Genomic DNA, 54438 nt, shown 5'->3' with positions numbered 1-54438 from the left:
CGCCGCAGCCGGTCGGCCGGGCGGATCACCCGGCCCAGTCCGTCGCCGGCGACGTCGACGGTCGCGACCGCGTCGAGCAGCGTTTCCCCGCTGGTGCCCACGAGGCCGGCGACGCGGATTTCGACGACACGGGTGTCCGGGCCGGGCATCGGCACGGTAAGGGTCTCCTAACCGCTCTAGGGAAGGTCGAGCGGACAACGGTAGTGTTCCGGTGTCATCGAGTCTTGGAGGAATCGCCACTATGCCCCCCGAAAGCGTTGCGAAGCGGCACGAGACCCGCAACGGCATCGAATTCGCCGTCGCCGACCTCGCCGCCGCCGAGTTCGGCCGCAAGGAGATCCGCCTCGCCGAGCACGAGATGCCCGGACTGATGGCGCTGCGCCGCGAATACGCGGAGGTCTACCCGCTGCGCGGGGCGCGCGTGTCGGGCTCGCTGCACATGACCGTGCAGACCGCGGTGCTGATCGAGACGCTGGTGGCGCTGGGCGCGGAGGTGCGCTGGGCCTCCTGCAACATCTTCTCGACGCAGGACCACGCGGCCGCCGCGATCGTCGTCGGCCCGCACGGCACGCCCGAGGAGCCCAAGGGCGTCCCGGTCTTCGCGTGGAAGGGCGAGTCGCTCGAGGAGTACTGGTGGTGCACCGAGCGCATGCTCACCTGGGACGGCGAGGGTCCCAACATGATCCTCGACGACGGCGGTGACGCCACGATGCTCGTCCACAAGGGCACCGAGTTCGAGAAGTCCGGCGTCGTCCCGACCCCGGACGAGAACACCTCGGACGAGTTCCGCGTGTTCCTCGAGCTGCTGCGCGCGTCGGTCGCGGCCGACACCGGCAAGTGGACGAAGATCGGCGAGGGCATCCGCGGCGTCACCGAGGAGACCACCACCGGCGTCCTGCGGCTCTACCAGCTCGCGGCGGCCGGCGAGCTGCTGTTCCCGGCGATCAACGTCAACGACGCCGTGACGAAGTCGAAGTTCGACAACCGCTACGGCATCCGCCACTCGCTGATCGACGGCATCAACCGCGGCACCGACGTCCTGATCGGCGGCAAGGTCGCGGTCGTGTGCGGCTACGGCGACGTCGGCAAGGGTGCGGCGGAGTCCCTCCGCGGCCAGGGCGCCCGCGTGGTCGTCACCGAGATCGACCCGATCTGCGCCCTGCAGGCGGCGATGGACGGCTACCAGGTCCGCACGCTGGAGAACGCCCTGCCCGAGGCCGACATCGTCATCACGACGACCGGTAACAAGGACGTCGTGCTGGTCGAGCACATGGCGAAGATGAAGCACCAGGCGATCCTGGGCAACATCGGCCACTTCGACAACGAGCTCGACATGGCGGGCCTGCAGCGGTACCCGGGCATCCGCCGCATCAACATCAAGCCGCAGGTCGACGAGTGGATCTTCCCGAACGGCAACACGATCATCGTGCTGTCCGAGGGCCGGCTGCTGAACCTGGGCAACGCGACCGGGCACCCGTCATTCGTGATGTCGAACAGCTTCTCCAACCAGGTGATCGCGCAGATCGAGCTGTTCACCAAGCACGAGGAGTACGACAACGAGGTGTTCCGCCTCCCGAAGAAGCTCGACGAGAAGGTCGCGAAGATCCACCTCGACGCGCTGGGCGGTGAGCTGACGAAGCTCACGAAGGAGCAGGCCGAGTACATCGACGTGGACGTCGAGGGCCCGTTCAAGCCGGAGCACTACCGGTACTGAGTTTTCCGCGTTTTGGCTGGTGAGGGCCGCCCCGAAAGTGTTCGGGGCGGCCCTTTGTTTTGCGTTGTGAACAGTGATAGCTCGAATGGGTGACGCGCTATCATGGTGGGGTGAAGCAGTTGATCACGAGGATCGACGACGAGCTGCACGCCCGGCTGAAGGCGCGAGCCGAAGCTGAAGGGCGCAGCATGAACGACCTGGTCACGGAAGCGTTGAGGGGCGTTGTGGCGAAGACGGAAACCGCGCTCGAGCGGAGAGACCGCCTGGTGGCGGAGGGCAAGCTGATCACTTTCGAGCCGGAGGGTGAAGCGCCCGGGCACGACAAGCTGGAAGAGCGCTCCCGTGGCTGGGGCACGGCCGTCAGCGAGGCACTCGACTGGACGCGAGGTGAATGGTGACCGTCCTCTACGCCGACACGAGCGCGGTGGTCGGGGCCTACCTCGCCGGCGAAGCCGACCACGCCGGGCTGCGGAAGCTCCTCATCGACGACGGGCACCTCGTGCTCACCAGCGAGCTGACCCGGCTGGAGTTCGCCAGTGCGATGACCGCGGCCAAGCGGACCGGGCGGATCCCCGACGCCCGCGAATTCCTCGACCAGTTCGACGAAGACGCGCGAACGGTGCTGGGGGTCATCCCGCTGGAGCCACGGCGGATCTTCGCGGCGGCCCGGCGGCTGGTCACCGAGAACTACCCTGTGCGCACGCTCGACGCGATCCACATCGCGGTCGCGATGCACGACACCGCCGAGCTCACCGGCGGCGAGCCGGTCACCTTCGTCACCCGGGACGAGCGTCAAGCCGACGCCGCGAAGGCCAACGGATTCGAGGTGCTGTGAGCGTCGAACTCTTCGCCGGGATCGCCGTCCGCGACTTCGCCGGCGCCGTCGCCTGGTACGAACAGCTCTTCGGTTCCCCGCCGACGTTCATCGTGCACGACACCGAGGTCCTGTGGGAGGTCACGCCGCATGGCTCGGTCTACGTCGTGCTCCGGCCCGAGCGCGCCGGTCTCGCCATGCACACCCTCTTCGTCGAGGACCTGGACGAGCGCGTCGCCGGGATTTCCGCGCGGGGCATCGAGCCCGCGGACCGCGAGACCTACGACAACGGTGTGCGCAAGATCATCTACCGCGACCCGGAGGGAAACGAGCTCGGCATCGGCGGCGGACCCGCGTAGTCCGGGCGGCGCAACGGGGCTGGTGCCCGGCAAGGGAATCCGGTGGCGCCAGGCTGAGGGTGTTCACGCTGTCCCACGACGGCCGCTTCCGGGTCGGCGTCTACGAAATCCACGAAGACGGCCTGGTTCCCCTGGCGCGGCGTCCGAAGCGGACCAACGACGACGAGGGCATCGGCACCGCCGCCCAGCGGGCGCTCCAGCACGCGGTTACCGAGCGGGCGACCGAAATCGAAGCAGCCCGCAAACGCGGTGCCGCCGCCGAAGCCGCCCGCCGTCGTGTGCTCGCCAAAGCGAAGTCGCGCGCCGGACACCGCGGCCGCTGGCGTCGCTTTCACGTGAAAGCCACGCTCAATTCCACTCCACCGCGACCCCGGCCAGCCCCGGGCCCGCGTCGTTGAAGAACGCGCTGCTCACCCCGCCCATGTCGCACGCCAGTTCCTCCGCCACCACCGGCAGGGCGTCGTCGCGCGCCCGCACCTGGCGCGTGCACCGCGCCGGCAGCGCGTTGCGGTCGAAGCGCAGCTGCACCAGGTAACTCGCGCACCGGTCCCGCAGCATCCGGTAGTACCCCGGCGACGCCGAACCGGAATCGTCGCGGACCTCGAAGCAGAACACGTGGATGTCGCCCTCGGCGAGCTTGCGGTCGAACAGCAACTCGGTCGCCATCGTGTCCGCGTCCGGGTTGCGGCGCATGCGGCCCACCCGGCAGCCCTCGTCGGTGATCAGCTCGACGTCGTCGATGCGGCAGCCCGGGTCGCCGTTGTACACCGTCAGGTAGCGGTCCGGGCCGTGGCGGCGGGCGCGGGTCACCAGCCGCGTGCGCAGGCTTACCTGGCGGTGCTCCGCGTCGAACGTGATCGTGTCGTGGACCGACAGCAGTTCGAGGTCGGCGTTGTAGTGGTTCGACGACGGGTACGCGCCCAGCTCGGCGAGCAGGTCCTCCACGATCGAGCCCATGTCGCCGGACCGCAGGTCGTGGAACGACGCCGCCGGCTGGTGGCCGCGGCGGACCAGGCGCGGTCCGATCAGCACCACCAAGGCGTCCGCGGGCAGCTGCAGGACCGATTCGAGGGCCCGGACCGCCGGCAGCGCCTTCGGCACCTCGGGCTGGCGGAGCCCGCGTTGCCAGTAGCTCAACGTGGACTGTCCGATTTGGACCCCGCGCAGCGCGAGGTGCGCGCGCAGCCGCGCGAGCGAGAGGCCGCGGTAAGCGATCGCCAGTCTCAAGGCGTGGTGGAACTCGCCCGTGCGGAGCGCCTCGGTCAGCTCTTTGGGCAGCTCGGCTACCGATGCCCGGGTCGTGCGGGCGCCATCGATGATCAGTGGGAGGTTCCCGTCTTGTGCCACCGCTCGTCCCTTCACCCGACCAGTGTGTGCGCTGGGCGTGAACACCGCGGAACGTTCACGTTAGCAGCGTAGAGTGCCCCGGCCGACCCCCGTTCAGGGTGGTTGGCCACGTAATGGTGACTGTTCCGCGTTCCGGCTGTCCCCCGGAACGGTCCGTTCCTCCGGATGGCGTTCTTGCTCCGGGTGACCACGTTGTTCACCGTTGTGACCACCGCTGGTTCGCCCACGTTCGAGCAGGAGGCCGTCCGTGCTGGTGAAGTCGAGGCAGGTGCAAGCCGCACTGGCTCTGAGCCTGATGATGTGCCTGGTCGCCCCGGTCACCGCCGGAGCCGCGCCCGGAGTGCCTTCGACCTACCGCAACCAGATCGTGATGCAGGTGCAGCAGAAGAGCCAGTGGTGCTGGGCCGGCGCGGGCAGCACCATCGCCGCCTTCCACGGTGCCGCCGTCGGGCAGCCGGAGTTCTGCCGGCTCGCGCACGGCGAGACCGGCCGGGACTGCGCCAACCTCCCCGGCACGCTCGCCGACCCGCAGCGCGCCTTCGCCCGGCTCGGGTTCACCTCCCCGGGCCGCTACCTCGACCGGCCCATCACCTACGCGGCGATCCGGGCGCAGACCGCGGCCGACCGGCCGGTGGAGACCAGGGTCGGCTTCCGCTCGGGCGGCGGGCACTCGCACGTCGTCTACGGCTACGACACCCGCGGCGACTGGGTGTTCTGGGGCGATCCGGGCCCCGCCAAGCGCTACAACTGGTCGACCTACGGGTTCTACCGGCACAATCCGTCGTTCTCCTGGACGCACACGCTCACCGGGATCGCCCGATGAGCAGGCGAGTGGTGGTCCTCGCCGTGCTGACCGGCGCGGCGCTGCTGATGACGGCACCGGTGTCAGGCGCGGCCCAGGCCGCCGGCATCAGCAGCGCCGACGCCGTGGCCGCCCACGCCGCGGCCGCGAACCTCCAGGACACGCTGGTCCGGTTCTTCGCACAGGCTCCGGACGCGCGGGGGCCGGTCACGGTGAAGATCGCGCCGGACGCCTACCCCGTCTACGAGCTGTCGCCGGGCTTCGTCGCGGGCGAGCCGGGCGCGGCGCCCGGTGACTTCGCCTACTTCGCCGTCCCCGCCCAGGCGTCGGACGGCCGGACCGCGACGCTCTGGTCGGTGCGCGGCGACGACGGCGCCTGGCAGGTGGGCAACATCGCTTCGGGCGACGTCGAAGGCGCGTACGCCCGGCAGTTGCCCGCGGGAGCCCAGCTCCTGCACGAGCCCCAGGTCGACGCCTGGTACGCGGTGCGGGACGGCCGCCTCACGCCCCTCGCGGGCGGGACCGCGGTCACCGTCGCCGACTACCAGCGGACCGTCGGCGCGCGCTACGCCGACAAGCTGCCCGGCTCGGCCTACGCCCGAGACGGTGAGGCCGGCGGCTACGACGCCACGTCCCAGGTGATGCCCCGCGGCGACGGCGGCCCGGCGGCGCCGAGCCACGACACCGGCTGGGTACCGCTGCTGATCCTCGTCGGCGTGCTCGCGGTGAGCGGCGCCGGCTACGTGTTCCACCTGCGGCGGCACACCGCATAGACGAACCGGCGGGCTCGGCGTCGATCCCCTTCCACCGAGCCCGCCGGTCCACCAACGCTACTGTTGCGGCCGTGGGTCGATTGGTGGTCATCGAAGGGCTCGACGGCGCGGGCAAGCGCACGTTGACCGACGGGCTGACGGCGGCGCTGGGCGCCCAGGGTGCGAGCGTCGCGTCGCTGGCGTTCCCGCGCTACGGCAAGAGCGTGCACGCCGACCTCGTCAAGGAGGCGCTGCACCGCGGGCACGGCGACCTCGCCGACTCGGTGTACGGCATGGCCGTGCTCTACGCGCTGGACCGCAGCGGGGCCGCGGACGACATCCGCGCGCTGCGGGACGCCCACGACGTCGTCCTGCTCGACCGGTACGTCGCTTCGAACGCCGCGTACGCGGCCGCGCGGCTGCGCCAGGACGCGACCGGCGACGTCGTGCGGTGGGTGTGGGAGCTGGAAGTCGACCGCTTCGGCTTGCCCCGACCGGACGCGCACCTGCTGCTGCGGGTCGCGCCCGCGGTGGCGGCCGAGCGCGCCGAACGCCGTGCCGCGGCCGAGACCGACCGCGAGCGCGACGCCTTCGAAACCGACGACGGCCTGCAGCAGCGCTGCGCCGACGTGTACGACGAGCTGGCCGCGTCGGGCTGGCTCGCGCCGTGGCACGTCCTGGACGGCGTCGCCGGTGTCGACCACGAAACGCTCGCGACGACGGTGCTAGGCCAGTAACCGCGCCGGGTCGAACCGCTCGATCGGGTACGGGGTGGTGCCGTCGACGACCAGGTCCGCGAGGACCTCGCCGACCACCGGCGCGAACTTGAAGCCGTGGCCGGAAAAGCCGCAGGCGAGCACCACCCGTTCCTCGGAAGGGTGTGGTGCCAGCACGAAGCTTTCGTCGGCGGTGTCGGTGTACATGCACGTCGCCGCGCGGAGGAACGCGCCGGGCAGCGTCGGCAGGTGCCGCTTCACCGCCGTCGCGATCCGGTGGACCTCGTCGCCGGTCACCGCGCGCTCGATGCCCTCGGGCGTGCACACGCTGCCCCCGCTGTGGAACGCGACCTTGACGCCGTCCGCGGGCGCGTTGTGCGCCGGGAAACCGTAGAACGTGTAGTCCTCGCCTTCCCAGATGTACACCGGGTGCCGCTGGAACGGCTCGACCCCGCCCGAAGGCGCGAACCAGTACTGCACCTGCCGCCGGACCGTGAATTCGACGCCGAAGTCACGCAGCAGTTCGCCGGCCCACGCGCCGGGGCACAGCACCAGCCGGTCCGCCGTGTAGTAGTTGTGCGACGTCCCGACGCGCACCCCGCCGGCCGGCGTGCTCCAGGTGAAGACCTTCTCTTCGTGGTGCAGTTCGGCACCGCTGCGCGCGGCGAGCTGAAGGTGCGCCGCGACGCTGCCCTCGGGCGACACGAGCCCGGCGCCCGGCTCGTACAGCGCGACCTCGTCCGGCGACGGCGCCATGGTCGGGAACCGCCGCCGGACTTCCCGCGCGTCCAGGAGTTCGTGCGGGATGGCGAAGGCCGCCGCCGAGGCCAGGCTGCCGGTGATCGTCCGCGAGTCCGCCGTGCCGACCATGACGCCGCCGCAGCGGGTGAACAGCCGCCGTCCGCTGTCGCGTTCGAGGCCGTCCCACAGTTCGTGCGCGCGCAGCAGGAGCGGTACGTACTCCGGCCCTTCGAGGTACGCCTGGCGCGTGATGCGCGAACCGCCGTGGCTCGACCCGCGGTTGTGCACCGGCGCGAACTGGTCGATGCCGAGCACCCGCTGCCCGCGTTGCGCCAGCCGGTACGCGGCCGCGCTGCCCATGCCGCCGAGCCCGACGACGATGACGTCGTAGTGCGTCATGGCACCCTCCGAAGTTGCGCCCTCGGCAACAACGTGCGTGGTGCGCGACGCGCTTGTCAAGCGCGGGCGAACTCCATGACCCAGTTGGACTCCCAGGTCCGGCCGCCGTCGGTCGAGAACGCCTGCTCCCACCGCGGCGAGCCCGTCGTCGTGCCCGTCCAGGCGTAGTGCACCTTGATCGGCGTCCCCTCGTAGGTGTCGTCGCCGTAGAAGTCGCCGCGGCCGTCCTTGAACGCGCCGGTGACCGGCGGCTGCAGCAAGCCGTCGCGGCTGCTGGCCCAGTACAGCGACCACTCTTCGCGCTCGACGTCGAAGAGCCGGAGGGTGCAGCCGCGGGAACCGAGGGTGGGGAAGGTGATCTCGTCCACGTTGCCGCGGCCCTCGAAGAGGGACCAGCAGGTCGACGTGCCGGGGAATTCGGTCCAGTCGTCGCTGCCGGCGAGGAGCGTCCCGAGCCGTCGGTTCGTGACGGTCCAGGAGCCGATGAAGAAGTCGAAGTCGTTCATGAGGAAGAGCTTGGGGCCGCACCACTGACACCTTTTGTCAGTGGTAGCCGGCAAACTCCGGCGGGTGCGTGCGAGCCGGCTGGTGTCCCTGGTGTTGCTGCTGCAGAACCGCGGGCGGCTGAGCGCCGCGCGGCTGGCGGCGGAGCTCGGCGTGACCGCGCGGACGGTGTACCGCGACGTCGAAGCGCTCGCCGCCGCGGGCGTCCCGATCTACGCCGAAGGCGGCCCGAACGGCGGCTACCAGCTGGTGGACGGCTACCGGACGCGGCTGACCGGGCTGACCGAAGGGGAAGCGGGTTCGCTGTTCCTCACCGGCTTGCCGCAGCCGGCCGCCGAACTGGGACTCGGCGCGCAGGTGGCGGCCGCCGAGCTGAAGCTGATGGCGGCGCTGCCGACGCCGTACCGGGACGCGTCGCTGCGCATCCGGGAACGCTTCCACCTCGACGCGCCCGGCTGGTACCGCGAAGCAGACCCGGTGCCTCGGCTGCTCGCCGCCGCGGAAGCGCTGTGGCAGGACCGGGTCGTCGAGGTCCGGTACCGCCGCTGGTCGCCGTCTCCCGGCGTCGTGACGCGGCGGCTGCACCCGCTCGGCCTCGTCCTGAAGGCCGGCGTCTGGTACCTCGTCGCCGGGCCGGAGCCGCGGACCTACCGCGTCTCGAACGTCGAAGACCTGCGGCCGCTCGACGAACACTTCACCCGGCCGGCCGGCTTCGAGCTCGCGGACTTCTGGCGCGCGCACGTGGAACGGTACGAGGAAAGCGAAATCGACGAGACCGCCGTCGTCCGGCTCAAGCCGGCCGGGATCGCGGCCCTGCCGGACGTCCTCGGCCCGAAGGCCGCCCGGCTCGTCTCGCGCACGCTCGGCCCCGAGGACGCCGAGGGCTGGCGCCGCGCCCGCGTACCCCTGGAAAGCGTGCCGCACGCGGCCACCGGGCTGCTGCGGCTCGGCGCGGACGCGCAGGTGCTCGCGCCGCCGGAACTGGTGGCGCACATGGGAAAGACCGTCGCGGCGATGGCCCGGCTGTACGCCTAGTCCCGGAAGTACCCGAGCTGCGCGGAAAGTTCGTCCGCCGCCTCGGTCATCGGGCGCACGACCTGCTTCACCCGCTGCTTCGAAAGCCGGTACGCCGGACCGGAAGCGCTCATCGCGGCGACGACGTCACCGCCGGGGCCGTGGATCGGCACGGCGACCGCGTGCATGCCGAGTTCCAGCTCCTCGTAGCAAGCCGCGTAGCCGTCTTCGATCACCCGCTCCAGTTCGGACAGCAGCTCGTCCGGCTCGACCGTCGTGCGCGGCGTGTACTGCTCCAGCTTCCGCTTGAGCACCCGCTTGCGCTCGGCTTCGCCCATGTACGCCAGCAGGATCTTGCCGCTGGACGTCGCGTGCAGCGGCGTGCGCTGGCCGGTCCAGTTCTGCGTGGTGATCGCGGCCGCGCCGCGGGCCTGGCTGATGTTGATGGCGACGCCGTCGTCGGCGATCGCGATGTTCACCGTCTCGCCCAGCTCCTCGGCGAGGGTCAGGCAGCTCGCGCGGCCGAGCTTCGCCAGGTCCATCCGCCCGGTCGCGGCGCCGGCCAGCCGGACGATCCCGAACCCGATCGCGTACTTCCCGCGTTCCCCGAGCTGTTCGACGAGCCCTCTGGACTCCAGGACGCTGAGCAGCCGCGACGCCGTCGACTTGTGGACGCCCAGCTCGCCCGCGATCTCGGTGATGCCGGTTTCGCCGTGGCGGGCGAGCAGCTCCAGCACGCTGATCGCACGGTCGACCGACTGCACCTGGCTCTGAGTTGCGTTGCCCGAGTCCTGGTTCCGCATAGCGCAACACTATCCGTTTCGTGCGTTTCCTATCGGCTGAGTGGGCGAATCGCTTGACGGACCGGGCGGGGAGGTCCGATTGTTGCGCACGGGGCACGGAGTAGCGCACTGCGCAACTTTCACGCACTGCCGCGACATCCGGCCAGCCGTTTCCCAGAACTCGCCTCGCAGGTCCGCGGAGGCCGCGCCGAACACCCGCGCGGCCTCCGCGGACCGTCCAAAGCCGCCGGTACCGGCACCCGGATGGAGCAGAGGCCGGTGGCGATCTTGATCTTTCTGGTGGTCAAACACGCGGGTCGCGCGTCCGGCCGCCGGAACTAGTGCGAACATGTGGACATGAAGGCACGTGTTCTCGTGGTCGACGACGACCCCGCCCTCGCGGAGATGCTCACCATCGTGCTCCGTGGGGAGGGGTTCGACACGGCGGTGGTCGCCGACGGCTCACGCGCGCTTCCCGCGCTGCGCGAGCTGAAGCCCGACCTCGTCCTGCTCGACCTGATGCTGCCCGGCATGAACGGGATCGACGTCTGCAAGGCGATCCGCGCCGAGTCCGGCGTGCCGATCGTCATGCTCACCGCCAAGAGCGACACCGTGGACATCGTCCTCGGCCTGGAGTCCGGCGCGGACGACTACGTCGTCAAGCCGTTCAAGCCGAAGGAGCTGGTCGCGCGGGTCCGGGCGCGGATGCGCCGCACGGAGGCCGAACCCGCGGAGTCGCTGACCATCGGCGACCTGGCGATCGACGTGCCGGGGCACGAGGTCACCCGCGAGGGCAAGGCCATCCCGCTGACCCCGCTCGAGTTCGACCTGCTGGTCGCGCTGGCCCGCAAGCCGCGCCAGGTGTTCACCCGCGAGGTGCTGCTCGAACAGGTCTGGGGCTACCGGCACGCGGCCGACACCCGGCTGGTGAACGTGCACGTCCAGCGGCTGCGTTCGAAGGTGGAAAAGGACCCGGAACACCCCGAGGTGGTGTTGACCGTTCGTGGTGTCGGGTACAAGGCAGGCCCGCCGTGATGAGTCGATGACCAGGGAGACCGGCAGACGGCTCCCCGCGTTCGCGCGTTCGACGGCACGCCTGGTGCGGCGTGTCGTCGTTTTCGCGCGCCGGCGCGCGGTCGCGTTCAACGAGCTGTGGAAGCACTCGCTCCAGTTCCGCGTCACCGTGTCGACGCTCGCGCTGTCCTCCGCCGTGGTCTTCGTGCTGGGCATGGTCCTGCAGAACCAGATCACCGAGCGGTTGCTGGACACCAAGCGCGACGCGGCGATCGCGCAGACCCGCGCCGCGGCGGAGACGGCGGCGGGCGAGCTGGTCGGCCTCGGCGGCGAGGCGCGCGACGCGACGACCAACCGGCTCGAGAACGCGCTGAAGAAGATCGCGATCACGCCGACCAGCCAGGACGCGGCCGGGTCGGCGGCGGGCACGTTCGTCCCGGTGCTCGCCAGCGGCGGCCACGACCAGTCCGGCGACGAGCCGGCGTCCGCGGGCCCGTTCGAGAACGTGCCGCCGCGGCTGCGCCAGTTCGTCGAGGCCGACCAGATGAGCTGGCTCGAGCACACGGTCCCGGACACGATGGGCGGGCGCACGACGTACCTGATCGTCGGCATCCCGCTGAACACCGTCGCGAGCCCGCTGCAGCTGTACTTGCTCTTCCCGCTGACGACCGAGCAGAACACCGTCGCGACCGTGCAGAACACGCTGCTGGTCGGCGGGCTCGTGCTGCTGCTCCTGCTGGCGGGCATCACGAACCTGGTGACCCGGCAGGTGGTCCGGCCGGTCCGCTCGGCCGCCGCGGCGGCCGAGCAGTTCGCCGGCGGTGACCTCGACCAGCGCCTCGCCGTGCTCGGCGAGGACGACCTCGCGAAGCTCGCCGTGTCCTACAACGGGATGGCCGCCAGCATCCAGCGCCAGATCCGCCAGCTCGAGGAGTTCGGCGGGCTGCAGCGCCGGTTCACCTCCGACGTCTCGCACGAGCTGCGCACGCCGCTGACCACCGTCCGGATGGCCGCGGACGTGCTGCACGCGTCGCGCGAGCAGTTCCCGGCCGGGCTGGCCCGGTCGACCGAGCTGCTGGTCGACGAGCTCGACCGGTTCGAAGCGCTGCTCGGCGACCTGCTGGAGATCAGCAGGCTCGACGCCGGCGTCGAGGAGCTGGCCGCGGAGTTCATCGACGTCCGTCCGATCGCGACCCGCGCGGTCGAGCAGGTGCGGGTCATCGCCGGCAACGCGGGCAGCTCGGTCGAACTGGTGCTGCCCGACGACGAGGTGATCGCCGAGGTCGACGCGCGGCGCGTCGAACGGATCCTGCGCAACCTGCTCGCCAACGCGGTCGACCACAGCGAAGGCCGCCCGGTGGTGCTGCGCGTCGGGGCGAACGAGAACGCCGTCGCCATCACGGTCCGGGACCACGGCGTCGGCCTGCGGCCCGGCGAAGCGGACCTGGTGTTCAACCGGTTCTGGCGCGCCGACCCCTCGCGCAACCGGCGCACCGGCGGCACCGGGCTCGGCCTGGCGATCAGCCAGGAGGACGCGCGCCTGCACGGCGGCGAGCTCGACGCGTGGGGCGAACCCGGCTACGGCGCCTGTTTCCGGCTGCTGCTGCCGCGCCGCCAGGACGTGCCCGCGGGTGATTCGCCGTTGACCCTGCCGCCGCCGGACCACGTCCCGACGGAGGTGCCGCTGGGGATCATCGAGGTCACGCCGGCGCCGGAAGCGATCTTCGCGGAACGTGAGGGAATCGGGCAGTGACACCACAGTCTTTTCGGGGGTCCGGGTGGCGAAGCCCCCGGCTCGGGGCGAAGCCCCGCATGTCACGGCTTTTGGTGTCCTTGCTGTGTTTCGTGCTGGTCGCCGGCTGCGCGAACGTCCCGCTGGAATCGCAGCCCGTCGTCGTTCCCGGGCAAGGCCAGGGCCAGGGTTCGGGGGACGTGGTGGCCGAGCCGCGGCCGGACCTCGACCCCCTGACGCTGGTCCGGGAGTTCGTCCGCGCGACGCTCAAACCGGGGCAGAACAACGCCGCCGCCCGCGCGTACCTCGACGACGCCGGCCGCGCGAGCTGGCGGCCGAGCCGCAGCCTGACGATCATCCAGAACACCTTCGGCACGGTCTACGACACGAACCCGCAGCCCGACCCGAACACCCAGGTCGTCAACGTGCGCGGGAGCGACATCGGCACGCTGGACCAGAACAACGCGTTCGTGCCGGACTTCAGCCCGGCGCTGCTGCAGGTCAAGGTGCGCAAGCAGGCGAACGGCCAGTGGCGGATCGTCGACCCGCCCGCCGACCTCTACGCGACCGAGTCCGACTTCAGCGAGAACTACACGCCGGTCCCGGTGAGCTTCTACTCGGAGTCGTCGAACACGTTCGTCCCCGACCGCCGCTACGTCGTCGCGAAACCGCAGTCCGGGCTGCCGGGCCGGGTGATGGACCTGCTGGTCAGCGGGCCGTCGACGAGCCTGGCCGGCGCGGTGAAGAACTTCCTCGGCGAGCCGGTCGAGATCGACACGAACGTCAAGAGCCTCGACGACGGCACGCTGGTGGTGCCGCTGACCGGGCTGGCCGGGGTGTCCGACGACACCCGGAACCTGATCGCGGCGCAAATCGTCCTTTCGCTCCAGTACGTCACTTCGGCGCGGATCCGGATCCTCGCCGACGGCGCCCCGCTGGTGCCGAACCACCCGGACTGGCGCCTGAACGACCTGCCCGCGTACGGCGCGACGCTCTCGCCCAACCTGGAGCTCTCGGGCCTGATGACGGTCGGCGGCCGCGTCCGTTCCCTCGGCGACGGCGCCCCGGTCCCCGGCCCGGCCGGCAACGGCGGCTACGACGTGGTGAGCGCGGCCCAGTCCCTCGACGGCAAGCGCCTGGCGGTGGTGGAACGCGACGGCGGCGGCGTCCGCCTGCGGATCGGCGACATGGGCCGCGACCTGTCCCAGGTGGCCCTCGGCGGCTCGACCCTGAGCCGCCCGACGTGGCGCCCCGGCACCGGTGAGGTGTGGACGGTGGTCGACCGCCTGTCGGTGGGCCGGATGGTGGTCAACCAGAACGGCGTCTGGACGGCGCTGGGCGTCAACGCGACGGACCTGAACCAGCAGGGCGAGATCTCGGAGCTCAGGTTCTCCCGCGACGGCGCCCGCGTGGCCGCGGTGATCAAGGGCGAGCTGTGGGTGGCCTCGGTGGTCGGCGTCGGCGACTCGGTCTCGTTGCGCGAGCCCCGCCACCTCCAGCCCCACGACCTCGAAGACGTGGTCGACGTCGACTGGGTCGCCCAGGACAACCTGGTGGCGGTGACGAAGTCCCCGTCCCAGCCGGTGGTCCGCGTGACGGTGGACGGCCAGCGCATGGACGCGTTCAACAGCTCCAACCTGACGCCCCCGGTCCACGGCGTGACGGCGGCCCCGGGCCGCCAGATCGTGGTGGCCGACTTGAGTGGCTTGTGGACGGCGTCGGTGCTGGGTGAGGTGTGGCGGCCGCAGGCGCACACGATGAAGGACGCGGATCCGTTCTACCCGGGGTGATTTCACTCGTGTGGGTGGCGGTCGGACGTTCGAAACTGTCGGTGGTGGCCGCGAGACTGTCCGTGTGCTGGAGAAGCTGCTCGACCTGGTGATCCCGAGCCGGTGCGCCGCGTGCGGGGCGCGCGGCGAGCCTTGTTGCGCCCGCTGCCGGGTGGTGTGGGGCGCGGTGCGTGAGGTCACGCGGGTGCCGACGACCGGGGTGGTGCGGGTGTTTTCCCTGGCCCGCTACTGCGGCGTGGGCCGGCGGTTGCTGCTCGCGTACAAGGAGCGGGGGCGGCGTGATCTGGCGCCCCCGCTGGGTCTTGCGCTGGCGGAGGCGGTGGTGGAGCTGCCGCTGGGGGAGGCTGCGGGCGCATCCGTGTCGCGGGCGTGGGGGGAGGCTGCGGCACCACCGCGGGCGTCGGCCGAGGTTGCCGTCCCATCCGCTTCCGCGCCGGCCCGCGTGACCCTGGTCCCAGCACCGAGCCGTCCCTCGGCATTGCGAGTCCGAGGCGGCCCGCACATCGAGCGCCTCGCGAACGCCGCCGCCGAAGCCCTGGCCGCCCGCGGCGTCGAAGTCGCCGTCGCCCCGGCACTCGAACTGGCCGGCAGCGCCCGCGACGCAGTGGGCCTCGGCCGCGCGGAACGCGTCGCCAACCTGGCCGGCCGCCTGCGCTTCCGTGAGGCCGGCCGCCCACCGCCGGGCTACCCGGTCGTGGTGCTGGACGACGTGGTCACGACCGGCGCCACCGCGGCCGCCTGCGCGAGGGCGCTGGCCGCGGCCGGGGTCACGGTCTCCGCCGTCCTGACCCTGCTCTCGGCCGGGTGAATCCCCGGCCGGGCAGCACCCGGCGCGCGGGTGTCGCAGCCTCGGCGTCCAGCGGGTCCATGCCCCCACCATGGCACCGCGGCCGCGGAAACGCACACCCGAAGTCCCGCAACGGACCTGGCCGCCCAACCCACCGCGAAAACCGGTACCGGTTCCACGCGGAACGCCCGCACCCGGGTGAACCCACCCATCACCTACACGAGTGACGCCAGCCGGGAACGCGAGCGCCTCGGCGGCCGTTGTCCGGGCATGAGGGTGTCGATCACGACCACTCGGCTGCCACACCACTCCACCGGGGTGGCGGCTGTGCCGGACGAGGCCGTCACCCTCGGCGTCGACCTGCAGACAGTGGTGCGCCGTCCGTGTGAACGGACGATCAAGGCACCGCGTCCGACCAGCGGGTGTTTTCTGGTGTTCATCCCGCGATCACTGCGCGGGGTGACGGAGTCTCATTCCTCGACATCCCCCGGCTCGGGGGCTGTTGCAACGGGCGTGAGGAAGCTAACGTGCTCCGCTATCAGCAATCCCCGCAGGCAGGGAGGTGACGAGCCCATGTCCCTGGCGCCGGAGGTGCGCTGAGTCCGCGCTCGGGCTTTCGGCACGAGACGTCGTGAACCGTTCCCGAGTTCCTTCTCGGCCCGCGATCCGGGCTTCCGTCCCCGCAATACCGGCGCCGTGTGAAAACACAACAGCTCGCAGTCATCGAAGCGAGGGAGGTCGTGTATGGACATCGTCGTTAAGGGCCGCAACGTGGAGGTGCCCGACCACTATCGGGCGCTTGTCAGTGAAAAGCTGGCCCGGCTCGAGCGCTACGACAGGAAAGTCATCCGGTACGACGTGGAACTGTTCCACGAACCCAACCGACGCCAGGCCAAGAGCTGCCAGCGCGTCGAAATCACCGGAAAGGGGCGGGGCCCGGCCGTACGCGCTGAAGCGTGTGCCGCCGACTTCTACGCAGCGCTTGATTCCGCAGTCACCAAGCTGGAAAACCGGCTGCGGAGGACACACGACCGGAGGCGTGTGCACTACGGGCGCAGCCGCCCGGAATCGGTCGCCGAAGCGACCTCGATGCTGCCCGGTGGTGGATCCCCGGCCGCAGCCAGTCCCGCCGCGAGTACCGCGGTGTTGGAAGCACCCGAAGCCCTGCCGCAGACGAACGGCTTCGCGAGTGCCGACGAGGTACACCTGCCCCAGCAGCAGAGCTGGGCCGACGACGACCTCGGTCACCAGCCCGGTCGCGTCGTTCGCGAGAAGCAGCACACCGCGGAGCCCATGACGGTGGACCAGGCTCTCTACGAGATGGAACTGGTCGGCCACGACTTCTACCTCTTCAACGACTCCGAAGCGGGCCGGCCCAGCGTGGTCTACCGGCGGAAAGGCTTCGACTACGGCGTGATCCGGCTCGGCTGAGCCGGCTCTAAGGAGGCCTCTGCGGACGGCCCGCACGCGCTCGCGTGCGGGCCCTCCGCATGTCAGGACGTACGGCGTGTGCACACGACGGCCACCGTTCCCTACGATGGGGGTGGGAAGGTGGCGCCGAACACGGCGGCCACCGCGGGAGAACCTGCCCGGGACCGGCCTGGGCGTGCTCATATTCAGCTAGTGAGGTCGACCGGATGGTGCTGAACCGCCTGCTCCGCGCGGGTGAGGGCAAGATGGTGAAGCGGCTGCGCAACATCGCCGATCACATCAACACCCTCGAAGACGACGTCAAGGACCTGACCGACGCCGAGCTGCGGGCCAAGACCGAGGAGTTCCGCAAGCGGAACAGCGACGGCGAGTCCCTCGACGACCTGTTGCCGGAGGCCTTCGCGGTCGTCCGGGAGGCCGCCAAGCGGGTGCTCGGCCAGCGGCACTTCGACGTCCAGCTGATGGGCGGCGCGGCCCTGCACCTCGGTCAGGTCGCCGAGATGAAGACCGGTGAAGGCAAGACGCTCACCTGCGTCCTCCCCGCCTACCTCAACGCGATCCCCGGCAAGGGCGTCCACGTCGTCACGACGAACGACTACCTCGCCAAACGCGACTCGGAGTGGATGGGCCGCATCCACCGCTTCCTCGGCCTCGAGGTCGGCGTCATCCTCTCGGAGCAGCAGCCGGACGTGCGGCGCTCCCAGTACAACGCCGACATCACCTACGGCACGAACAACGAGTTCGGCTTCGACTACCTGCGCGACAACATGGCGTGGAGTCTCGACGACTGCGTGCAGCGCGGGCACAACTTCGCCGTGGTCGACGAGGTGGACTCGATCCTCATCGACGAGGCCCGGACGCCGCTGATCATCTCGGGCCCGGCGGACCAGTCGTCGCGCTGGTACGTCGAGTTCGCCCGGCTCGCGCCGCTGATGCAGGGCATCGACACCACCACGATGGGCTCGCGCGAGCGCGTCGAGAAGACGAACCTGATCAACTCGAAGTACCACTACGAGGTCGACCAGCGGAAGCGCACCGTCGCCGTCACGGAGAAGGGCGTCCGCTTCGTCGAGGACCAGCTCGGCATCGAGAACCTGTACGAGGCCGCGAACACGCCGCTGGTCGGGTACCTGAACAACGCGCTGAAGGTCCAGGAGCTCTTCCACAAGGACAAGGACTACATCGTCCGCAACGGCGAAGTCATGATCGTCGACGAGTTCACCGGGCGCATCCTGGCCGGCCGCCGCTACAACGAGGGCATGCACCAGGCGATCGAGGCCAAGGAAAAGGTCGAGATCAAGGCCGAGAACCAGACCCTCGCGACGATCACGCTGCAGAACTACTTCCGCCTCTACAAGAAGCTGGCCGGCATGACCGGTACGGCCGAGACCGAGGCCGCCGAGTTCCACCAGACCTACAAGCTGGGTGTGGTGCCGATCCCGACGAACCGGCCGATGGTCCGCGCCGACCAGCCCGACCTGATCTACAAGACCGAAGACGCGAAGTACGAGGCGGTCGCCGAGGACATCGCCGAGCGGCACGAGAAGGGCCAGCCGGTCCTGGTCGGCACGACGAGCGTCGAGAAGTCCGAGCGGCTGTCGAAGCTGCTGGTGAAGCTGAGCGTGCCGCACGAGGTGCTGAACGCGAAGCACCACGACCGGGAGGCGCTGATCGTCGCCCGCGCCGGCCAGAAGGGCGCCGTCACGGTCGCCACGAACATGGCGGGCCGCGGTACCGACATCGTGCTCGGCGGCAACCCCGACCTCATCGCCGACCACGTGCTGCGCGAGCGGGGCCTGGACCCGGTCGAGCACTCCGAGGAGTACGAGGCCGCGTGGCCCGAGGTCCTGGAGCAGGTCAAGGCGGAGTCGAAGGCCGAGGCCGAAGAGGTCCGCGAGGCCGGCGGCCTGTACGTGCTGGGTACCGAGCGGCACGAGTCGCGCCGCATCGACAACCAGCTCCGCGGCCGGTCCGGCCGCCAGGGCGACCCGGGCGAGTCCCGCTTCTACCTCTCGCTCGGTGACGAGCTCATGCGCCGCTTCAACGCGACCATGGTCGAGCGCGTCATGACGACCATGCGGCTGCCCGACGACGTGCCGATCGAGCACAAGATGGTCTCCAAGGCCATCAAGAGCGCGCAGACCCAGGTCGAGCAGATCAACATGGAGCAGCGCAAGGACGTCCTCAAGTACGACGAGGTCATGAACGAGCAGCGCAAGGTGATCTACGCCGAGCGCCACCGCGTGCTCGCCGGCGAGAACATGCGCGAGCAGATCGAGGGCATGCTCGTCGACGTCGTCAACGCCTATGTGGACGGTGCGACGGCCAACGGCTACGCCGAGGACTGGGACCACGAGAAGCTGTGGACGGCGTTGAAGACGCTGTACCCGGTGAGCGTCGACTGGGACGACCTCATGGAGGACGGCGACCTCGACGAGGCCACCCTGCGCGAGGCGCTGGTCCAGGACGCCCGCAACGCCTACGACAAGCGCGAAGCGGAGATCAACGCGCTCGTCGGGCCGGACGGCATGCGGACCCTGGAGCACCAGGTGATGCTGACGGTCCTCGACCGCAAGTGGCGCGAGCACCTGTACGAGATGGACTACCTCAAGCAGGGCATCGGCATGCGGGCGCTCGCGCAGCGCGACCCGCTGATCGAGTACCAGCGCGAGGGCTTCGACATGTTCCGCGCGATGCTCGACTCGCTGAAGGAGGAGGCCGTCGGCTTCCTGTTCAACCTGCAGGTCGAGCGGGCCGAGGCGCCGCCGGCGGAGGAAGCCGCGGCGCTGCCGACGGGCGTCGCCGCCGGCAACGGCCAGGCGGCCGAAGGCCGGCACGCGCGGCCGGCGCCGCCGCAGCCGCCGACGACCGACACCGAGTCCGTCCCGGCCGCCCTGCGCGGCAAGGGCCTCGGCGGCGGTGGCCAGCAGCCGGGGGTGACGCTGTCCGGTCCGGGTGAGGACGGCGAGGTCGAGTCCCACGCCGAGGGCGGCGCGCAGGCCGCGGGCGGCGGCGGGGGCACCCGCCGGGATCGCCGCGCCGCGCAGCGCGACGCGCAGAAGAAGGGCAAGAAGGGCCCGCGTCGCTGACGTGGGCGGGCACACCGGGGCGCGTGGCTCAGCCACGCGCCCCGGTGTCGTGAACGGGGGTTGTCATGACGCAGGTCGCGGCGGAGCCGCAGGAGTTCTTCGCGCTGTTCGGCGCCGATCGCCGGCCTGACCCGTACCCGGGCTACGGGCGGTGGCGCTCGCGGTGGCCGGTCGCGGCGCTGGCGCCGCAGATGTTCGCCGTCAGCGGCATCGCGGAAGCCACGCAGGTGCTGCGCGACCCGGCGTTCGGTCACCCGGAACCCGAGTACCTGGACCCGGCGGACCGCCTCCCGGACCAGCCGGTCGACGAGTCAGGACGCGTGGTCCGGGCGTTTCTTTCGCTGAACCCGCCCGACCACACGCGGCTGCGGCGCCTGGTGGCGAAAGCGTTCACGCCGCGGATGGTGGAGCAGCTGGCGCCGCGGATCGAGGCGCTCACAGCGTCGCTCCTCGACGGCGTCGGCAGCTCGTTCGACCTGATGACGTCGCTCGCGAAGCCGTTGCCGGTGGAGGTGATCGCGGAGCTGCTGGGCGTCCCGCTGGACGACCGCGAGCAGTTCGCGGCGTGGTCGCACGCGATGGCCAGGGCCCTGGACCCGCCGTTCCTGCAGCACCCGGACACGATCGAGCCGGCGGTGAAGGCGCGGCAGTCGTTCGTCGGCTACTTCCGCGAGCTGGCGGCCCGGCGCCGATCCGAGCCGGGGGAGGACCTGCTGTCGGCACTGGTGGCGGTTTCCGACGCGGGTGACGTCCTCTCCGAGGGCGAGTTGCTGGTGACGCTCACGCTGCTGCTGATCGCGGGCCACGAGACGACGACGAACCTCATCGGCAACGGCGTGCTGGCGCTCCTGAACCACCAGGACGGTGTGCGAGCCGCGGCGGCCGCGCCGGACCGGGTGGTGGAGGAGGTGCTGCGCTACGACTCACCGGTCCAGCTGACGGCCCGCACGGCCCTCCGCGACACGACGCTCGGCGAGGTGCGGATCCCCGCGGGCAGCCAGGTGATCATCGTGCTGGGCGCGGCCAACCGCGACCCGGCGGCGAGCCCCGATCCGGACGACTTCGACCCAGCCCGGCCGACGGCCCGTCACTTGGCGTTCGGCCAGGGAATCCACTTCTGCTTGGGCGCCCCGCTGGCGAGGCTGGAGGGCCGCATCGTGTTCCACGAACTGGCCCGGCGGCTCCCGGACTTGAGGCTGGCGGGCACGCCGGAGTGGAACCCGACGACGACCCTGCGCGGCTTGGCGACACTGCCGGTCGCGCTCTGAAGGCCACCGCGCGGTTCCACCCGCAGGGCGAGCTGGCCGGGCCTGCTTGTCTCGCAGGCCCGGCTCGGTAGGCGGCTCGTGGGTGGTGAGCCGAGTCCGAACCCGACCCGCCACCCAGTCCCGCCGCACCCATCACCCCGGCGGTGACCGTGCCGCCCCCACCTCGCTCACGGCGCCCGGCTAAGCGGCCTGCGCCGCGGCCGAGCGGCCGTCCGCGGGGCGAGTTGGCCGGTGCCTGCTTGTCCCGCCGGCCCGGCAGACGGCTCGTGAGTGGTGAGCCGAGTCCGAACCCGACCCGCCACCCAGCCCCGCCCACCCCGCCGCACTCATCACCTCGACGGTGACTGTGCCGCGCCCACCTCGCTCACGGCGCCCGGCGAAGCGGCCTACGCCGCCGCGGCCGAGTGACCGTCCGCGGGGCGAGTTGGCCGGTGCCTGCTTGTCCCGCCGGCCCGGTCCGGCAGACGGCTCGCGAGTGGTGAGCCGAGTCCGAATCCGGCTCATCACCCACGCACGCCCACCCCGCCGCACCCCATCACCCCGGCGGTGACCGTGCCGCCCCCACCTCGCTCACGCCGCCCGGCGAAGCGGCGTGCCCGGGTGCTGCGGCTTCAACAACGCGAAGCGCACGCACCGCCACCCCGTCGGCGTCCGCGTGAACCGGGCCGCCAGAGCGAACGACCGGCCGTCCGCCTCGACCCGGGCGCACGCCTCGATCACGTCCGGGGCCGGGGTGCACGTGTGGATCGTCTGCGTCCGGTGGCGCGGCCGTGTCCTACTGGGACCGCTGAACCCCGCGTACACCTCCGGCGCCACCAGCGCGCGCACCTGCGTCGCCGGGCGGCGGCCGTCGTACGCCTCCAGCAGCATGGTCAGCACGCGGCCCACCTCGCTCGCTTCGAGCTGCCGGGGCGCCGGGCACCGGGCGCCGCCGCGGCGGTGTTCCAGCGGTGTCACCGACGGCGGCGGGTCCGCCCTCCTGGCGGCTTCGCAGTGGATGAGCGTTCGCAGGCGGTGTTCCTCGATCATTTCGTCCCCTCCTGGACTCGGCATTTCCCCACCTCCGCCGCTTAGAGGCGGGAACGGGCCGGAAAGGCGACGGGAATCGCACAATCCGGGCGAGATCCGCCGAAGCGGAGGAATCCTCGGCAGTGTTGCGCTATGCGAGACAGCGGGTTGCCGCCCGGCTATGGTGTGCCGGGTGCTGAAAGGGCTATTGGTCGATTTCGCCGGAGTTCTCACCGACCCCGATGCCGGCCGGTTCTACGACTACCTGGCGGCCGCGCGCGAGCGAGGCGTCCGCACCGCGCTCCTGTCGAACGCCCCCGGGGCGTCGGCCGAGGTCAAGAACACGATGTTCGACTACTTCGACGCCCTGGTGTTTTCCGGCGAGGTCGGGGTGGCCAAGCCGGACCCGGCGGTCTACCTGATCGCGGCGGACCGCCTCGGCCTGCCCGCCGTGCGCTGCGCGTTCGTCGACGACTCCGCGACGAACATCCGCGGCGCCGTGCAGGCGGGCATGGTCGGCGTGCACCACCGGTCGGTCGAAGAGACGCTCTCCGAACTGAACGTGTTGTTCCCGGACGGCTGAGTAGTCAGCGGGTGCGGCGCACCAATTCGAATGACAAGACCGCCGCGGCGGCCGAGACGTTCAGCGACTCGACGTCACCGGGCATGGGAATCGACACCCATTCCGTGACGAGCTCGCCGACTTCTCCGCCGACGCCGGCCGTCTCGCCGCCGAGGACGAACGCCGCGCGCTGCGGCAGGTCGACGTCGAACACCGTGGTGCGCGCCGAAGCGCCGAGTGCGTAGAGCGCGTAGCCGGCTTCGGTGAGCAGCTCCGCCGCTTCGCGCGCGGAGCCGCAGCGCAGCACCGGGGCGCGGAACGCGACCCCGGCCGAAGCCTTGACCACCAGCGGGTCCAGCGCCGCGACGCCGCGGCGCGGCACGATCACGCCCTCGAGCCCGGCGGCGGTCGCCGTCCGCAGGATCATGCCGACGTTCGCCGGGGTGGTGATGCCGTCCAGCAGCAGCACCCGCGACGGCGGCCGCCGGTCGGCCAGCGCCGCGGAAAGCGCGCGCATCCGCGGCGCGACGACGTCGGCGAGCACGCCCTGGTCCTGCTTGCCGTTGCCGGCGAGCACCTTGACCCGGTGCGCGCTGGCGCGCTGCACCGGCACGCCGGCGTCCTTCGCGGCGCGCTGGATCTCGGCCGCGCCCGGACCGCGGGCGGTGTCGGCGAGGATCACCTTGTCCACCCGCAGGCCGTCGTCCGCCAGCGCTTCGAGCACCGGCTTGCGGCCGTACACGGTCAGGAAGCGGTCCTTCGGCGAGATCGTCGACTCATCACCCACACCCGGCAGTCTCGCATTGTGTAAGGATCGGCCCATGCCCGACCGCCTTTCCGCGCTGGACGCCTCGTTCCTCTACGTCGAGGACCACGCGACGCCGATGCACGTCGGCGGGGTGGCGATCTTCGAGCGGCCCCGGTCCGGGTTCGGCTACGCGCAGCTGCTCGACCTCATCGGCGCGCGGCTGGCGTACCTGCCGCGCTACCGGCAGCGCGTGGCCGAGGTGCCGGGCCACCTCGCGCGGCCGGTGTGGGTGGACGACGTCGACTTCGACCTCAACTACCACGTCCGGCGCTCGGCGCTCCCGCAGCCGGGCAGCGACGAGCAGCTGTTCGACCTGGTCGCGCGGCTGATGTCGCGGCGGCTGGCGCCGGAGCGGCCGCTCTGGGAGGCGTACTTCATCGAGGGGCTGGCCGGCGACCGCATCGCGCTGGTGACGAAGACCCACCAGTCCGTTGTGGACGGTGTCGGCACGATCGAGCTCGGCCAGCTCATCCTCGACCCGACGCCGGCCGAGCCGGAGCCGTTCGAGGACATCTGGACGCCGCGGCGCGAGCCGAGCCGCACGCAACTGGTGCTGGACGCGGTCAGCGAGGGCGTCCAGCGGCCGGGCGAGGTCGTCGAGAACGTCCGCTCGGCGGCGAACGACGCGTTCGCGGCGGCGGGCAAGTTCGCCGAGACGGTCGGCGGCGTGGCGTCGACGCTGCGCACGCTGGTGCGGCCGGCGCCGACCGGCCCGCTGAACGTCCGGGTGTCCGGCGGCCGCGTGTTCTCCGTGGTCCGGACGCGGCTGGAGGACTACCGCAAGATCCGCGCGGCGCACGGCGGCACGGTCAACGACGTCGTCCTCGCGGCGATCACGGGCGCGCTGCGCGAATGGCTGCTTTCGCGCGAGGAGCCGCTGACCCCGCACACGACGATCCGCGCGCTGGTGCCGCTGGCGGTCCGCGACGCGGAGACGGCCGAGTTCTCGACGCCGGCGCTGATCGGCAACCAGGTGGCCGCGTACCTGGTCGACCTGCCGGTCGGCGAGCCGAACCCGGTGCTGCGCCTGCAGCACATCGGCCACGCGATGGCCGAGCACCTGGACTCGGGCCGTTCGGTGGCGGCGCGCGGCCTGCTCAAGGTCGGCGGCTTCGCCCCGGCTACGCTCCATTCGCTCGGCGCGCGAGCGGCGGGGTCGCTGTCGGGGCGCATCTTCAACGTCATGGTGACCAATTCGCCGGGCCCGCAGGTGCCGATGTACGCGGGAGAGGCCAGACTGGTCGAGATGTTCCCGGTGATGCCGCTGATGCGCACCCAGGCGCTGGCGATCGGGGTGACGTCCTACCACGGCGGCGTCTACTTCGGACTGAACGGCGACCGCAAGGCCGCCTTCGACGTCGACCTGCTGGCCGGGATGATCGAAGAATCCTTGGAAGAGCTGAAGGGTGCGCACTGGTGAGGGTCTATCTGCCTGCGACGATCGCGATGCTTCGCGACCTCGAGTCGTCGGGCGAGTTCCGCGCCCGCAGCGGAACGGCGTTCGCGCTGACGCCGGCGTTGCGCGAGGCGTACGTGAGCGGGTCCGACGAGGAGCTGGAGTACGCGGCCCTGCTGGACGCGGCCCGCGCCTCCCTGCGCCTGATCGCGGCGGAGGAGAAGGGCGAACCCCGCCGGGTGGTGATTTCGGCGGACGTCGAGGGGCTGACTTTGCGTCCGGACCTGGACGCCCCGGTGGTCCGCATCGGCGGCCCGATCCCGCTGTCGGCGGTGGCGGCGATCCACGTGGACGCCCCGGAGGCCGCCGAAGCGGTGTCGGCGGCGGCCGCGGTGATCGACGCGGCGGACCTGGGGGACCCGGACGCGGAGTTCACTTTGGGCGATGCCGAGGATCACGAGCTGGCTTGGTACGCGCCGCAGGAACTGCCGTTCTTGCTGGAGCTGCTCTGAGTGTCCACAGGTGGGTTCACCTGTGGACAACTCGGGGATCAGTCCTCGGTGAACCAGTCCGGGCCCGGCACCGGGCGTTCGCACTTCCAGCCGGTCGCGTCCACCAGCTTCGTGGAATCCACCCGCTGCGAGCGCCCCATCGGCTCCGCCAGCGGGATCCGCGACACCAGCCACTTGGGCAACGCCCGCGCCCGGCGCACCCCGGCCGCCGCGGCCATCGCCGCGCCCAGATCGGCCTTCAGCAACGGTGGCGCGCCCACGTTGTAAACCCCCGAGGGCGCCTCCAACGCCGCCACCGCGGCCGCGGCCGCGTCCGATGGGTGGATCGCCGTCGTCCAGTCCGTGCGTGCGCCCATGATCAGTGGCCCACCTCGGCGGGCGGCCGCGAGCAGGGCCGACGTCATCGGGTCCGGACCCAGCAGCGTGCCGATCCGAAGCCGCACCACCGTGCGGTCCGTCAACGCCGCCACGTTCGAGTGCGCCTCGACCGAAGACGCCGTAACCACGCCCGGACGCAGCGGAGCCTCCTCCGTCAGCAGCGCCGAACCCCCGTCGGCGTACACGAACGAGATCCCCTCCTGGACCACGATCCGCACCTCTTCGACCTGCCGGACCGCCGCCGCCAGAGCCGCGCTCCCCGCACGGCGGACCTGGTCGTTCAGCGCCCACGCCGCCTTGCTCGTCACCTTCGCCGGAATCCGCGTCGCCAGGTTCACGACCGCGTCGTGGCCGCGCAACGCCGCGACCAGCGAATCGGCCGAGAACAAGTCGCCTTCCACCGGCCGGGCACCCGTCGCCGACACCGCCGGCACGCGCGAAGCCGCACTGGCCAGACCGCTCACCTCATGGCCGCCGGCCAGCAGCCGCGTCACCGCCGGCCTGCCCAGCACACCCGTCGCCCCGATCACCAGCACCCGCATGTCCTTCTCCCTTCGTCGGAGAACGGACGAGGCAGCGAGCCGAAACGTGACTACCCCACTTCGCCCGGGGGCGGCGGCTGGATGTCGACAGGCGTGCCCCAGTCCGAATAGCGCGTGGTGATGCGGGCCTCGGAGCCCGGCAGGATCGGGGTCAGGTCCAGGACGATCCGGAGCGGCCGGTGGGTGTCGTCGAGCCACAGCTCCACCAGGAACTTGCCGAGCCGGCCCGCCGACTCCGGGGGCAGGCCCGCGGGCAGGTCCGTGCCCAGGCGGGCCAGGTCCAGGTCGACGCGGTAGTGCTCCGCCGCCACGCCGTCGAGCTGCGTGCGTTCCGACGAGACGATCGTGCCCGCCGTCCGGATCTCGCCCAGGGTGTGCGCCGGGTCGTTCTGCGCCGCCAGCTGCGTCAGGCTGCCGCCGAGCACCTGGGAGAACGGGTCGCTGCCGTCCGCCGCGACCAGCACCCACGGCTTGTCCGCGCCGACCTCGTCGCGCGAACCCTCCGGCACCTTCGCGTACAGCTTGCCGGCCACCAGGCGCAGCTCCAGCGGCTCGCCGAGGAAGTCGGTCGTCATCACCTGGGACATCCCGCCCGCACCGAAGCGCGCCTGGCCCTGGCCCTTCGACCGGACCGAGCCGACGGCGACGTCCGCGGCGAACTTCGCCGAGCCGCCGCTCGTGGTGGCCGCCGTCGCGGCGTCGGCCAGTGCCCGCGCGTCGGTGAACGCGGCCGGGGGTGGCGAACCGGAGCAGCCGGAGAGCAGGACGACCAGCAGCACCACGGCGGCTTTGCGCATGGCGCCAACAAAAACACAGCGGCTCCCCCGAACCCGTTCGGGGGAGCCGCTGCTACTCAGAGTTTTCCGGTCAGCGACCGGCCTTCTTCATCAGCTCGCCGAGGTCGACGACCTGCTCGGCCGGCGGGGCCGTCACGTCGACCTGGGTGCCCCAGTCGCTGTACTTCATCGTGAACTTCGCGTCGCCGGCCGGCGCGCCCAGCGCCTGCATCATCGCGCCCTGGTCCATGGTGACCTGCACCGGCAGATTGTCCTTGTTCAGCCACAGCTCGGCCGGGATCTTGAGGTCCTTGCCCTTGAGCTTCTCGTTGATCTGGTCGCGCGCGGCGGCCGGGACCTGGCCGGTGAACTGGTCGATGGCCTTGGCCACGTCGAGCTCGACCTTGTAGTGGTTGACCTGCTCGCCGTTCAGCTCGGTCTGGTCGGACGAGATGATCCGGCCCGCCTTGGAGACCTGCTCCAGGATCTTGCTCGGGTCGCTCTGCTCCGCCGACTGCGAGAGCGCGCTCCCCATCGCCTGCGAGATCGGGTCGGTGCCGTCGGCCGAGATCTTGGCCCACGCCTTGTCGGTGCCCATCTGCTTCTGCTGGTCGGCGGGCAGCTTGAGGTACATGACCTTGTCGACCATGCGCATCTCGGTGGTCTGGCCGGCCGCGGTGCTCGTCATCGAGAACTTCGTGTTCGCGCCGTCGAAGGCCATCGCGCCGGTGGCGCTCATGGTCTGGCCGGCGGCGGAGCCCTCCATGGTGAACTTCGCCGACTTGGACTTCTCGGTGCCCTGCCTCGACGCCGACGCCAGCTGGAACGCGTCGGTGAACGGCGAAGCGAGGCCGCTGCTGCTGCCACCGGACTGCGACTGCTCGCCGGCCGGGGCGGCGGTGCCCGTGGTGGAGTTGCCGCTGCACGCCGTCAGCGTCAGAACCAGCGCGGCACCGGCCGCGACCAGGGTGGTCTTGCGCATGTACATCCCCTCAGGATCGGATCTTCCGCTGGGCATATCGCCCGAACGGGCGAATCATTACCTCTGTGACGGTGACGATCCGCGTTCGGTTCCCGGTTGCCTCAGGACTCCGTGGGCCGGGTCACGTCGTGGCCGCCCCGCGAGGCCAGCAGGCGCCGCAGCGACGCGAGCCGCTCGGCGCTCGCCGTGCCGTCGGTGACGACGTCGTCGAGCGCGCAGCCGGGGTCCTCGGGCGGGCCGAGGTGCCCGCAGCCCGACGGGCACTCCTCGGCGGCCGCGGCGAACTCCTCGAAGGCGTCGACGATGTCGTCCGCGGTGACGTGGGCCAGCCCGAACGAGCGCACGCCGGGCGTGTCGATCACCCAGCCGCCGTTCTGGAGCGGCAGCGCCACCGCCGCCACGGACGTGTGCCGCCCCTTGCCGACCGAGCTGACCACGCCGACGGCCAGCCCGGCGGCGGGTACCAGCCGGTTGACCAATGTCGACTTGCCGACCCCGGAGTGTCCGACGAGCGCCGTCACGCGGTCTTTCAGCAGCTCGTCGAGGCCCTCGGGCTGCTCGTCGAAGCGGCTGACGATCACCGGGACGTCGAGCCCCGCGTACCCGGCCAGCAGCTCGTCCGGGCTGGCCAGGTCGGCCTTGGTCAGGCACAGCACCGGCTCGACGCCGCCGGCGTAGCAGGCGACCAGGCAGCGGTCGATGAAGCCGGTGCGCGGCGGCGGGTCGGCCAGCGCGGTGACGATCAGCAGGCGTTCGGCGTTGGCGACGACCAGCCGCTCGTACGGGTCGGTGTCGTCGGCCGTGCGCAGCAGCGAGCTGGTGCGCTCGTCGACCCGGACGATCCGCGCGAGGGTGTCGGGCTTGCCGGAGACGTCCCCGACCACGGCGACGAGGTCGCCGACGACCACCGGTGTCCGGCCCATCTCGCGGGCGCGCATCGCGGTGATCACCCGTTCGGGGTCGGCGTCGATCGCGCAGGTCCAGCGCCCGCGGTCCTTGCCGATGACCATCGCGGAGACGGCGTCGGCGTGCTCGGGACGGCGCTTGCTGCGGGGGCGGGTGCCCTTGCTCGGACGCACGCGGACGTCGGACTCGTCCAGCTTGCTCCAGTCGTTGCGCGCCAAACCTTCGTCCTCTCGTGCACCGGTGCCCACCCGAATGATCCCACGTCGCTCGCCACGGCCCTGGCCTGCGTGTAACGATGGCGTCCCGGATGCAGCCGGCACGAGGAGGTAGGCGCATGTGCGGCCGCTACGCCGCCACGAAGGACCCGGCGAAGCTGATCGAGGAGTTCGAGGCGATCGACCTCACCGAAGGCCACGCGCGCGCGGACCACAACGTCGCGCCGACGAAGAACGTCGTCACGGTCGTGCAGCGGCACCCGCGTGACGAAGACGGCCAGGTCCTCGAGGACGAGCCCGCCGAGCGTTCGCTGCGGATCATGAAGTGGGGCCTGGTGCCGTTCTGGGCCAAGGACCCGTCGGTCGGCTCGCGGATGATCAACACGCGCGCCGAGACCGCCGCCGAGAAGCCCGCTTTCCGCCGCGCGCTGGTGTCCCGCCGCTGCCTGGTGCCCGCCGACGGCTGGTTCGAGTGGCGCCGCACGGGCAAGGAGAAGGAGCCGTTCTACATGACGGCCCCGGACGACTCGTCGATCGCGTTCGGCGGGATCTGGGAGAGCTGGCACCCGAAGGACGACAAGGACGCGGCGCCGCTGATCACGTTCTCGATCATCACGACCGACGCGGCCGGGCAGCTCACCGACGTCCACCACCGGATGCCGCTGATCGTGCCGAAGTCGCACTGGGACGGCTGGCTCGACCCCGACCGCGAGGACGTTAAGGACCTGCTGGTGCCGACGCCGGACGACATCGTCGCGTCGCTGGAGCTGCGGCCGATCTCGACCAAGGTCAACAACGTCCGCAACAACGGGCCCGAGCTGCTGGAGCGCGTCGACCCGGCGCACGAGGGCACCCTCTTCTCATGACGGCCCTCGAGATCGGCACCGCCTACGGCCCGGCGCGGGCGTACCTGCACTGCGCCGAGGAGGGCGAGGCGGTGCTGATGCTCGGCCACGGCGCAGGCGGCGGCCTCGGCGCGAAGGACCTCGTGGCGGTGACGCGCGCGGCCCAGGCGGCCGGCGTCCACGTGGCGCTGGTCGAGCAGCCGTACCGGGTGGCGGGCCGCCGCGCCCCGGCCCCGGCGAACCAGCTGGACACGGCGTGGCTGACGATCGCGGACGACCTCTCGGAGCGCTTCGACGCCCTCCCGTTCGTGTTCGGCGGGCGGTCGTCGGGCGCACGGGTGGCGTGCCGGACGGCCGCGCAGGGCCAGGCGGTGGCGGTGCTGTGCCTGGCGTTCCCGGAGCACCCACCGGGCAAGCCGGAGAAGACGCGCCAGCCGGAACTGGACGCGGTCGAGGTCCCGGTGCTGGTGGTGCAGGGGGAGAACGACCCGTTCGGGCGTCCCTCGGCGGGGCCGCACCACGAGATCGTGGTGGTCGAGGGTGACCACAGCCTGTCGAAGGACCTGGAGGGCGTCTCGCGGGCGGCGACGGAGTGGCTGTCGCGGGTGCTGCGCCCGCTGGCCTGAACCCGCAGGTCCGGTCCGTCAGCTCCCAGCGTGGGACACGACGCTGTGCACGACGACCTGTGGCGCACGCTGCGTTCTCCTGGCCATCTGGACGGTGGTTCCACGGGCGAAGTGGCTGAAAACCCGTTCCATCGCCCACTACGGGACCATCGCCGCCTTCACGTCGGCCGGGGACTACCGGACGGCCGCGCAGGCGATCCTCGGTGACCCCGATCGCCTGGCCGAGAACCTCGCCCAGCACATCTGGGCCCTTTCGAAGGCGGCCCACCGCAAATACCGCTTCGTGACCCGGGCGATGCTGGCCGGCGCGGTGGGCTTGATCCTGGCCTGAACCCGCTGGTCAGGCCGCGATCGGCGCCACCACCGCACCCGTCAGCCGGATCAGTTCCGACGGCGCCAGCTCCACCTCGAGTCCCCGCCGCCCCGCCGAACAGAACACCGTCTCGAACGTCGGTGCCGAAGCGTCGATCACCACCGGGAGCCGGCTCCGGTGGCCCAGCGGCGAGATCCCGCCCAGCACGTACCCCGTCGCCCGCTGGGCCGCCGCCGGGTCGGCCATCTTCGCCTTCTTGCCGCCCGACGCCGCCGCCAGCGCCTTCAAGTCGAGCTGGCCCGTGACCGGGACCACGCCGACCACCAACCGGCCGTCGACCTCGGCGACCAGGGTCTTGAACACCCTCGCCCGGTCCAGGCCGAGGGCCTCCACCGCCTCCAGGCCGTACGACTCCGCGCGCGGGTCGTGGTCGTACGCGTGCAGCGTGTGCGCCACCTTCTGCTTGCCCAACAACGCCGTCGCCGGGGTGCCCTTGCCAGCCATGGGCCGGAAGTCTAGGGAATGCCCGCCCGCCCCGGACGGTTGTACGGGACGTGACACCAACGCTCGCCACCACACGCTCTCGCAGCCGTCGTCGTCCCCAGGCACCGGCGAACCGCGGCGTGCCCGGTCCCCGCGTAAACTCGGGTCTGCCGTATGCGCGCACGCGCATCGACGCCGAGCGGGAAGGGAACGGTTTGCCGAGCACGCAGAACTCAGCGCCGGAGGAAGCGACCGAGGCCGAGCGCGCCGAGCGCTTCGAACGGGACGCCATGCCGCTGCTCGACCAGCTGTACTCGGCCGCGATGCGGATGACCCGCAACCCCGCTGACGCCGAGGACCTGGTCCAGGAGACCTACCTGAAGGCCTACGCCGCCTTCGCGTCCTTCAAGGCCGGCACGAACCTCAAGGCCTGGATGTACCGCATCCTGACCAACACCTACATCAACGGCTACCGGAAGCGGCAGCGGCAGCCGGTGCAGCAGCCCACCGAGGAGATCACCGACTGGCAGATCGCCAAGGCGGAGAGCCACACCTCCAGCGGGCTGCGGTCGGCCGAGGTCGAGGCGATGGACAACCTCCCCGACACCGACGTCAAGGCCGCGCTGCAGAAGCTGCCCGAGGAGTTCCGGCTGGCCGTCTACCTGGCCGACGTCGAGGGCTTCGCGTACAAGGAGATCGCCGAGATCATGGACACCCCCATCGGCACCGTGATGTCCCGCCTCCACCGCGGCCGCGCCCAGCTGCGCGACCTGCTCGCCGACGTCGCGCGGGAACGCGGTTTCATCCGGGGTGCCAAGGAAGAGGTGGCCGGGCGATGAACGACATGTGCGAGGGCGCGTCCGACAAGGTCCGCTGCGAAGAGGCGCTCGCCGACATCTACCTGCTGCTCGACCGCGAGTGCAGTGCCGAGCGGGACGCCGCGTTGCGCGCCCACATCGAGGACTGCCCGCCGTGCCTCGAGGAGTACGGCATCGACGAGCACATCAAGCAGCTGCTGGCCCGCAAGTGCGGCGGTGACCACGCACCCGCCGACTTGAAGACCAGGCTGCGCGCGTCGATCCGCCAGACCGTCGCCTCCCGCGGCGGTGTGACGGTGGAACGCACCGAGATCACCGTCGAGCAGCGCTCCGAATAGCGCCCGAGCACGACAAAGGCCCCCGCACTTCGGTGTGGGGGCCTTTTGCGTGCCGACGCCGGGTTCAGGAGTTGGGCTTACCGCCGTGGTTCGCGCTGTTCTTCTTCCGGCTGCGACGCTTGCGGGCGCGCTTCGACATGTTCACTCCTCGTCGTCAAAGCTGGTCAACCTCTCAAGTGTGTCATGACGTCCCGTTCTGGTTGGATGGGGTGGTCGGGCGAGCACGAGGAGGGGTGGCGATGGCCGAGATCCGCGCGGAGATGGTCGGCACCGTGCTCGAGGTCGTCGCGGCGCCCGGCACCGCGCTGAACGCCGGTGACACCGTCCTGATCCTGGAGTCGATGAAGATGGAGCTGCCCGCCGTGAGCGAAAAGGCCGGCACGCTGACCAGCCTCGTCGTCGCCAAGGGTGACCGGGTCCAGCAGGGCGACGTCCTCGGGACGGTCGAGTAACCGTGTCGACGCTCGCCGAACTGCTCGCCGACAACACCGGCCTCCCCGGGGCGGCGGCGGACCACCTCCAGACCGTCGTCGCCGAGTGGCAGCTGCTGGCCGACCTGTCCTTCGCGGACTTCCTGCTCTGGGTCCCGGTGACCGAGGAGCTGCAGCCGGACGGCGGCGACTTCGTCTGCGTCGCGCACGCGCGGCCGACGACGGCGCCCACCGCGCACCCAGAGGACGTCGTCGGCACCCGGTTCACGGTGGAGGAGCACCCGCAGCTGGCCAAGGCCATGCGCGAGGTGCGGATCTGCCGCGAAGAGGACCCGCACTGGTACCGCGACCTGCCGATGCGCCGCGAGGCCATCCCGGTGCGCTTCCACGACGAGGTCGTCGCCGTGATGAGCCGCGAGACCAACCTGGCCGCGCCGCGCGTACCCAGCCCGCTGGAAATCGCGTACCTGGGCAGCGCCGGCGACCTGTGCCAGATGATCGTCGACGGCACGTTCCCGCCGAACGGCACGAACGCGACCGACACGCACACCTCGCCCCGGGTCGGGGACGGGCTGATCCGGCTCGACTCGAGCGGCACGGTCGTCTTCGCCAGCCCGAACGGCCTGTCCGCCTACCACCGGATGGGGCACGAATCCGACCTGGTCGGCACCCGGCTGGCGCCGCTGACGCGCTCCCTGATCCGCGACCCGTTCGACGCGACCGAGGTGTCGCACCGGATCATCGAGGCGCTCGACGGGAAGCCGTCGAGCCGCACGGAGGCCGATTCCCGGCGCGGCGCCGTGGTGCTGTTCCGCGCGCTGCCGCTGCGCCCGGCCGGGCAGGCGGCGGGCGCGCTGGTGCTGGTCCGCGACGTCACCGAGGTGAAGCGGCGCGACCGCGCGCTGCTGTCGAAGGACGCGACGATCCGCGAGATCCACCACCGGGTGAAGAACAACCTGCAGACGGTGGCCGCGCTGCTGCGCCTGCAGTCCCGCCGGACGTCGTCGGAGGAGGCGCGGCTCGCGCTGGCCGAGTCGGTGCGCCGGGTGACGTCGATCGCGCTGGTGCACGAGGCGCTGTCGATCTCGGTGGACGAACGCGTCGACCTCGACCAGCTGCTCGACAACGTGCTGCCGATGGTCGGCGAGGTCGCCACGGCGGAGTCGCAGGTCGGGCTGAAGCGCACGGGCTCGTTCGGGGTGGTCGTCGCGGAGATCGCGACGCCGCTCGTGATGGTGCTCGCCGAGCTGGTCCAGAACGCCATCGAGCACGCGTTCCCGGCCGGCCGCTCGGGCAAGGTCGAGCTGATCGTGGAGCGTTCGGCCCGCTGGCTGGACGTCGTGATCCGCGACAACGGCCGCGGCTTGCCGGCGGGGTTCTCGCTGGAGCGCTCGGACGGTCTGGGGCTGCAGATCGTGCGGACGCTCGTGGAGTCCGAGCTGCGCGGCTCGCTTTCGCTGCGGAAGGTGCGCGTGGAGGAGTCGTCGACCCGGGTGACGGGAACCGAAGCGGCGCTGCGCATCCCACTTTCGCGTCGGTTGTAGACAGTCGCGTTTGGACTCGAGCGGCGCCGGGCATTCCCGCGGCAGCGACGTGATCGGGTGCGGATCGCGGGAGGGAAACACGCTGAAGGCCCGGCACCTGGTTCAGCTCGGTGCCGGGCCGTTCAACGTTTTCGCGGGAGGACTTGAAGTCCCGGTGAGGTTTCAGCACACCCGTCTCCGGGTGGTTTCGCCTCGGTTGTTAAGCTTGAGCTGAGTAGGTATCACCCCAGACGGCGTGGGCACGGAAAAGGCCCGCCGGGTGAAATTCCTACCTGGCTCGGGTGGTTCGGTGGATCTATGAGAATGTCAGGCGTTGGTACGCGTGCCGATGTGCGTACGGCGGCGCTTGAGCGCGCGTCGCTCGTCCTCGCTCATGCCGCCCCACACGCCGGCGTCCTGGCCGCTGGCCAAAGCCCAGGCCAAGCAGTCGGAAGCGGAGGGGCAGCGGTGGCACACGGCCTTCGCCTGAGCTACCTGCGACAGAGCCGGACCGCTGGTTCCCACCGGGAAGAACAGCTCGGGGTCCTCGTCTCGGCAGGCCGCGTCGTGGCGCCAGTCCATGTTCGTGAGCTCCTTACACATGGCGCGGGAGGGCCGCGCCACAGTCGTCAATGGCGGTCGTGTTCTTGGGTGCTTGTGAATGCTTTCACGAAGCACCGCTTTCGACAAGGGTTTCCGGAAGATCGGTGAGTCAGCTCACCCGGCCGAGCGACGCTTCTGACCTGCGGTTTCTCTCCGAAACAGCCCGCCCGGGGGAAGGCTGATGCGCTGAGTGGAGCTTCTGCGTCGACGAACGGCAGATTGCACTTTGCCGCAGGCGATCAGCTGTCCCGTCGTCACACGATTACGGTGAGTGCATCCGGCACGCTGAAAAACTCCACTCGGTTCCGCTGGCCGACGAGGTCGCCGTCCACCTGGAAGTTTACCGGTTCAGCTGCGTCGATGCGGATCATCGGCAGGTCATCGTGACGCACGAGACGCCGGCCGTTTTGGTTGCTCTTCGTAGCCAAAGCACGGCGTACATGCTTGAACACCGTGGGCAACCCCAGACCGTTCAACGCGAACAGGCCCAATCCCGTCTCGAACGAGCAACCCGGGTTGAGGTGGATCGGCCGCTCGCCCAGGTAGCTCCACGGATCGGTGTTGGACACGAAAGCGGTCAGCGCTTCGGTGGGTTCCTCACCCGGGACACGGATGGTGAGCGCCGGACGACCCAGCGGCGGCCGGAAGTAGGAGCGGACGGCGGCTCGCAGGTAGAGACCCGCCGTCGTCTGCTTGCCGCGGCGCTTCGCCACGCGGCCGACGACGTCGGCGTCCCAGCCGAGGCCGGCGTTGAAGGTGAACCAGTGCCCGTCGGCCAGGCCGAGGCCGACCCGGCGCGAGCGGTCGTTCTCCAGCGCGTGCAGCAGCTGGTGGGTGGCTTCGACCGGGTCCGAGGAGATGCCGAGAGCACGCGCGAACACGTTGGCCGAGCCGCCGGGCACGACGCCCAGGGCGGGGATGCGGCCTATTCGGGTCGGGTCGCCCCACCCCCTTGCGGAGGTCCCGGTGGCGGCGCCCCCGGCCTGGGGCGGAGCCCCGGATGTCGCTGCGTCGGCCAGCAGGCCGTTGACGACCTCGTTGACCGTGCCGTCGCCGCCGTGCGCCACGACCAGGTCGATGCCGTCCCGCGCGGCCGAGCGGGCGACGGCCATCGCGTGGCCGCGGTAGTCCGTCTCGACCACGTCGAGCTTGACCTGGCTGGCGAGCGCGTGCGCCAGCACGTCCCGGCCACCTGCGGTGGTCGAGGTGGCCTGCGGGTTCACGACGAGGATTGCGCGCACCACCGCAGGGTAGGTGACTTCCGGCGGCCCGAGAACCTTCCGGACCCGCATGGTGACCGGCGCAACCCCGGCGAACAGCACCTTCGCGACCCTGTGGCGGGCGGCCCTCCTTCACGTGCGGGTGTCCGCGCGTCGTGACAAGTGCACCCGGGCCGACCGCCCGCTCATCGACGACTCTTGAATTCTCAGCGCCCGGACGGTCCCGGGAAAACGGCCGACCGGGTGGCATACGATCGAATCAGCTCACGCACGGTGACCCGCCCTGGTCGAGTCCACTGTGCTCCCCGCGAAAAGACCTTCCGGAAGGCCCCCCAGTGAAGCTCTCGCCCGCTCCCCGTGAGGTCCGGCTGGCCGGTTTGGTCACCGCGGTGCCGTCGCTCGCGCTGCTGGTGTTCGGGGCGATCGTGCTGGTGAACGGCCTGGGGTCGCCGGCCCAGCCGGGGAACAACGTCTTCGTCGAGTCGGGCACGTTCATCGTGGTCGCGCTGGCGTTCCTGGCCGCGTCGGCCGGCCTGGTCCTCGGTCAGACGTGGGCGCGCTCGCCCGGCGTGGTGATCGCCCTGATCGTGATCGGGCTCGGCTGGTACCTGCTCGGCCCGTCCGGCGAGCCGGCGTGGGGCGTGCCGGTGGCGCTGTTCGGCATCGCCGCGCTGGCGCTGCTGTTCCGCCGCCCGGCCCGCGCGTGGGCGCTGGGCCTGCGGGAGGGCGAGACGGAGACGGAAGCCGCCGAACGCGGCGGGATGGCGGGCCGCCGTGCCGAGCGCGAAGGCCGCGAAGAGGACTGAGCCCCGGCACCGGGTCAGGCTTGGGCGGCGAGGGAACGCAGGGGTGCGTCGGTGAGGCGGTTGACCGTCCACTCGTCCATCGGGACCGCGCCGAGGGCCTTGTAGAACTCCGTCGCCGGGTTCCAGTCCAGGACCGACCACTCGAGCCGCGCGTAGCCGTTGGCGACGCACTCGGCCGCCAGCGCCGCCAGCAGGGCCTTGCCGAGGCCGGAGCCGCGGTACGCGGGTAGCACGAACAGGTCCTCCAGGTAGATCCCGTGCACCCCGCGCCAGGTGGAGAAGTTGAGGAACCACACCGCGAAGCCGACGATCTCGCCGTCCACCTCGGCCACGTGCCCGAACAGCTTCGGCGCTTCGCCGAACAACGCGGAACGCAGCTGCTCGGCCGTCAGGTGGCACTCGCCGGGCGCGCGCTCGTAGTCCGCCAGCGCGTAGGCCAGTGCGACGGCGGCCTCGACGTCGTCGGGTCCGATCCGGCGGATGCGGTCGTCGGGCACGTCAGTCCTCCAGGGCGGGCAGCAGGTTGAGGTGTTCGATCTGCGGCTCGCCGCGCTCGTCGCCGAGCACCGCGATGCCGGCCGCGTCGAGTCCGAAGTGGACGCCGGCGGTCGCGGGCATGGCGAGCCAGCGGGCCACCAGCACGCGGCTGAAGTGCCCGTGCCCGACCAGGATGACGTCGCCCGATTCGCTGGCGCGGCGGGCGCGCGTCAGGACGCGGTCCGCACGCGCGGAGACGTCGTCCGCGCTTTCGCCGCCGGGGCTCGGGTGGGTCCAGACCGTCCAGCCCGGCACCGTCTCGCGGATCTTCGGCGTGGTGATGCCCTCGTAGTCGCCGTAGTCCCACTCGGCCAGGTCTTCGGTGACTTCGTCGACGCGCAGCCCGGCCAGCGCGGCGGTCCGCAGCGCGCGGGCGCGCGGGCTCGACAGCACCAGCGACGGCCCGCCGACCAGGCTGCGGAGCGTGCCACCCGCCGCGAGCGCTTGGCCCTCGCCCGCCGGTGTCAGCGGGATGTCCGTGCGGCCGGTGTGCCGCCCGTTCAGCGACCATTCGGTCTGCCCGTGCCGGAGGAGGAAGAGACGGTTCGCCACGCGGCCGAACATACCCGGCCGTTTGCGCGCGAGCAGGTCGTCTGCTTTGCTACTGAGCAGTAGCTTAGCCCGAGGAGAACCCCATGTCCGAGACGCCTACGTTCGCGCTGTGGCACAAGCTGGCCACGAAACCGGGCGGGAAACAGCTGTTCAGCGCCGCGATGTGCGTGCGGGTGCCTTACTTCCGCACGGTGCTGCCCTCGGTGCGCGAGCTGCGGCCCGGTCACTGCGAGGTCAGCGCGCCGAAGTGGTGGGGTGTTTACAACCACATCCGCACGTTCCACGCGATTGCCGCCTGCAACCTCGCCGAGATCGCGATGGGCATGCTCGCCGAGGCGACGGTGCCCACGACCCACCGCTGGCTGCCGAAGGGCATGAACGTCCAGTACGTCGCCAAGGCGGAAACCGGCCTGCGCGCGGTGGCGTCGCTGCCCGAGCTGCCGGAGTTCGGCGACGAGGGCTTCGAGCTGGGTGTCCCGGTGACCATTTCGGACTCCGACGGCAAGCCGGTGGTCACCGGGACGATCACCATCTGGGTGACGCCGAAGAAGCGTTAGAGCGGCTTGTACTGCACGTAGGACGCTTGCTGGAACGCGTTCTCGCCGGACGGCGACGGCAGGCCCAGCCGCCGGTCGACGAGCTTGCCGAGGGGGCCGCAGCCCTGCGTCGCCGGCAGGGCCAGGTCCGCGTCGATGACGCCGGAGAACGCCGTCCGCGGGTTTTCCGAGATGATCCGCGGGGGCACCGAGGGATCGTCGTGGACGACCGTGTGCAACGGCGCCGAGGCCGTGCCGATGCCGCAGTCCTTGCGCAGCAACGGGTGCCGCACCACGGCGTAGACGTCGAGCTCGCCGCGGCGCACGTCGTCGCTGTGGAAGTCGGAGTAGCCGCCGTAGCGCAGCTGGATCGTGGCGCCGGCCAGGTCGGGGATGGGCGCGGGAGCGTGCCGCAGCGCGCCGAACACCTGCGCGTACTCGCCGTTCACGCGGCCTTCGCTGAACGTCAGCCGCACCTCCCCGAGCGGAATCTCGGTGCGGTCGATCGTCAGTTTTCCCTGAGAGACAAAGGCTTCGCAGCGCCACGTGCCCGGGTCGGCGTTCGCGGGCGGTGCCGGGCAGTCCGTGAAGTCGAACGTCGGCAGCTCGTCGGCGGACGCCGTCCCGGGCATGACCCCCAGTGCGGCGACGGCGGCCGCGGCCGCCCCCAGTGCGAGAAGTTTCATGCCGGTGAGCCTGCTCGCACCGCGCGGCCGCGACATCCGGGATCGCCCCCAGGGGAGACCCGAGGATTTCCCTCGACCGGGTGAAACCTGTTCCAATAGTTAACACCGTTCACTGAACTGGGTCATGATCGGGTGCATGTCTGCCTTCTCCCGCCGCCGCTTCCTCGGCCTCGCCGCGCTGAACTCCGCCGCCGCACTCGGGCTGACCACGGTGTCGACGCGGCCCGCGGCCGCCGCGACGCTGCCCGGGCACGTCCCGGCGGTGGTGATCGGCACCGGCTACGGCGCCGCCGTGACGGCGTTGCGGCTCGGCGAAGCCGGGATCCCGACGCTGATGCTCGAGATGGGCCGGCTGTGGAGCACGCCGGGCGCCGACGGCAAGGTCTTCTGCCCGATGCTCACCCCGGACGAGCGGTCGATGTGGTTCAAGGACCGCACCGAAGCACCGCTCGCGTCCTTCCTCTGGCTCGACCTCGCCAACCGCGACATCGGGCGCTACGCGGGCGTGCTCGATCGGGTGAACTTCGGCGACATGGCGGTGTACCTCGGCCGCGGCGTCGGCGGCGGTTCGCTGGTCAACGGCGCGATGGCGGTGACGCCGAAGCGCTCCTACTTCGAGGAGATCCTCCCCGGCGTTGACGCCGACGCGATGTACGGCAAGTACTTCCCGCGGGCCCGCGCCCAGCTGGGCGTCAACGTCGTCGACCCGGCGTGGTTCGAGACCTGCCGCTCCTACAAGTACGCCCGCGTCTCGCGGAAGGCCGCCCGCAAGGCCGGCTTCGACACGGTGTTCGTGCCCAGCGTGTACGACATGGACTACCTGCGGCGCGAGGAGGCGGGCACGGTCCCGCGCTCGGCCGACGCGTCCGAGGTCATCTACGGCAACAACCACGGGAAGCGCTCGCTCGACAAGTCCTACCTCGCCGCCGCGCTCGGCACCGGCAACGTGACGATCCAGGCGCTGCACGAGGTCCGCGAGGTCAGCCACCGGCCCGACGGGACGTACGCGCTGGTCGTGCGCGAGATCGACGAGCGCGGGACGGTGCTCGGCACCCGGCACGTCACCACGAAGCACCTGTTCCTCGGCGCGGGCAGCCTCGGCTCGACCGAGCTGCTGGTCCGCGCCCGCGAGACCGGCCGGCTGCCGGAGCTGAACGACGCCGTCGGGCGCGGCTGGGGCACCAACGGCAACGTCATGCTCGGGCGCGCCAACCACGTCTGGGACGCCACCGGCAGCCTGCAGTCCGGCATGCCCGCGCTCGGCATCGACAACTGGGCTGACCCGGTGCACCCCGCGTTCGCCGAGATCGCGCCGGTGCCCGCCGGGCTCGAGACGTGGGTCAGCCTGTACCTGGCCATCACCAAGAACCCCGAACGCGGCCACTTCACCTACGACGCGGCGAGCGACTCGGCGAAGCTGCGCTGGTCGGCGTCGCAGGGGCAGCCGTCGATCGACGCCGCGAAGGCGCTGTTCGACAAGGTCAACCGGGCGAACAAGACGATCTACCGCTACGACCTGTTCGGCGACACGCGCACGTTCGAGAACCGCTTCACCTACCACCCGCTGGGCGGGCTGGTGCTCGGCGAGGCGACCGACGGCTACGGCCGGGTGAAGGGCTATCGGAACCTGTACGTCACGGACGGCTCGCTGATCCCCGGCAGCACCGGCGTCAACCCGTTCGTGACGATCACGGCGCTGGCCGAGCGCAACATCGAGCGCGTCCTCGCCGAAGACGTCAAGGGCTGAGCCGGGCCAGCGACTCGGTGAAGCCGTCGCCGACGCCCTCGAAGAAGGACGCGTCGGCGGCCTCGACGTCCTTCAGGGCCTTCGCGACCAGTTCCAGGCCGGCCGGGGTGACTTCCAGCCGCTTCGCGCGGGCGTCGGCCGGGTCGTCGGTGCGGGCCAGCAGGCCGCGTTCGGCGAGCTTCCGGACGACCTGGCTGGTCATCATCGTGTCGGTGCCCGCCTGCTCGGCGAGCTGCCGCTGCGACGGTGGCTCGCCCGAGCGGGTGAGCCACCACGTGGTCGTCAGCAGCACGAACTGGACGTGCGTGAGCTCGTGCGGGGCCAGCGCGGCCCGCATCGCCCGCTGCCAGGCCAGCGTCACGCGCCACAGCAGGAAGCCGGGGCTGCGCTCGGGGCCGGGCAGGCGGGACTCGGGCGTGGTCATACGCGTGAGCTTGCCTCAGCCAGCCGGGCCAGCGCGCGCATGGCGTCCGGGGTGTCCTCCGTGACCTGGGGGCCGAAGCCCTCGGGGCCGTCGATCGTGACGCGGTAGGTGATCCGCGTGCCGCCCTCGACGTCGGTCAGGACGTGCTCGAACCGCAGGAACGCGTCGGGCAGGCGGGTCTCGTCGGTGAAGCTCCGGCCTTCGGTGACCTCGGTGAGGGTGAACGGGATCGGCGGCATCCCGTCCATCGTCATCGTGCCGTCGGTCCCGACGGCGAAGGGGCCGTCGACGACCACCGACCGGACCCCGGCGTCCCACTCCGGCCAGCGGGTGGTGTCGGCCCAGAGCGGCCAGATCGCGGCGGCGGGTGCGGTGGACGTCTCGCTGTGCTCGTACTCGTAAAGTGCCATGCGGGCAGACTATATGCGCGCTTACTAACTTGGCAAGCGGCTTCGCGGCGGAAGCCGGGGACGGCTCAGTTCGTCGAGCGCAGCTTGTCGTAGTAGGCGACGCAGTCCTCGTACACCGGCAGCAGGCCGCTTTCGCGGGCCTCTGCCAGCGTGGGCGCGGCGAGGTCCTTGGGGGAGAGGACCGGCTCGAGCCCGGCAGGCCACGGCAGGTCCAGCGCCGGGTCGAGCGGGCTGATGCCGTGCTCGCCCGTGGGCATGTACGGCTCGGAGCAGAGGTAGGCCATCACCGTGTCGTCCTCGAGCGCGATGAAGCCGTGGCCGAGGCCCTCGGCGACGTACACGGCGCGGTACTCGCTCGAGTCGAGGCGGACCGCGTCCCACTCGCCGAAGGTCGGCGAACCGACCCGGAGGTCGACGACGACGTCGAGCAGCGCCCCGCGCGGGCAGTAGATGTACTTGCCCTGGCCGGGCGGGGTGTCGGCGAAGTGGATGCCGCGGATGGTGCCGCGCCGGGACACGCTGTGGTTGGACTGGCCGAGCCGCATCGGGTGGCCCACGGCGGCGCGGAAGGCCTCCTCCTGGAACGGGGCCACGAACACGCCTCGATCGTCGGGGAACGCCCGGGGGAAGAACTCGAAGGCGTCCGGGACGCTCAACCGGCGGAATTGCATGGCTTCATCATATCGGGTGCCAAGAAAACCGGACAGACGTCTTGGGAATTGCCGGAATGGGGCTTCGGTGTGACATCAACCGCACCGAGGGGTCCATGCCGCGACCGGACCTGTCACACTGATCGGACCGCCGCGTCCGCGGCCATCGCCAGACCCACGGCACCGATGGCCGACGTGACGCCTCGCCGACAGGCCGGCGCTACCGCGCTGGGCTGCCGTGCCGGGAATCACCACGGTGTCCCCTGTAGCCGTGGCCCCCCGCTCGCAGGCCCAGGAGAAATTCCAGTGACACACGTTCGATCCGCGAGTTCCGTCATTCCCACTGGACGAATGACGGAAACGACGACAGGAAACCCCATGAGCGACCCCACCGGCGCCGTCGCGCCGGTCACCGACGAAGAGATCTTCACCGGGCACGAGGGCGGCAAGCTCTCGGTGGCGGCCACGCGCCCCATCTCCAGCCCGCGTGACCTTTCGATCGCGTACACCCCGGGTGTGGCGAAGGTGAGCCGCGCGATCGCCGAGGACGCGGCCAAGGCCAAGCGGTACACGTGGGCGGACCGGCTGGTCGTCGTGGTCAGCGACGGGACGGCGGTGCTCGGCCTCGGCGACATCGGCGCGAGCGCGTCGCTGCCGGTCATGGAGGGCAAGTCGGTCCTCTTCAAGACGTTCGGCGGGCTCGACTCGATCCCGCTGGTGCTGGACACCACCGACGTCGACGAGATCGTCGAGACGCTGGTGCGGCTGCGGCCGTCCTACGGGGCCGTCAACCTGGAGGACGTTTCCGCGCCGCGGTGCTTCGAGCTGGAGGACAAGCTCAAGGAAGCGCTGGACTGCCCGGTCATGCACGACGACCAGCACGGCACGGCCATCGTCACGCTGGCCGCGCTGCGCGGCGCCAACCTGGTGCTCGACCGCGCGATCGCCGACCAGCGCGTCGTCGTCTCCGGGGCCGGCGCGGCGGGGGTCGCCTGCGCCAAGATCCTGCGGGAAGCCGGCATCGGCGACGTCACCGTCCTCGACTCGCGCGGCATCATCCACGACGGCCGCGACGGCCTGAACCCGGTCAAGCAGCGCCTGGCGCAGACGACGAACAAGGCGGGCCTGCGCGGCGGGCTCGCCGAGGCGCTCGAAGGCGCGGACGTGTTCCTCGGCCTGTCCGGCGCGACGATCGACGAGTCGCTGCTGGGCCGCATGGCCGGCGGCGGCATCGTGTTCGCGCTGTCGAACCCGGACCCGGAGGTGCACCCGGAGGTCGCGGCGCGCTACGCGTCGATCGTGGCCACCGGCCGCAGCGACTTCCCGAACCAGATCAACAACGTGCTGGCGTTCCCGGGCGTCTTCCGCGGCGCGCTGGACTCCGGCGCGCGGGCGATCACGGAGAACATGAAGCTGGCGGCCGCCGAGGCGATCGTCTCGGTCGCGACCGACGACCTGGGCCCGGACCGCATCGTCCCGAGCCCGCTCGACCCGCGGGTGGCCCCGGAGGTCGCGGCGGCGGTGGCGAAGGCCGCGGAAGCCGACGGCGTCACAGCCTGACCCTCGCCGCTCCCGAGGGCGGCACTTTCATAGGGAAAGCTGCGCTTTGAACCGCAAAGCGGCACTTTCCCTATGAAAGTGCCGCTTTGTGCCGCAAACCCGCACTTTCACGTGAAAGTGCGGGTCTCAACCCAAGAGCTGGGCGAGGCGGTGGCGGGGGACGTCGACCAGGCGCAGGTCCACGAGGTCTTCGGGGACGTCGAGCGAGACGTTCGCCAGCCGGGCGTGCGCGCGGGTCAGCACCTCGTCCTGGTGCTCGACGGCGTCCGCGACGACCACCGCGTGCCGGTTGTCCGGGGTACTGCGCAGGTACCGCAGCGCGTACTTCCCCCGGACGAGTGAAGCGAGCGCCTCCTGCGACGCCTGGTCCGCGAGGTCCGGGTGCGCGTTCGGGACCAGCAGCGCCAGGCGGCGGGCGTTCGTGCCCAGCAGCGTGCGCAGCAGCCACGGGCCCGGGTCGCCGGTGAGGTCCATCGCGATCGCGTCGCCCTCGGGGCCGGAGCCCGACCAGTCCACCGGCCGCGACTCCAGCGCGAGCCCGCCGGCGGCCGCGATCTCCTTCAGCTTCTCCACCAGCGCCGGCTTCGTGCCCGCCGCCTCGACCGACTGCGGGCCGTGCGTGTAGATCGCCTTGGCACCGCGAACCTTCTTGGCCTTCGCCGTCGGCTGGCAGACGTACAGGTCGGCCGCGCTGCCGATCGCCTGCGCGCCGAAGTAGCGGTTGAAGCCGGGCAGGATCGCCTGGTACGTCAGCCCGAGCGTGGCCAGCGACCGCTGCACCTGCGCGCCCAGCGCCGGGTGGCGCGGGCTGTAGCCGTAGGCCAGCAGCAGCCGTCCCTCGCTCGGCTCCCGCAGCGCCTGCACCCCGCGCGTGGCGAACAGGCCCATGCCTTCGGGCGTGTACGGCGGATCGCTGAACACCAGGTCGAACCGGCCGGTGAAGGCCGGGGGCAGGCCGACGCGCAGGTCCGTGTGCGCGGTCGCGATGCCGCGCTCACCGCGGTCGTCCAGGTAGGCGAGCACGCGCTCGTCGAGGTCGACGACCGTGAGCGACGCCGACGGGCAGACCGCCCGTACCGCCAGCGACGTCAGGTCGTGGTCGCCGAGGAAGAGCACCCGCGCCGAGGCGAGGTCGTAGTGCGCGTCCAGCCACAGTGCCCGGCGCAGCACGGTTTCCGGCGTGGCCTGCACGTGGTCGAGCGCGGCCAGCGGCGCGGGCACCTCGGCCACCCACTCGGCGATCTTCGGCAGCAGTTCGTGCCCCGCGACGGCCTCGTCGAGCGGGTCGCCGTAGCGGGGGGCGCTGTACCGCAGGTACGACGCGGCGACGCCGGGGGCGATCCGCAGCCGGTCGCCGCTGCGGTCGAGGTCGTCGCCGAGCGCGGTCAGGACGTCCTCCACGCTGCGCCGCGGCGCCGTGGACAGCCGCACCAGCTCGCCGAGGTCGTGGTCGCCGGTGCGCAGGAGGTCGATGACGCGGTACAGCGGGCGGACGCCGACGCCGTGCGCGGCGAGGACGTCGTCTAGTGCGCTCACGGGCTCTGAGCGTAGTCACCACCCTGCGGAACAGCGTGCCAACCACCGCCGACTCGGCTACGGTCGGAACCGACCGGGACATGGGGAGTGGCAGTGACCATCGAATTCCGCGACGTGACCAAGCAGTATCCGGATGGGACGGTCGCCGTCGACAAGCTGAACCTGACGGTCGAGGACGGCACGATCACCGTGTTCGTCGGCCCGTCCGGCTGTGGCAAGACGACGTCGCTGCGGATGATCAACCGGATGGTCGAGCCGACCGGCGGGCAGGTGCTGCTCGACGGTAAGGACGTCGCCGAGGGTGACCCGGCGCTGCTGCGCCGCGGCATCGGCTACGTCATCCAGCACGCCGGGCTCTTTCCCCATCGGACGGTGCTGGACAACATCGCCACCGTGCCGCTGCTTTCGGGCTGGGACAAGGCGAAGGCGCGCCAGCGGGCCGCCGAGCTGCTCGAGATCATCGGGCTGCCGGCCGAGCTCGGCAAGCGGTACCCGGCGCAGCTTTCGGGCGGCCAGCAGCAGCGCGTCGGCGTCGCCCGCGCGCTCGCCGCGGACTCGCCGGTGCTGCTGATGGACGAGCCGTTCTCCGCCGTCGACCCGATCGTGCGCGAAGACCTGCAGAACGAGCTGCTGCGGCTGCAGTCGCAGCTCGGCAAGACCATCGTGTTCGTCACGCACGACATCGACGAGGCCGTCCGGCTCGGCGACAAGGTCGCGGTGATGCGCGTCGGCGGCAAGCTCGCCCAGTACGGCACGCCCGCCGACGTGCTGCGGCACCCGGTGGACGACTTCGTGGCGTCCTTCGTCGGCCGCGACCGCGGCTACCGCGGCCTGTCCTTCCTCTCCGCCGAAGGCGTCGAGATCAAGGAGATCGAGCTCGTCGAGATCGGTTCGCCGGTGCCCGCGAGCGACGGCTGGCGGCTCGGCGTCAACACCGACAAGCAACCCCGCGGCTGGCTGGCGCCGAACTCCACAGTGGACGGCTCACTGTCCGAAGAGGACCTCGTGGCCGGCGGCTCGCTGTGGATCCACGGCACCCCGATCCGCGGCGCGCTCGACGCGGCCCTGTCGTCCCCGGCCAGCCTCGGCGTGGTCGTCGACGAAGACCACCGCGTGCTCGGCGGCGTCGTCGCCCGGCAGGTCCTGGACGTGATCGAGGCCACGCCGCAGGCGTCATGAGCTTTTTCGACGAGCTCGGGCGGTACCTGAGCAGCGCGAACAACCGCGTCCAGGTCCTCGGCGACCTGGGCGACCACGTGTACCTGGCGCTGCTCCCGCTGGTGCTCGGCATCGTGCTGGCGATCGCGGCGGGCTGGGTCGGCCACCGCTGGCAGCCCGTGCGCCAGGTCCTCATGGTGCTCGCGAACCTGCTCTACACGATCCCGTCGCTCGCGCTGTTCGTCGTGATCCCCGGCCTGATCGGGTCGAAGATCCTCGACAGCGTCAACGTCGTCGTCGCGCTGACGATCTACACCACGGCGCTGCTGGTCCGCCCGGTGCTCGACGCGCTGGACGCGGTGCCGCCGTCGGTGATCGCCGCGGCCACGGCGGTGGGCTACAAGCCGCTGCGCAAGTTCTTCGCCGTCGAGCTGCCGCTGTCGGTGCCGGTGCTCGCGGCCGACGTGCGGGTGGCGTCGGTGAGCAACATCAGCCTGGTCAGCGTCGGCGCGCTGATCGGCACCGGCGGCCTCGGCGTGCTGTTCACCGACGGCTTCCAGCGCGAGTACTTCTCGCCGATCGTCGTCGGCATCGTGCTGACGCTGCTGCTCGCGCTCGTCGTCGACCTGGTCCTCGTGGGGATCCGGAACCTGCTGACACCGTGGGAACGGGTGACTGCCGCATGATCACCGACCTCTTCCACTGGTTCGGCGACCCGGCGCACTGGTCCGGGCCGGACGGCATCCCGCAGCGGTTGCTGGAGCACTTGGGCTACGTCGTGCTGTCCCTGGTGATCGCGCTGGTCATCGCTGTCCCGTTGGGACTGTTCGTCGGCCACACCGGACGCGGCGGCGTCGCTTTGGTGAGCGCGGGCAACGCGATCCGCGCGCTGCCGACGCTGGGGCTCGTCACGTTCCTGTTCCTGCTGTTCACCGAAAGCGTCACCTCGACGATCATCGGGCTCGTCGTGCTGGCCGTGCCGCCGATCCTGGCCGGGACCTACGCCGGGCTGCAGGCCACCGACCACGGCGTGGTCGACGCGGCCGAGGGCGTCGGGATGACCGGCTGGCAGCGGCTCTGGAAGGTCGAGGTGCCGATCTCGCTGCCGCTCGTGCTGGGCGGCATCCGCAACGCCGTGCTGCAGCTCGTGGCGACGGCCGCGGTGGCCGCGTACGTCGGACTCGGTGGCCTGGGCCGGTTCCTGCTCGACGGACTGGCCATTTTGGACTATTCCGAGGTGATCGCGGGCGCGCTGCTGACGACGTTGCTCGCGATCGTCCTGGACGTGCTCTTCGCGTTGCTGAACCGGGCGTTGGTGCCCCGGGGCGTCCGGCTCGCGGCGGCGGTGAAGAAGGTGACGGCGTGAAACGACTGGGTCTGCTGGCCGCGGCCTTGGTCTTGCTGGCCGGCTGCGGCAACCCCCTGGCGGGCGGCGGCGAGGGCGGGTCGAACGGCGACATCATCATCGGCGCGTCCGACGTCGGCGAAAGCCTTTTGCTGGCCCAGATCTACGCCGGCGCGCTCACGAACGCGGGCGCGTCGAACGTCACCGTGCGGCCGCCGGTCGGCAGCCGCGAGGTCGTCGTCAAGGCGCTGCAGGACAAATCGCTGTCGGTGGTGCCGGACTACAGCGGGAACCTGTTGCGGTACTTCGACAAGGACACGCAGGCGACGACGTCGCAGGACGTCTACGCGCAGCTCCGCCAGAAGATCCCGCCGGGTTTCGAGGTGCTGGCCCAAGCGCCGGCCGAGGACAAGGACTTGCTGGTCGTCGGCCCGCAGCTGGCGGCGAGCGGCGTGAAGACGTTCTCGGACCTGGGAAAGCGCTGCGGCGAGCTGGTGTTCGGCGGCCCGGGCCAGTGGAGCAGCCGCTGGAAGGACAAGATCAAGTCGTTGTACGGCTGCGAGTTCAAGGAGATCCGCACGACCGACACCGGCGGCCCGGTGACGGTGGCGGCGTTGAAGTCCGGCGAAGTCCAGGTGGCGGACCTGTTCAGCACGTCGTCGACGATCACCGCGAACGGTTTCGTGCCGTTGGTCGACGACAAGAACATGTTCCCGGCGCAGAACATCGTGCCGTTGGTGGCACGCGGCACGCTGTCCCCCGGCGAGGTCTCGGCGCTGAACCGCGTGTCGGCGGCGCTGACCACCGAACAGCTCACGCGGCTCAACGTCGAGTTCACCGAGGAGAAGCGCAACCCGCTGGACATCGCGGAAGACTTCCTGGCGCGCAACAACTTGCGGTCTTAGGCCGCCTTCGCCGCACTTACCTCGTGCAGGTGCACGACGACGTCGAACGACCGCGCGAGCGCGATCCCTTCCGGTTCCGCGGGGAACTGCGTGCCGATGTTCCACGTCGGCCGCGCGACCCCGAGCCAGGCGCGGGCGGCGGCCGGTGCGGTGCGGGCGTCGAAGTAGTAGTCGCGGTACGGCACCCGGTCCAGGGTGTGTTCGTTCGAGCCGGGTGCGGCCGGGGGCACGCTGAACCGCTTCCAGTCGCCGCCGATCGCGGTGTCCTTCGACAGGAAGGCGCCGCGGTCGAACGTCATCGCGATGGCGACGTAGTCCTTCCCGAGCCGGTCGCGCAGGAACGACCCCTGGGTCTTCGGGTAGAGCGCCGGGTTGCCCGCGGCGTAACCGACGTGGTCGTTGTGCGCCGACACCAGCACCTTCTGGCCGGTGTGCTGCCGCCACCAGAGGACGTTGCGGGCCATCTCCTCGTCGCGGAAGCGTTCCATCGCGGCGAGGGCGGCCGGGTCGGTCAGGTCGACGGTCAGGAACTCCGTCGTCTTGGCGATCGACCGGGCGTTCTGCTCGGCCCATTCGGCGTTCGTCCCGTCGACGCCGTCGACGAGGTCGAACGCCTGGCGCGCGCGGTCGGCGAGGCGCCGGCGTTCGGCGAGGGGCTTGCCGAGGTAGGCGACGATGTCGTCGATCGGGCGCAGGCCGGTGTAGAGCTCGTCGAGTTGTTCGGCCTGGGCCGGAGCGTTCTCCCGCACGTACGCGGTCACCTTGCCGAAGAAGGCGTCGCTCAGGGTGGGGGCGCCGAGGTCGTCGCCGAGGAAGTGGACGGTCCGGCCGGGGTGCCGGCGGTTGTAGTCGCGCATCCACTCGACGAGGTGGACGAACTCCTCGCGATCCCACGGGGAATCGCGCAGTTCCTGCTTGAGGATCGTGCGCGCGTCGCCGGCGCCGGTCTGGAGGTACTCGTCGATCCGGAGCCCGGCGGACCAGCTCAGTTCGAGCGCGAAGGTGGTGAACCCGCGCTGTTCGACGAGCTGGCGGAAGAGCCGCTCCTTCATGGCGAAGAACTCGTGCGAGCCGTGGGTGGCTTCGCCGAGCCCGGCCACGGGGGCGTCGCCGATCATGGCGCCGAGCGCCCGGAGGTCGGCGGTGCTCCCGCCGGGTTCGGTGGTGCGGAGGGGATGGGCCGCCTGGGTCAGCGCGCGGACCGGGTCTCGCGGGGCCGCCTCCGCCGTCGCGGGGACGGCCGTCAGGGTGATCACCGCGGCGGCCAGCAGTGCCGTGCCTTTTCTTTTCATGGCACGAAGTTTGGCCGGATCATCCGGTCCGCGGCATGGGGTGCGCCGCCGGTTCCGGGGTAGCGCAGGCACTACCGGTCGACGGCCAGCTTCACACCGAGGCCGATGAAGATGCCTCCCGTGGCGACCTCGATCCGGCGCTGGTTCTTCTTCCGCCGCACCCATCCGCCGATCCGGCCGGCGAGTATTCCGACGGCGCCGTCGACAAGGAATTCGAAGACGATCAGGACGGCGCCGAGGATGGCGAACTGCAGCCAGAGGTGCCCGCGGGCCGGGTCGATGAACTGCGGGAGGAAGGCGATGGTGAAGGTGACCATCTTGGGGTTGAGCAGGTTGGTGAGCAGCCCGCTGAGGTAGGCACGGTCGGCCTTGCGCTCGACGAGCGGCTTCCGGTTCCGGATGGCTTGGACGCCGAGGTGGATGAGGTAGGCCGCCCCGCCGATCCGGACGGCGGTGAAGGCCACGGGCACGGCGGCGAAGAGCGCGGCCAGCCCGGCCGCGGCGACGGCGACGTGGATGGCCTCACTGGTGGCGACCCCGGCGGTGGCGAGCAGTCCGGCTTTGGGGCCGCCGCGCATGCCGCAACCGAGGATGAAGAGCATGTCCGGCCCGGGCACGACCATGGCGATGACGGTGGTGACGACGAAGGCCAGGAGGAGGTGCGGATCGACCGGCATGGGCCGATCCTGACACGCTCTCCGCGGGCGGCGAACTCCTTTTCGGCGGTCAGCTCCGCACAGCCGCCGCTACTCGGGCTGCGTCCTCGATGGCCTGCTCCGGGGGCTCCTCCGGCAGCGGCAGCAGCACCACCGACCCGCTCCCCGCTTCGTGGAGCGCCCGCACCGAAGCCACGCACTCCTCCAGCGAACCGCAGATCGCCAGCTTGCTCAGCCACTCCGGGCGCAGGCCCGCCGCCAGCTCGTCCACTGTGGACGCCGAATCGAGCAGCTCCAGCAGCTCCGCCGCGAACGGCAATCCCTCCACCTGGACCCGCGAACCCGGCGTCAACGACTCCGCCACCGTCCGGCGGGCCCGCTCGGCATCACCCAGCGCCAGCCAGTTGTACGTCACCACCGCGTGCGGGCCCGGCGCCGCGATGTCGGACAGCGCCGTTCGGACGAACTCGGGTGGGGACGGCTCCGCCAGGATCGTGCCGTCCGCCGTCGCGCCCGCGATCACCAGGGACTTCGGGCGGCGGACGCCCGCCAGCAGCGGGGGTGCGGACGACGGTGGGAACACCAGCTCGACCTCGTCCAGCGACACGTGCCGCCCGGTCATCGAGACCCGCTCGCCCGCGAGCAGCCGGCGGACCGCCACCAGGGTTTCCTCCAGCGCCGCCAGCTGCGACGCCGGGTAAGCGCCGATCTGGCGCATCCACGACGCGACGCCGTGGCCGAAGCCGCCGATCAGGCGGCCCGGGTGGAGCTCGGCCAGCGCTGCCAGCTCCATCGCCGCGATCGCCGGGTTGCGGGCCACCGCCGGGAGGACGCCGATGCCGACCTTGATCGTCGACGTCACCGCCAACGCGGTCGCGACCGTCGCGATGCCGGCCGCCCAGAAGCAGTCCTCGACCAGCCAGACTTCGTCCAGGCCGGCGGCCTCCGCCTGGCGGGCCAGCTCGACCAGCTTGGGCGGCGGCTGCTCGCGGTTGATCCGGACTCCCACGGACGTGGTCGGTGCGTACATCGGCGACTCCTGTTCAGATCCGCGAAAAAGCCGGCGCGTACTCGAACGCGCCGGCCTGGGTGGACTTGTACCCCGTCAGCGTCCGGGCCTGGAAGTGCTTGCTCCAGGCCGGATCCGGCGGGGTGATCGAGAGCGTCGACGCCGTCACGAAGCCGAAGCGCGTGTAGTAGGCCGGGTTGCCGAGCAGGACGACCAGGCCGTGGCCCAGCGCGTCCGCCGCGCCGAGGACCGTGTGCACCAGGGCCGAGCCGACACCACGAGCCTGGTGCGCGGGCAGCACGCCGAGCGGGCCGAGGCCGACCGCGGCCGTCGGGTCGCCGGCGATGCGGGCGCGGCTGCAGCACACGTGCCCGACGACCTCGCCGTCGTGGAGTGCCACCAGGGACAACGCGTCGACCAGGTCGCCGTCGGCTCTCAACTCGTCCACGAGCGGCGCCTCGCCCGGTGTCACGTCGGCCTCGCGCCGGAACGCTTCGCTGTGGACGCGGTGGATCGCGGCCTGGTCGGCGGGGGTCTCGCGGCGGATCAGCATGGCCGTCACCTTGCCGCGAACCGGCGCCGAGCGGAAATCGTTTTCGCGGGCAGACTTTGGTAGGGGACCGTTCGAGTGGTCTTGAACTGCGCAAACCGGACGATCTACCGATCTGGGCAGGGCGCGACCTAAAGTTCCGTCCACGTTCCACGTGAACGCGCTTCACGTCTCACCCCTGGCGACCCGGCGGCCGTGCACCGCCCGGTCGACCCTGCCCAGAAAGGGACGAACCATGCGTCTGCTGACCAGAATCGGTGCTATCGCCGCCGTTTCGGCGTTGACCGCCTTGAGCGGCAACGCCGTCGCGACGGCGAGCGAAGGAACGATCGTCGGGGCCGGCGGCGCCGACGCCGTCAAGGACAGCTACATCGTCGTCTTCAAGGACGGCACGGCCGCGGGGAGCAAGGCGAAGGAAGTCACGAGCCGCCACGGCGGCACGGTCGTCAGGACGTTCTCCGCGGCCCTGCGAGGCTTCACCGGCACGATGTCCGAGTCGCAGGCGAAGCGCATCGCGGCCGACCCCGCGGTGTCCACTGTGGAACAGAACAAGGTCGTGCGGGCGAGCGCCGACCAGCTGAACCCGCCGTCGTGGGGGCTGGACCGGGTCGACCAGCGGAACCTGCCGCTCGACCAGAAGTACAGCTACAGCACGACGGCGCCGAACGTGCACGCGTACGTGATCGACACCGGCATCAACCTCACCCACAGCACCTTCGGCGGGCGGGCGACGTCGGGCTACGACTTCGTCGACAACGACAGCAACGCCACCGACTGCCAGGGCCACGGCACGCACGTCGCCGGCACCATCGGCGGCTCGCAGTACGGCCTGGCCAAGGAGGTCAAGCTGGTCGCCGTGCGCGTGCTCAACTGCAGCGGCTCCGGCACGACGGCCGGCGTCATCTCCGGCGTCGACTGGGTGACGGCGAACGCGGTCAAACCCGCCGTCGCGAACATGAGCCTCGGCGGCGGTGCCTCCAGCACGCTCGACGCCGCGGTGCAGCGCTCGATTTCCGCGGGCATCACCTACGGCCTCGCGGCGGGCAACGACAACGGCGCCAACGCGTGCAACGGCTCCCCGGGCCGCGTCGCGGCGGGCATCACCGTCGGCGCGACGACGTCCACCGACGCCCGCGCGAGCTACTCCAACATCGGCACCTGCCTCGACATCTTCGCGCCGGGCAGCAGCATCACGTCGTCGTGGATCGGCAGCACCACCGCCACCAACACGATCAGCGGCACGTCGATGGCGACCCCGCACGTCGTCGGCGCGGCGGCGCTGTACCTGGCCGCCAACCCGGGCGCGACGCCGCAGCAGGTCCGCGACGCCCTCGTCGCGAACGGCACCACCGGCAAGGTGACGAACCCGGGCTCGGGCTCGCCGAACGTCCTGCTCTACACCGGTACCGGCACGACCCCGCCGCCGCCGACCTGCGGCACCGTCACCAACGGCACCGACGTGGCCATCCCCGACCGCGGCGCCGCGGTGACCAGCTCGGTCAGCGTCGCGGGCTGCAGTCGCAACGCGTCCGCGACGACGGCCGTGGAGGTCCACATCGTCCACACCTACGTCGGCGACCTGGTGATCGACCTGGTCGCCCCGGACGGGTCGGCGTACCGGCTGAAGAACTCCGGCAGCGACTCCTCGGACAACATCGACACGACCTACAGCGCGAACGTCTCGGGTGAAGCCGCGAACGGCACCTGGACGCTGCGGGTCCAGGACGTCGCCGCGGCCG

General features: G+C 71.1%; 61 protein-coding genes (2 of these 61 only partly in view). 35 read left to right on the top strand and 26 right to left on the bottom strand.

Annotated elements, in window-relative coordinates; genetic code table 11:
• Positions 1-149, bottom strand: the 5' end (the start) of a protein-coding gene (locus ACLJQM_RS18455; protein WP_410632193.1) for a hypothetical protein. Its footprint begins 2107 nt before the window's first position; only the first 149 of its 2256 coding nucleotides appear in the window; the start codon lies at positions 147-149; its stop codon lies off the left edge, out of view.
• Between the two features lie 92 nt (positions 150-241).
• Here ACLJQM_RS18455 and ahcY point away from each other — a divergent pair, with 92 nt between their 5' ends.
• The 5 genes from ahcY (at position 242) to ACLJQM_RS18430 (ending at position 3285) form a co-directional block, all read left to right on the top strand.
• Entirely contained in the window at positions 242-1714 is a 1473-nt protein-coding gene (ahcY, locus tag ACLJQM_RS18450; protein ID WP_247018819.1) for an adenosylhomocysteinase, read from the top strand.
• Positions 1715-1824: 110 nt separating this feature from the next.
• Positions 1825-2112 (top strand): FitA-like ribbon-helix-helix domain-containing protein, encoded by a 288-nt coding sequence (locus ACLJQM_RS18445; RefSeq protein WP_410632126.1) that lies wholly within the window; start codon positions 1825-1827, stop codon positions 2110-2112.
• Complete coding sequence (locus ACLJQM_RS18440; protein WP_410632125.1) at positions 2106-2549, top strand: type II toxin-antitoxin system VapC family toxin; 444 nt, start codon at positions 2106-2108, stop codon at positions 2547-2549. Before ACLJQM_RS18445 ends, ACLJQM_RS18440 begins: the two co-directional genes overlap by 7 nt.
• Positions 2546-2887, top strand: a complete 342-nt coding sequence (locus ACLJQM_RS18435; protein WP_360765000.1) for a VOC family protein — start codon at positions 2546-2548, stop codon at positions 2885-2887. Before ACLJQM_RS18440 ends, ACLJQM_RS18435 begins: the two co-directional genes overlap by 4 nt.
• A gap of 59 nt (positions 2888-2946) precedes the next feature.
• The gene (locus tag ACLJQM_RS18430; protein WP_410632124.1) at positions 2947-3285 is read left to right on the top strand and encodes a DUF2992 family protein; all 339 of its coding nucleotides are present in this window, start codon (positions 2947-2949) and stop codon (positions 3283-3285) included.
• On the opposite strand, the gene ACLJQM_RS18425 is transcribed toward ACLJQM_RS18430, so the two are convergent.
• Entirely contained in the window at positions 3236-4234 is a 999-nt protein-coding gene (locus tag ACLJQM_RS18425) for a hypothetical protein (RefSeq protein WP_103341215.1), read from the bottom strand. The two genes, ACLJQM_RS18430 and ACLJQM_RS18425, sit on opposite strands and share 50 nt — an antisense overlap.
• 247 nt (positions 4235-4481) lie before the next feature.
• Between ACLJQM_RS18425 and ACLJQM_RS18420 the strand changes: the two genes are divergently transcribed.
• The 3 genes from ACLJQM_RS18420 (at position 4482) to ACLJQM_RS18410 (ending at position 6525) form a co-directional block, all read left to right on the top strand.
• Positions 4482-5057, top strand: coding sequence for a papain-like cysteine protease family protein (locus tag ACLJQM_RS18420; protein ID WP_360765003.1), 576 nt, complete (start codon positions 4482-4484; stop codon positions 5055-5057).
• On the top strand, positions 5054-5809 hold the full coding sequence (locus ACLJQM_RS18415; protein ID WP_360765006.1) for a hypothetical protein: 756 nt from the start codon (positions 5054-5056) through the stop codon (positions 5807-5809). Before ACLJQM_RS18420 ends, ACLJQM_RS18415 begins: the two co-directional genes overlap by 4 nt.
• An 83-nt stretch (positions 5810-5892) precedes the next feature.
• Complete coding sequence (locus ACLJQM_RS18410) at positions 5893-6525, top strand: dTMP kinase (RefSeq protein WP_410632192.1); 633 nt, start codon at positions 5893-5895, stop codon at positions 6523-6525.
• Here the strand turns inward: ACLJQM_RS18410 and solA are convergent.
• Together solA and ACLJQM_RS18400 are read right to left on the bottom strand one after the other, a co-directional pair.
• Entirely contained in the window at positions 6514-7644 is a 1131-nt protein-coding gene (gene solA, locus ACLJQM_RS18405; RefSeq protein WP_410632123.1) for an N-methyl-L-tryptophan oxidase, read from the bottom strand. The genes ACLJQM_RS18410 and solA overlap by 12 nt on opposite strands.
• Positions 7645-7700: 56 nt before the next feature.
• Positions 7701-8150 (bottom strand): hypothetical protein, encoded by a 450-nt coding sequence (locus ACLJQM_RS18400; RefSeq protein WP_360765012.1) that lies wholly within the window; start codon positions 8148-8150, stop codon positions 7701-7703.
• Positions 8151-8214: 64 nt separating this feature from the next.
• Between ACLJQM_RS18400 and ACLJQM_RS18395 the strand changes: the two genes are divergently transcribed.
• On the top strand, positions 8215-9183 hold the full coding sequence (locus tag ACLJQM_RS18395) for a helix-turn-helix transcriptional regulator (protein ID WP_410632122.1): 969 nt from the start codon (positions 8215-8217) through the stop codon (positions 9181-9183).
• Here ACLJQM_RS18395 and ACLJQM_RS18390 read toward each other — a convergent pair.
• Positions 9180-9965, bottom strand: a complete 786-nt coding sequence (locus tag ACLJQM_RS18390; RefSeq protein WP_247018832.1) for an IclR family transcriptional regulator — start codon at positions 9963-9965, stop codon at positions 9180-9182. The genes ACLJQM_RS18395 and ACLJQM_RS18390 overlap by 4 nt on opposite strands.
• 336 nt (positions 9966-10301) lie before the next feature.
• On the opposite strand from ACLJQM_RS18390, the gene mtrA reads away from it, so the two are divergent.
• From mtrA to ACLJQM_RS18355, 7 genes are all read left to right on the top strand, one after another.
• On the top strand, positions 10302-10979 hold the full coding sequence (gene mtrA, locus ACLJQM_RS18385) for an MtrAB system response regulator MtrA (RefSeq protein WP_005150760.1): 678 nt from the start codon (positions 10302-10304) through the stop codon (positions 10977-10979).
• 7 nt (positions 10980-10986) lie between these two features.
• Positions 10987-12711: an MtrAB system histidine kinase MtrB gene (mtrB, locus tag ACLJQM_RS18380; protein ID WP_360765019.1), complete on the top strand. Its 1725-nt coding sequence runs from the start codon at positions 10987-10989 to the stop codon at positions 12709-12711.
• Positions 12712-12770: 59 nt separating this feature from the next.
• Complete coding sequence (locus ACLJQM_RS18375; protein ID WP_410632121.1) at positions 12771-14480, top strand: LpqB family beta-propeller domain-containing protein; 1710 nt, start codon at positions 12771-12773, stop codon at positions 14478-14480.
• Positions 14481-14544: 64 nt separating this feature from the next.
• Positions 14545-15288 (top strand): ComF family protein, encoded by a 744-nt coding sequence (locus ACLJQM_RS18370; RefSeq protein ID WP_410632120.1) that lies wholly within the window; start codon positions 14545-14547, stop codon positions 15286-15288.
• Positions 15289-16011: 723 nt separating this feature from the next.
• Complete coding sequence (hpf, locus tag ACLJQM_RS18365) at positions 16012-16698, top strand: ribosome hibernation-promoting factor, HPF/YfiA family (RefSeq protein WP_247018838.1); 687 nt, start codon at positions 16012-16014, stop codon at positions 16696-16698.
• 206 nt (positions 16699-16904) lie between these two features.
• A complete protein-coding gene (secA, locus tag ACLJQM_RS18360; RefSeq protein WP_410632119.1) occupies positions 16905-19787 on the top strand; it encodes a preprotein translocase subunit SecA in 2883 nt (960 codons plus the stop codon).
• 65 nt (positions 19788-19852) lie between these two features.
• Positions 19853-21055 carry a cytochrome P450 gene (locus tag ACLJQM_RS18355; protein WP_410632118.1) on the top strand — a complete coding sequence of 401 codons (1203 nt, stop codon included), beginning with the start codon at positions 19853-19855 and terminating at the stop codon, positions 21053-21055.
• Between the two features lie 570 nt (positions 21056-21625).
• Here the strand turns inward: ACLJQM_RS18355 and ACLJQM_RS18350 are convergent.
• Entirely contained in the window at positions 21626-22084 is a 459-nt protein-coding gene (locus ACLJQM_RS18350; RefSeq protein WP_410632117.1) for an Rv3235 family protein, read from the bottom strand.
• A 187-nt stretch (positions 22085-22271) separates the two neighbouring features.
• On the opposite strand from ACLJQM_RS18350, the gene ACLJQM_RS18345 reads away from it, so the two are divergent.
• Complete coding sequence (locus tag ACLJQM_RS18345; RefSeq protein ID WP_360766182.1) at positions 22272-22646, top strand: HAD-IA family hydrolase; 375 nt, start codon at positions 22272-22274, stop codon at positions 22644-22646.
• Positions 22647-22650: 4 nt separating this feature from the next.
• On the opposite strand, the gene ACLJQM_RS18340 is transcribed toward ACLJQM_RS18345, so the two are convergent.
• Positions 22651-23412: a TrmH family RNA methyltransferase gene (locus ACLJQM_RS18340; RefSeq protein WP_247018842.1), complete on the bottom strand. Its 762-nt coding sequence runs from the start codon at positions 23410-23412 to the stop codon at positions 22651-22653.
• 34 nt (positions 23413-23446) lie between these two features.
• On the opposite strand from ACLJQM_RS18340, the gene ACLJQM_RS18335 reads away from it, so the two are divergent.
• A complete protein-coding gene (locus tag ACLJQM_RS18335) occupies positions 23447-24853 on the top strand; it encodes a WS/DGAT/MGAT family O-acyltransferase (protein ID WP_410632116.1) in 1407 nt (468 codons plus the stop codon).
• Positions 24850-25341 (top strand): DUF6912 family protein, encoded by a 492-nt coding sequence (locus tag ACLJQM_RS18330; RefSeq protein WP_247018845.1) that lies wholly within the window; start codon positions 24850-24852, stop codon positions 25339-25341. The genes ACLJQM_RS18335 and ACLJQM_RS18330 overlap by 4 nt, the downstream gene beginning before the upstream one ends.
• 38 nt (positions 25342-25379) lie before the next feature.
• Here the strand turns inward: ACLJQM_RS18330 and ACLJQM_RS18325 are convergent, their stop codons facing one another.
• The 4 genes from ACLJQM_RS18325 to rsgA all read right to left on the bottom strand — a co-directional run bounded on the left by ACLJQM_RS18325 (position 25380) and on the right by rsgA (position 29143).
• On the bottom strand, positions 25380-26261 hold the full coding sequence (locus ACLJQM_RS18325; RefSeq protein WP_360765040.1) for an NAD-dependent epimerase/dehydratase family protein: 882 nt from the start codon (positions 26259-26261) through the stop codon (positions 25380-25382).
• A gap of 50 nt (positions 26262-26311) precedes the next feature.
• Positions 26312-27058: a hypothetical protein gene (locus ACLJQM_RS18320; RefSeq protein WP_410632115.1), complete on the bottom strand. Its 747-nt coding sequence runs from the start codon at positions 27056-27058 to the stop codon at positions 26312-26314.
• Between the two features lie 70 nt (positions 27059-27128).
• Positions 27129-28019 carry a hypothetical protein gene (locus tag ACLJQM_RS18315; protein ID WP_410632114.1) on the bottom strand — a complete coding sequence of 297 codons (891 nt, stop codon included), beginning with the start codon at positions 28017-28019 and terminating at the stop codon, positions 27129-27131.
• A gap of 101 nt (positions 28020-28120) precedes the next feature.
• Positions 28121-29143 (bottom strand): ribosome small subunit-dependent GTPase A, encoded by a 1023-nt coding sequence (gene rsgA, locus ACLJQM_RS18310; protein WP_247018853.1) that lies wholly within the window; start codon positions 29141-29143, stop codon positions 28121-28123.
• Between the two features lie 116 nt (positions 29144-29259).
• Here rsgA and ACLJQM_RS18305 point away from each other — a divergent pair, with 116 nt between their 5' ends.
• Genes ACLJQM_RS18305 through ACLJQM_RS18295 form a run of 3 tightly spaced genes read left to right on the top strand, consistent with a single transcriptional unit; the run spans position 29260 to position 30942 of the window.
• Positions 29260-30006 (top strand): SOS response-associated peptidase, encoded by a 747-nt coding sequence (locus ACLJQM_RS18305; protein WP_247018854.1) that lies wholly within the window; start codon positions 29260-29262, stop codon positions 30004-30006.
• Positions 30003-30611, top strand: a complete 609-nt coding sequence (locus ACLJQM_RS18300; RefSeq protein WP_247018855.1) for an alpha/beta family hydrolase — start codon at positions 30003-30005, stop codon at positions 30609-30611. Before ACLJQM_RS18305 ends, ACLJQM_RS18300 begins: the two co-directional genes overlap by 4 nt.
• Positions 30526-30942, top strand: coding sequence for a Pycsar system effector family protein (locus ACLJQM_RS18295; RefSeq protein ID WP_410632113.1), 417 nt, complete (start codon positions 30526-30528; stop codon positions 30940-30942). Before ACLJQM_RS18300 ends, ACLJQM_RS18295 begins: the two co-directional genes overlap by 86 nt.
• A gap of 9 nt (positions 30943-30951) precedes the next feature.
• On the opposite strand, the gene ybaK is transcribed toward ACLJQM_RS18295, so the two are convergent.
• Positions 30952-31428 carry a Cys-tRNA(Pro) deacylase gene (ybaK, locus tag ACLJQM_RS18290; RefSeq protein WP_247018857.1) on the bottom strand — a complete coding sequence of 159 codons (477 nt, stop codon included), beginning with the start codon at positions 31426-31428 and terminating at the stop codon, positions 30952-30954.
• Positions 31429-31622: 194 nt separating this feature from the next.
• Here ybaK and ACLJQM_RS18285 point away from each other — a divergent pair, with 194 nt between their 5' ends.
• Together ACLJQM_RS18285 and rsrA are read left to right on the top strand one after the other, a co-directional pair.
• Complete coding sequence (locus ACLJQM_RS18285; protein ID WP_125312718.1) at positions 31623-32246, top strand: sigma-70 family RNA polymerase sigma factor; 624 nt, start codon at positions 31623-31625, stop codon at positions 32244-32246.
• Positions 32243-32563, top strand: a complete 321-nt coding sequence (gene rsrA, locus ACLJQM_RS18280) for a mycothiol system anti-sigma-R factor (protein ID WP_247018860.1) — start codon at positions 32243-32245, stop codon at positions 32561-32563. Before ACLJQM_RS18285 ends, rsrA begins: the two co-directional genes overlap by 4 nt.
• 64 nt (positions 32564-32627) lie before the next feature.
• Here the strand turns inward: rsrA and ACLJQM_RS18275 are convergent, their stop codons facing one another.
• Positions 32628-32702 (bottom strand): 50S ribosomal protein bL37, encoded by a 75-nt coding sequence (locus tag ACLJQM_RS18275; protein WP_371827656.1) that lies wholly within the window; start codon positions 32700-32702, stop codon positions 32628-32630.
• Positions 32703-32802: 100 nt separating this feature from the next.
• Between ACLJQM_RS18275 and ACLJQM_RS18270 the strand changes: the two genes are divergently transcribed.
• Positions 32803-33015 (top strand): biotin/lipoyl-binding carrier protein, encoded by a 213-nt coding sequence (locus tag ACLJQM_RS18270; protein ID WP_410632112.1) that lies wholly within the window; start codon positions 32803-32805, stop codon positions 33013-33015.
• 2 nt (positions 33016-33017) lie between these two features.
• Positions 33018-34538 (top strand): sensor histidine kinase, encoded by a 1521-nt coding sequence (locus tag ACLJQM_RS18265; protein WP_247018863.1) that lies wholly within the window; start codon positions 33018-33020, stop codon positions 34536-34538.
• Between the two features lie 306 nt (positions 34539-34844).
• Here ACLJQM_RS18265 and ACLJQM_RS18260 read toward each other — a convergent pair whose 3' ends face one another.
• Positions 34845-35099, bottom strand: a complete 255-nt coding sequence (locus tag ACLJQM_RS18260; protein ID WP_043777259.1) for a WhiB family transcriptional regulator — start codon at positions 35097-35099, stop codon at positions 34845-34847.
• A gap of 275 nt (positions 35100-35374) precedes the next feature.
• On the bottom strand, positions 35375-36361 hold the full coding sequence (locus tag ACLJQM_RS18255; protein WP_410632191.1) for a diacylglycerol/lipid kinase family protein: 987 nt from the start codon (positions 36359-36361) through the stop codon (positions 35375-35377).
• A gap of 314 nt (positions 36362-36675) precedes the next feature.
• On the opposite strand from ACLJQM_RS18255, the gene ACLJQM_RS18250 reads away from it, so the two are divergent.
• Positions 36676-37146: a hypothetical protein gene (locus ACLJQM_RS18250; RefSeq protein ID WP_360765059.1), complete on the top strand. Its 471-nt coding sequence runs from the start codon at positions 36676-36678 to the stop codon at positions 37144-37146.
• Positions 37147-37160: 14 nt separating this feature from the next.
• Here the strand turns inward: ACLJQM_RS18250 and ACLJQM_RS18245 are convergent, their stop codons facing one another.
• Positions 37161-37643 (bottom strand): GNAT family N-acetyltransferase, encoded by a 483-nt coding sequence (locus ACLJQM_RS18245; RefSeq protein WP_410632111.1) that lies wholly within the window; start codon positions 37641-37643, stop codon positions 37161-37163.
• Position 37644: 1 nt separating this feature from the next.
• Positions 37645-38235, bottom strand: coding sequence for an acid phosphatase (locus ACLJQM_RS18240; protein ID WP_247018868.1), 591 nt, complete (start codon positions 38233-38235; stop codon positions 37645-37647).
• Positions 38236-38318: 83 nt separating this feature from the next.
• On the opposite strand from ACLJQM_RS18240, the gene ACLJQM_RS18235 reads away from it, so the two are divergent.
• Positions 38319-38792, top strand: coding sequence for a hotdog fold domain-containing protein (locus ACLJQM_RS18235; RefSeq protein ID WP_410632110.1), 474 nt, complete (start codon positions 38319-38321; stop codon positions 38790-38792).
• On the opposite strand, the gene ACLJQM_RS18230 is transcribed toward ACLJQM_RS18235, so the two are convergent.
• Positions 38789-39457 (bottom strand): hypothetical protein, encoded by a 669-nt coding sequence (locus ACLJQM_RS18230; protein ID WP_410632109.1) that lies wholly within the window; start codon positions 39455-39457, stop codon positions 38789-38791. The genes ACLJQM_RS18235 and ACLJQM_RS18230 overlap by 4 nt on opposite strands.
• Positions 39458-39593: 136 nt before the next feature.
• Between ACLJQM_RS18230 and ACLJQM_RS18225 the strand changes: the two genes are divergently transcribed.
• Positions 39594-41204: a GMC oxidoreductase gene (locus ACLJQM_RS18225; protein WP_410632108.1), complete on the top strand. Its 1611-nt coding sequence runs from the start codon at positions 39594-39596 to the stop codon at positions 41202-41204.
• On the opposite strand, the gene ACLJQM_RS18220 is transcribed toward ACLJQM_RS18225, so the two are convergent.
• The 3 genes from ACLJQM_RS18220 to ACLJQM_RS18210 form a co-directional block, all read right to left on the bottom strand.
• Positions 41194-41628, bottom strand: coding sequence for a MarR family winged helix-turn-helix transcriptional regulator (locus tag ACLJQM_RS18220; protein ID WP_410632107.1), 435 nt, complete (start codon positions 41626-41628; stop codon positions 41194-41196). The two genes, ACLJQM_RS18225 and ACLJQM_RS18220, sit on opposite strands and share 11 nt — an antisense overlap.
• Complete coding sequence (locus ACLJQM_RS18215; RefSeq protein WP_410632106.1) at positions 41625-42038, bottom strand: SRPBCC family protein; 414 nt, start codon at positions 42036-42038, stop codon at positions 41625-41627. Before ACLJQM_RS18215 ends, ACLJQM_RS18220 begins: the two co-directional genes overlap by 4 nt.
• Positions 42039-42103: 65 nt before the next feature.
• Positions 42104-42709 (bottom strand): dTDP-4-dehydrorhamnose 3,5-epimerase family protein, encoded by a 606-nt coding sequence (locus ACLJQM_RS18210; RefSeq protein ID WP_247018874.1) that lies wholly within the window; start codon positions 42707-42709, stop codon positions 42104-42106.
• Positions 42710-43066: 357 nt separating this feature from the next.
• Here ACLJQM_RS18210 and ACLJQM_RS18205 point away from each other — a divergent pair, with 357 nt between their 5' ends.
• Positions 43067-44248, top strand: coding sequence for an NADP-dependent malic enzyme (locus tag ACLJQM_RS18205; RefSeq protein ID WP_247018875.1), 1182 nt, complete (start codon positions 43067-43069; stop codon positions 44246-44248).
• 126 nt (positions 44249-44374) lie between these two features.
• Here the strand turns inward: ACLJQM_RS18205 and ACLJQM_RS18200 are convergent, their stop codons facing one another.
• Entirely contained in the window at positions 44375-45784 is a 1410-nt protein-coding gene (locus tag ACLJQM_RS18200; RefSeq protein WP_410632105.1) for a bis-aminopropyl spermidine synthase family protein, read from the bottom strand.
• A gap of 93 nt (positions 45785-45877) precedes the next feature.
• Here ACLJQM_RS18200 and ACLJQM_RS18195 point away from each other — a divergent pair, with 93 nt between their 5' ends.
• From ACLJQM_RS18195 to ACLJQM_RS18180, 4 genes are read left to right on the top strand one after another with little or no spacing between them, the layout of a single operon-like run.
• Complete coding sequence (locus ACLJQM_RS18195) at positions 45878-46963, top strand: ABC transporter ATP-binding protein (RefSeq protein WP_360765087.1); 1086 nt, start codon at positions 45878-45880, stop codon at positions 46961-46963.
• Positions 46960-47628 (top strand): ABC transporter permease, encoded by a 669-nt coding sequence (locus ACLJQM_RS18190; protein ID WP_410632104.1) that lies wholly within the window; start codon positions 46960-46962, stop codon positions 47626-47628. The genes ACLJQM_RS18195 and ACLJQM_RS18190 overlap by 4 nt, the downstream gene beginning before the upstream one ends.
• The gene (locus ACLJQM_RS18185) at positions 47625-48308 is read left to right on the top strand and encodes an ABC transporter permease (protein ID WP_360765090.1); all 684 of its coding nucleotides are present in this window, start codon (positions 47625-47627) and stop codon (positions 48306-48308) included. The genes ACLJQM_RS18190 and ACLJQM_RS18185 overlap by 4 nt, the downstream gene beginning before the upstream one ends.
• A complete protein-coding gene (locus tag ACLJQM_RS18180) occupies positions 48305-49192 on the top strand; it encodes an ABC transporter substrate-binding protein (RefSeq protein WP_410632103.1) in 888 nt (295 codons plus the stop codon). The genes ACLJQM_RS18185 and ACLJQM_RS18180 overlap by 4 nt, the downstream gene beginning before the upstream one ends.
• On the opposite strand, the gene ACLJQM_RS18175 is transcribed toward ACLJQM_RS18180, so the two are convergent.
• The 4 genes from ACLJQM_RS18175 to ACLJQM_RS18160 all read right to left on the bottom strand — a co-directional run bounded on the left by ACLJQM_RS18175 (position 49189) and on the right by ACLJQM_RS18160 (position 52702).
• Positions 49189-50484, bottom strand: a complete 1296-nt coding sequence (locus ACLJQM_RS18175) for an erythromycin esterase family protein (protein WP_410632102.1) — start codon at positions 50482-50484, stop codon at positions 49189-49191. The two genes, ACLJQM_RS18180 and ACLJQM_RS18175, sit on opposite strands and share 4 nt — an antisense overlap.
• Before the next feature lie 71 nt (positions 50485-50555).
• On the bottom strand, positions 50556-51161 hold the full coding sequence (locus tag ACLJQM_RS18170; RefSeq protein WP_410632101.1) for a LysE family translocator: 606 nt from the start codon (positions 51159-51161) through the stop codon (positions 50556-50558).
• 49 nt (positions 51162-51210) lie between these two features.
• Positions 51211-52170, bottom strand: coding sequence for an LLM class flavin-dependent oxidoreductase (locus tag ACLJQM_RS18165; RefSeq protein ID WP_410632100.1), 960 nt, complete (start codon positions 52168-52170; stop codon positions 51211-51213).
• Positions 52171-52183: 13 nt separating this feature from the next.
• Positions 52184-52702, bottom strand: a complete 519-nt coding sequence (locus ACLJQM_RS18160) for a GNAT family N-acetyltransferase (protein WP_360765104.1) — start codon at positions 52700-52702, stop codon at positions 52184-52186.
• A gap of 232 nt (positions 52703-52934) precedes the next feature.
• On the opposite strand from ACLJQM_RS18160, the gene ACLJQM_RS18155 reads away from it, so the two are divergent.
• A protein-coding gene (locus tag ACLJQM_RS18155) for a S8 family peptidase (RefSeq protein WP_410632099.1) crosses the window boundary here: on the top strand, positions 52935-54438 show its 5' portion. The gene runs 38 nt beyond the window's last position; the window shows 1504 of its 1542 coding nt (coding positions 1-1504); its start codon is at positions 52935-52937; its stop codon lies off the right edge, out of view.

Source organism: Amycolatopsis sp. cmx-4-83, assembly GCF_046548815.1.
GTDB lineage: Bacteria > Actinomycetota > Actinomycetes > Mycobacteriales > Pseudonocardiaceae > Amycolatopsis > Amycolatopsis pretoriensis_A.
This window is presented reverse-complemented; position numbering and strand designations above follow the sequence as displayed.

Coding starts and splice junctions, on each gene's coding strand:
- ACLJQM_RS18400 (WP_360765012.1), bottom strand. CDS start 8,150: ATGAACGACTTCGACTTCTTCATCGGCTCCTGGACCGTCACGAACCGA.
- ACLJQM_RS18305 (WP_247018854.1), top strand. CDS start 29,260: ATGTGCGGCCGCTACGCCGCCACGAAGGACCCGGCGAAGCTGATCGAG.
- ACLJQM_RS18220 (WP_410632107.1), bottom strand. CDS start 41,628: ATGACCACGCCCGAGTCCCGCCTGCCCGGCCCCGAGCGCAGCCCCGGC.
- rsrA (WP_247018860.1), top strand. CDS start 32,243: ATGAACGACATGTGCGAGGGCGCGTCCGACAAGGTCCGCTGCGAAGAG.
- ACLJQM_RS18440 (WP_410632125.1), top strand. CDS start 2,106: ATGGTGACCGTCCTCTACGCCGACACGAGCGCGGTGGTCGGGGCCTAC.
- solA (WP_410632123.1), bottom strand. CDS start 7,644: ATGACGCACTACGACGTCATCGTCGTCGGGCTCGGCGGCATGGGCAGC.
- ACLJQM_RS18215 (WP_410632106.1), bottom strand. CDS start 42,038: ATGGCACTTTACGAGTACGAGCACAGCGAGACGTCCACCGCACCCGCC.
- ahcY (WP_247018819.1), top strand. CDS start 242: ATGCCCCCCGAAAGCGTTGCGAAGCGGCACGAGACCCGCAACGGCATC.
- ACLJQM_RS18205 (WP_247018875.1), top strand. CDS start 43,067: ATGAGCGACCCCACCGGCGCCGTCGCGCCGGTCACCGACGAAGAGATC.
- secA (WP_410632119.1), top strand. CDS start 16,905: ATGGTGCTGAACCGCCTGCTCCGCGCGGGTGAGGGCAAGATGGTGAAG.
- ACLJQM_RS18160 (WP_360765104.1), bottom strand. CDS start 52,702: ATGCTGATCCGCCGCGAGACCCCCGCCGACCAGGCCGCGATCCACCGC.
- ACLJQM_RS18170 (WP_410632101.1), bottom strand. CDS start 51,161: ATGCCGGTCGATCCGCACCTCCTCCTGGCCTTCGTCGTCACCACCGTC.
- ACLJQM_RS18325 (WP_360765040.1), bottom strand. CDS start 26,261: ATGCGGGTGCTGGTGATCGGGGCGACGGGTGTGCTGGGCAGGCCGGCG.
- ACLJQM_RS18175 (WP_410632102.1), bottom strand. CDS start 50,484: ATGAAAAGAAAAGGCACGGCACTGCTGGCCGCCGCGGTGATCACCCTG.
- ybaK (WP_247018857.1), bottom strand. CDS start 31,428: ATGGCTGGCAAGGGCACCCCGGCGACGGCGTTGTTGGGCAAGCAGAAG.
- ACLJQM_RS18375 (WP_410632121.1), top strand. CDS start 12,771: ATGTCACGGCTTTTGGTGTCCTTGCTGTGTTTCGTGCTGGTCGCCGGC.
- mtrB (WP_360765019.1), top strand. CDS start 10,987: ATGACCAGGGAGACCGGCAGACGGCTCCCCGCGTTCGCGCGTTCGACG.
- ACLJQM_RS18165 (WP_410632100.1), bottom strand. CDS start 52,170: ATGTACGCACCGACCACGTCCGTGGGAGTCCGGATCAACCGCGAGCAG.
- ACLJQM_RS18300 (WP_247018855.1), top strand. CDS start 30,003: ATGACGGCCCTCGAGATCGGCACCGCCTACGGCCCGGCGCGGGCGTAC.
- ACLJQM_RS18315 (WP_410632114.1), bottom strand. CDS start 28,019: ATGCGCAAGACCACCCTGGTCGCGGCCGGTGCCGCGCTGGTTCTGACG.
- ACLJQM_RS18260 (WP_043777259.1), bottom strand. CDS start 35,099: ATGGACTGGCGCCACGACGCGGCCTGCCGAGACGAGGACCCCGAGCTG.
- ACLJQM_RS18355 (WP_410632118.1), top strand. CDS start 19,853: ATGACGCAGGTCGCGGCGGAGCCGCAGGAGTTCTTCGCGCTGTTCGGC.
- mtrA (WP_005150760.1), top strand. CDS start 10,302: ATGAAGGCACGTGTTCTCGTGGTCGACGACGACCCCGCCCTCGCGGAG.
- hpf (WP_247018838.1), top strand. CDS start 16,012: ATGGACATCGTCGTTAAGGGCCGCAACGTGGAGGTGCCCGACCACTAT.
- ACLJQM_RS18230 (WP_410632109.1), bottom strand. CDS start 39,457: ATGAAACTTCTCGCACTGGGGGCGGCCGCGGCCGCCGTCGCCGCACTG.
- ACLJQM_RS18350 (WP_410632117.1), bottom strand. CDS start 22,084: ATGATCGAGGAACACCGCCTGCGAACGCTCATCCACTGCGAAGCCGCC.
- ACLJQM_RS18235 (WP_410632110.1), top strand. CDS start 38,319: ATGTCCGAGACGCCTACGTTCGCGCTGTGGCACAAGCTGGCCACGAAA.
- ACLJQM_RS18415 (WP_360765006.1), top strand. CDS start 5,054: ATGAGCAGGCGAGTGGTGGTCCTCGCCGTGCTGACCGGCGCGGCGCTG.
- ACLJQM_RS18320 (WP_410632115.1), bottom strand. CDS start 27,058: ATGCGCAAAGCCGCCGTGGTGCTGCTGGTCGTCCTGCTCTCCGGCTGC.
- ACLJQM_RS18190 (WP_410632104.1), top strand. CDS start 46,960: ATGAGCTTTTTCGACGAGCTCGGGCGGTACCTGAGCAGCGCGAACAAC.
- ACLJQM_RS18225 (WP_410632108.1), top strand. CDS start 39,594: ATGTCTGCCTTCTCCCGCCGCCGCTTCCTCGGCCTCGCCGCGCTGAAC.
- ACLJQM_RS18185 (WP_360765090.1), top strand. CDS start 47,625: ATGATCACCGACCTCTTCCACTGGTTCGGCGACCCGGCGCACTGGTCC.
- ACLJQM_RS18270 (WP_410632112.1), top strand. CDS start 32,803: ATGGCCGAGATCCGCGCGGAGATGGTCGGCACCGTGCTCGAGGTCGTC.
- ACLJQM_RS18210 (WP_247018874.1), bottom strand. CDS start 42,709: ATGCAATTCCGCCGGTTGAGCGTCCCGGACGCCTTCGAGTTCTTCCCC.
- ACLJQM_RS18335 (WP_410632116.1), top strand. CDS start 23,447: ATGCCCGACCGCCTTTCCGCGCTGGACGCCTCGTTCCTCTACGTCGAG.
- ACLJQM_RS18390 (WP_247018832.1), bottom strand. CDS start 9,965: ATGCGGAACCAGGACTCGGGCAACGCAACTCAGAGCCAGGTGCAGTCG.